The organism is Acidicapsa ligni, from assembly GCF_025685655.1.
GTDB classification, from domain to species: Bacteria; Acidobacteriota; Terriglobia; order Terriglobales; family Acidobacteriaceae; genus Acidicapsa; species Acidicapsa ligni.
The window spans coordinates 518,094-575,764 of the sequence record NZ_JAGSYG010000004.1; the positions used below are offsets into that span (position 1 = coordinate 518,094).

Consider the following 57,671-nt stretch of genomic DNA (forward strand, 5'->3'; position numbering starts at 1 on the left):
AAAGGTGAAGATCGGAAATCCTCCCCCCATCGCAAACAGGATGGTAAAGAGAACCGATCCGATCATCCCGGCCAGAAAGTTGTTCCGCCCTCCAAAAAGATCGGCCAGCGAGCCGGAAACAAATTTGCCGATGGCGTATGCCAGCACTCCGGCGGAGGCCATAAAGCCTAGCCGCACCTGCGCCACATTGGCCGGAATACCGTGGTGTCCTAAATCTTGAATCAAGAGCGGAAGGACCACGGAAAGGTCCGAGCGGCAAAAGTAGTAACCGGAGTAACCAAGGACGAGCAGCGAGATCGTAAGCAGGTGCCAGCGTGTAAATCGCGCAGGCTCAGGAACCACTTCCGGTACGTGCAGAGTTGTGGATGAAGCGGAGCTATCTTCCTGATTGGATGTCATTTGTGCCTGAAGTACGGGGGTATGTGATTCTTCACCATTGTATTTTGTGCCTGGAAGAATCACGGGGTGTGGGACGCCAATTATGGCATCGCGCTTCCCTTGTTTTACTGTCCATTATCAGAATTAACAAACAATTCTTGACTTGAGGTGAAAAGTATCGGATAAATGGAGAAATTTCCCTACAGGGAATTTTCCCTGCAACGCACTTTCAGCGGATTTGTGAAACGGACTCGGCCACCAGGCTTTCTCCAAAGGGTACTCTCAATCTTCGCAGTGCAACTTCTTTAGGTTTCGTTCCATGCAAGCGGCAGGCTTCCCTTTATTTCTTTCAGGGGTTCCTGCCCAGAAGTGTCTTTTCATCGCCAAGGGGCCAAATAGTGGGCCCAAATTCTTCGGAGGTAATACGTGGTATTTCGTCGTTGTCTGTTTGCATTTGCTCTTCTGATGCTTATTTTTACGCCATGTTTCGCGTTGCAACCCACGGTGAATCATCCACTCGATGCATTGACGCCGGAGGAATATTGGAAAGCCTATAACGTTCTTCGAGATGCTGGAAAACTGGAAGAGAAGACGGTCTTTTCAAGCATTCTGCTGCGCGAACCACCAAAATCCGAGGTGCTCGCGTGGACACCGGGAATGCCGATCGTGCGCAAAGTGGATGCAGTGCTTTTGACGGAAGGTAAGTCATACGCGGCTGTCATCGACATCAGCGCGGGTAAGCTGGATTCCTATGTCCAGCTTAAGAAGGAGCAGGCCCCGGTTACAGAGTCCGAAATGCATGGCTACGACGACGTGCTCAAGAAAGATCCGCGTATTCTGGAGGCCCTGAAGAAGCGCGATATCACCGATCTTCGCCTGGTGACCTGCTATGTCACACCAGCGGGTCATGTCGCTCTCCCAGAGCAGACTGAGGGCCGTCGCATCGGTTGGGGTGGCTGCACCTATTCCTCTGGAGCGAAATATAGCTGGGACAGGGAGATTCCCGGCATCTTCTTTGTCGTCGATATGAACGAGAAGAAAATCACGCGCTTTTCCGATTACGGCGCTGTTCCTATGCCCGCAACGACGAGCATCTATGACGCGGATGGTGGTCCCGCGCGCGAGGGAACCAAGCCTCTCCTGACCTCACAGCCTGACGGTCCCAGCTTCTCCATCAAGGATGGAGAGATTAGCTGGCAGAACTGGCACTTCCGCTTCCGCCTGGATCCCCGTGTCGGCCCTGTGATCAATCTTGTGAGCTATGAGGACGGGGGCAAGCGAAGGTCTGTTCTGTATGAGGGCGGACTTTCGGAGATGTACGTTCCCTACCAGGACCCGGAAGAGACATGGAGCTCGCATGTCTTCCTGGATGCTGGGGAATACTTCATCAACACTGGTTCCGGCGGTATCATCAAGCCGTTGCAGGCGGGTATTGATTGCCCGACTTACGCGACCTTCTTCAGCGGAACTTTCTTCCACGAGAATGGTGCGCCCTACATCCGTCCGCAGCTTGCATGCATGTTTGAGCGGGTAACTGGCGATCCGGCATGGCGTCACTGGGATGAAGAAACCTATGCAGTCTCAGGAAGGCCCATGCGCGAGCTTGTCTTCCGTACTGTGGCCACGGTTGGCAACTACGACTATCTCTTTGATTGGCGTTTCGAGCAGGACGCATCCATCACTGTTGGCATCGGTGCCACGGGCATCCTGGAAGTAAAAGCAGTCAAGGATCAGAGAGCAGATGGTGAACTCTCGGCAGGGCTGGCAGCAAAAGACACGGACGGCAAGGAGGTTCAGTTCGGGCAACTGGTAGCGCCAGGTACGGATGGCGTGGACCACGACCACTACTTCAGCTATCGGCTCGATCTGGATGTGGATGGCGTCAATAACAGTCTTATGGTCGATAAGCTGGTGCCGTATAAACTTCCTGACTCCACGCCGGGACGTCATTGGATCTGGGCCATGAAGCCGGAGATGATCAAGACCGAAGGGGATGCTAAGTTCAATGTCTCTATCGAGCATCCTGCGATGTGGCGCTTTGCCAATGAGAACGTGAAGAACTCACTAGGGCAGAACACCAGCTTCGAGATCATGCCAGGCGAGACGGGCATCAGCCTGTTGCCGCCTACCGAGTGGCCGCAGAAGCGTGCTGGCTTTTCAGAGCACAATCTTTGGGTCACACCTTACGACCCCAATGAGCGCTATGTCTCTGGCGTGTATCTGATGGGGAGCAAGGGCGAAGACGGACTGACGGAGTGGGTCAAGAAGAACCGCAATATCATGAACACCGATATTGTCGCCTGGTACACCGTGGGCTTCCACCATGTACCGCGACCGGAAGATTGGCCGCAGATGCCCACGATGTGGCATACCTTTTCTCTGCGACCGTTTCAGTTCCTGCCTAAGAATCCAACGATGGATCTCCCCTTGGTCCCGTAGGGCTGTATCGCCGACTAGCGCGTAATACCAGGTAAAGAAAATCAACCGGGCTTTGATCAACAGGTCATAGCCCGGAAAGAAAAGCTTACGAACTGAAGCTCAGTCCGGAGAGTTGGCCGGAACTGTCTTTAGTTCGCGAGGTGGGGATATCCCTATCTCGAAATGAACCGCATTTACTCCATTAAGTGAGGTCAAAGCATGAGATTTTTTCTTTCCATACTGCGGTCGCTTTCTCATTCTCCTTCATTTCGGCTTCGTCTTGTGTCGCTAGTGTTACTGGTTGCAGTGGCGCCCGGAGTTTATGCCCAGTCAACTTATGGAACAATTCTCGGAACCGTGCATGACTCTTCGGGTGCGTCTGTGCCGGGAGCAAAAGTAATTTTGCTCAATACCGGCACCGCTGCCCAGCGTGTTGTGGCGAGCGATGCGAGTGGCAACTTCACGTTCAGCAATATCGACGTTGGAACTTACAGCATCACGATTACGGCTGCGGGTTTCGAAAAATATGTATCGCCTGGAGTTTCGCTGACTGCGCGTGAGTCACGACGTCTTGATCCTATGCTGCAGCTCGGTGCTGAAAATCAGACCGTAACAGTGGTCGCACAGGCTCAGAATGTCATTACTACAGAAGTATCCAACCTGGCCGAAACTAAAGTTGGCGAGGAGTTGGTCAGCCTTCCAGTAGCTATTTACTCGCGCTCTACCGGATCAACCAGCCCTATTTCAACTTTGACTACAGAGGCCGGCGTTCAAACGGATGATAGCGGCAATCTCTCAGTTATGGGCACAACGCCAGCGCTACTGAGTGTCACTGTAGATGGCATCAGCAGTGTAGGCGTTGAATACTCTGGCCCGATCAACGAAATGTTTCCTTCGTTCAATTCCATCGAAGAAATTCGGGTGAGTGAGTCCAACAATAATGCTGAATTTTCAGGTGTCGCCGATATTACGACCATTTCCAAGGCGGGCACCAACAAGTATCACGGCGGAGTCTTTGAAAATATCGAGAACACTGTCTTTAACGCCGGAGACCCTTTCACTGGAGAGACGCCGAAGATCGTGATGAACGATTTTGGTGGAACACTCGGTGGGCCGATGACTATTCCTCACCTCTACCAAGGGAAGGATCGTACGTTCTTTTTCATAAGTTATGAAGGGCTGCGTCTTCCTCGTGAGACGCCAATCGTTGCCAGTGTTCCAACGCTTGCCATGCGCGGTAATGGAACAGGATTCGCCGATCTGACCAGCTATCTGCAAGGGCAGGGAATCACCAATATCTATCAGCCAGACGGGATTACTCCGGTCGATCCAAGTCGCGTTCCCATCAATCCAATCTCAGCTAATATGCTGAAATACCTGATGCCAGCGCCGAATTACGGGTCGGCCGATTCTTACGTGAATAACTTCCGCGAAAACTTTCCATCGCCTATTTCCACGAATCAGGGAGACGTTCGGCTGGACCATACGATCTCGCAGAAGCAGTCGGTCTTCGCACGATTCTCTTATAAAAATCGCCAGGTTACGTCCGCTCCTGACACGACCTGTACATACAGTTTCTGCCAATCAGCGGGTAGTCCTTTGCAGGGCGCGTACAACATTCCTGAGATTGATGAGGGCTTGACCTTCGCGCATAACTACGTTTTTACGCCAAAGTTGCTGAACGAGTTTCGTGGCGGATTCAATGCGCAGCATACTTCAACAAATCAGAGCTACAGCACCAGCCAACTACTGCAGCAGACCGGATTGTCTGTACCCCAGCCAAATCTCGATTGGGCTGAAGCGCCGCAACTGATCATCAACGGATTCATGGCTACCGGTGGCGGCAACCCCACTGTGCAACGCAGCCAGATTGTGCAGTTGCTCGATAATGTGACGTGGACTAAAGGGCATCATACCTTCAAGTTTGGGGGAGATTGGAAGCGGCTGACCGACTTCGACACCAACGTTTTCGGTAACTACAGCAGCGGCTGGTATGTCTTCGACGGTTCTTCCGATGTGGGCGCCAATATTGGCGAACCCTATACATCCTTTCTTCAAGGCTTTCCGGATTATACGGAGGCGGCCACAATCAATAAGTCGGAGATGGATGGTGTGGGATATTCGTATGCCGTCTTTGCACAGGACGATTGGAAAGTGACTTCGAACCTCACGCTGAATCTTGGTCTGCGCTGGGAACTTCATCCGCCATTGAAGGAAATCCAATACAACACCGCCTTCTTTCTGCCGGACTATTCTGGCGCTGGTACAGACGGTTCTCCTGTGACAGGCGCAGTTGTAGTCCCTAACGCTAAGGCCATTGGCTTTGAGTCGAACGATTTTATCAACGCCATTGCGCCTACGCCAACATTAACAGCGAAGCAGGCTGGCCTTCCTGAAACGTTGCGTTATACGGACAAGCATGACTGGGGCCCTCGTCTTGGCTTCGCATGGCGTCCATACGGCAATGACAAGACGGTTGTCCGGGGTGGGTGGGGTAGATTTATCGAGACGCCTCTGGGTTTCTCACTTGTTTCAGGATGGGCTGTTTCGGCCAGTTATGTCGGTGTCTTCAACCAGGATTTTCAAGCGGACGGTGTAACTCCGCAGCTATCTTTCAGTAATCCATTTCCTCCGCAGACTCCTGGCAGCGCTACTGGAACCGCTGGTTTCTACTATGCTTTTCCGATTCACTACAAAGATCCTTCCGTACAGCAATGGAACCTCACGGTGGAGCAGGACCTGGGTCATGGAATAGGCATGAGGCTTTCATATACGGCCAACCACGGCACGAATCTTGAGACGATGGTGGATCTGAATCAGGTTCCAGCAAATACAACTGGTTATTACAATAATGAGTCGTCAGCAAGCTCAAATGAATGCATCACCGATGGCGGGTTGACCGTTGCGGATCATCGTCCCTATCCATGTTGGAGCGTTATTCAAAGCGTGGAAAATCTCGCCGAGAGCAACTACAACAGCGGAACAGTGGAGGTGTCGCGGCACAGCGGTAAGGGGCTGACCTTCAATGCCAGCTATGTTTTTACTCGTGATATCTCCGATGCCGCGGGAGCTACACCTGCTGGCTTCGTTAGTTCAGGTGGTAACTTCCTTACGGATCGCTTCCATCCCGGTCTCGATTACGGCAACGTAGCTTACGATCGCAGACATCGCTTCCTTGCCACTTATCTCTATGATCTTCCCTTTGGCAAAGGGCAGCGTTGGCTAAGTACCGGTTCGGCATTGAATGCGATGGTAGGAGATTGGCACTTAGGCGGTGTCACCGTGCTTCAGAGTGGGCCATTCCTCACTCCATATCAGGCCACGAGCGACCCTGCGGGAACGAACATCCTCACTACTGTGGGCCAGACTCATGCTGATATCGTGCCTGGTCAATCCCTTTATGCCACGCACCGCAACATCAATCAGTGGCTGAATCCCAACGCTTATGCGATACCCGCGGCCAATCGTGGCTACTTCGGTACAGCTTCTGTCGGCAGTGTGGTGGGGCCAGGCACAGATGTCTTTTCGCTTTCGCTGCGCAAGGATCTGGCGATTGGGGAGCGCGCAAGATTCGAGTTCTCCGCTGAAGCTGCCAACGTATTCAATCACCGTAACTATGAGCCGCCCAATATGCAGTTGGATTCCGGAGCATTCGGTGCAATCCCTGAATTGCAGACAGCAGAAGGTGCAGGTCCACGCAATCTACAACTCACAGGACGTATTACATTCTGATTCAATGGAAGCCAAATAGAATGCCCCGAAGATGGATATCTTCGGGGCATTCTATTTGCCGATAGCGAATTCATCGCAATAGAAAAAGTGCGAATCTATTGCCCGCTGCCTTCAGTCAATGTCACGATGCGGTCAACGCCGGATGTCGTGAACTTCTCCACCTTGCCGCTGGGCCAGTGAACTTCGATTGCTTCAACAGAGGTTGCGGCACCAAGGCCGAAGTGCGGACGTTGGTCGTTCGATGAAATATAGCTTCCTCCGCTGATTACATCTGCTCGTTGCCGCACGTTATTCGCAGTCACATACGCTGTGGCGCCGATAGCGTCACGAGGACTTTCAGCCTTTGTCGCAGTCTTGCCACTGCCGATGAGTTTCAACTCCAGCCAGTGGTTGTGGTCAGGGTTAACATTGCGCAGCAGTACGGGATGATGATCTTCGACGTTGACAACTGCGTCCAGCTTGCCGTCGTTGAAGAGATCGCCGACAGCCATGCCTCGTGCAGCCATCACGACTGCCAGACCCGTTCCTTCAACTGCAGGCATGGTCTCGAATTTTTTCCCGGCAATGTTGTGAAAAAGCAGTGGGCGCTGTGCCCATGTTGTTCCCCACGGATGCTGATCTACCTGCGGATAGACGTGGCCATTGACGGCCAGCAGATCCTTCCAGCCATCATTGTCATAGTCGATAAATGCATCGCCCCAACCGAGGAAGGGAACTGAGACTTCGGCGATTCCAAGCTGATAACTGATGTCAGTAAAGTTGGCATCGCCCTCATTGTGATAGAGCGGCTTATAGTCATCAGAAAAGGTAGTGTTATAGATGTCCAACTGGCCATTGTTTTCGTAGTCACCCACGGCGATGCCCATCGATGCGGTTTCGCGTCCCGCTTCGTTCAGTGCATAGCCAGAGGCATAACTAACATCTTCAAATGTGCCATCTCCTTTATTCAGGTAAAGATAGTTTGGCGTTGAGTCGTTGCCGACCAGCAGGTCCGGTTTTCCATCGTTATTAATGTCGACAAAGACGGCGCTCAGCCCGTAGTATCCAGGCTCATCCGCCACTCCGGCTTTGAGGCTAACATCGGTAAACGTGCCGTCTCCATTGTTATGGAAAAGATGGTCTGGCTCGCCTTTCAATCCGTGTGGGCCGCAGTTCACAGGCTCGCCGCGAAAGGAGCAGAAGGCAAACGAAACACCGTTGGTACCGCCAACAGGCAGATTGTCACGATCGAAATGAACATAGCCTGAGACGAAAAGATCCAGGCGGCCATCCCCGTCATAGTCTCCCCAGGTTGCTCCAGCAGACCAGTTGCCAAGAGTAACTCCGGCCTTTTCTGCGACGTCTGTAAAAGTCCCATTGTGGTTGTTGTGATAGAGGCGGTTCTTGCCATAGTTGGCCACGAAAATATCAGGCCAGCCATCATTGTCGTAATCCGCGATAGCCACTCCAAATCCCCACCGGCCATTCGTCACGCCAGCCTTTTCTGCGACGTCTGTAAAAGTCCCATCATGATTGTTATGAAACAGCGCAGCGTGGGGCGGTTCTTCCTTGCCATCGAGCGCCTTGAATGTAGAGCCGCTCACGAAATAGATATCCAGCCATCCATCATTGTCGTAGTCAATCAGGCCTACGCCGGAGCCATTCGTTTCCAGAATAAATTTCTTATCCGTATCGCCCATGCGGTGGGTCCAGTGCGTAAGGCCGGCTTTTTCTGAAGCGTCCTCGAAAACGACAGGGCCACTTGAAACGAAGCCGCCAGCGGTGATTGGGCGTTGATGGCTGTCAAGTTGAATGGGGTGCGGAGAGCCCTCCGTCGATTTGCTGGTGCTCTGTCCTGTTGATCCAGGCGCGCTACTGCCGCCTTGGCAGAGCATGGCGGAAGGCAATAAGGTGCAGGCCAGAAGACCCAATGCAATGTAAGAACCGGAAGCCGAAAGCATGCCTGCCAGTGTACGGCGGCAGGCTGAGATGGGGATCGACCGGAAGGCGGAGATATGCATGACGTGTCCTATCAATTTTTTGAGCTACTTTCTTCTTGCAATTCGTAGGGAATGCCGAACCGCCCAATCTGGATGAGGGGTCTCTCGTTCGGTGGCCATATACGGAGTGACTCCACGCGGCTATTGCCTGGGATGCGATGCGCTTCCGCACTGCCTAACAATTTTCCGGTAAGCGCTTCGTGCAGGTGGAGACTAAGCGCATCCCCATCACGTTGCCATCCGAAAACGTACTCGCCCGGCGATAGATGGATGCTGCCAATGCGCATCGGCGATTGAACGACGAGATAGTGCGAATACTTGCCGTCAGCCGAGTAACCGGCGGTGATCAACACTACGCCTGCAATGTAATGTCCCCTGCCATCGGTGATGCCGCTGGCAGTGCGCATTTCGGTTTCGATATGTTCCTTTTCAACTGGAGCCCGCGCCGGCAGTAGCGCCGCCAGCTCAGCGTCGGTTGCCTGTCGCCAGGTATTCCTTTCGGCAAATCCCACTGCGGCTATTGCCGCGTTCATAATGAGCAGGGTAATAAACGCTCTCAATATCGCTCTGGAGCTGTGACGCAACTTCATAAACGAATATCTCCCAGCGACTCAAGCTGTACGAGACCACGCTGGATTGCCGCTGTTGCAGCCTGCGTTCGATCGGTAACGCCGAGTTTGCCCAGCAGGCTGTTGATGTGAGTCTTCACCGTCGCCTCTGAGATATCCAGTTCTACGCCAATCTCCTTGTTACTTTTACCGCGAACAATCTGCTCCAGTACATCCTGTTCACGATGTGTAAGCTGTTCCGTGCTCATGCGCTCGGCGAGCTTCTGCGCGATCACTGGCGGTATGCACGACTTGCCTGCGTGAACGGATCGAATGGTGGAGATCAGCACTTCTACAGTCATACCTTTCAGAAGATATGCGCGTGCTCCGGCTTGTAGCGCACGATAGATATCTTCATCTCCATCGAACGTGGTGAGTACGATGAAGCGTGCGTGTGCATGATTCGCTCGTACGCGCTGGATCACATCAACGCCACTCATCTTCGGCAGGCGAAGATCAATCAGTGTAACGTCCGGATGCTTCGCGTCAAACTCCTTCATGGCCTCTATGCCGTCTGCGGCTTCGCCAACGACTTCAACTCCATCGACAACGCTGAGCAATGCTATAAGCCCCTGGCGGACGACGTGATGGTCTTCCACTACGAGAATACGAATCGGATTACTATTCACTGCTGCTCCTTTGCCTTACCTGAAACGGCTACATCTGAAACTGACTCTGAAGTTGAGTAAGCGTCATCGGGCGAAATCGCTGCTGACTGATCCCGGCTTCCCATAACAACCGCGGGAGCGGATACCTCAAGTCGAACGATGGCGCCTTTGCCCGGAGTGCTTACGATCTCGATGCGTCCCTGGATCAACTCTGCTCGTTCTTTCATCCCTGTCAATCCATAGTGACCAGGAGTTGAAACAAATCCGCCGTTCTCTTCAAGAACCGCGAAGCCCCTGCCATCGTCGGAGATGGACAACATCAGTGATCGTTGATCATAGTCGAGGCGAACGGTCATATGGCTCGCCCTCGCATGCTTTTTCACGTTATGGATTGCTTCCTGCGCAATGCGCAGGATCTCTTTTTCGTCATCGGGTGCGAGTGCACGATAGGCGCCATGCACTTCCAAGCCTGTCTCCAGTTCAGTGGATTTTGCTTGTTCAACAAGCCTTCGCAGACGGACAGGCAAAGTCTGTTCGCCAGTGTCGTGAGAACGGAGCGCCCAGATGGATTTGCGTGCGTCGTCCAGACCCTCGCGAACGTATCCTTGCGTCATATCGAGATGTTTCGCTGCGGCCTCTGTGCGATTATGACGCAGCAGCTCTCCGAGAACCTCTAACTGAACGGAGATCCCTACATATCCCTGCGCCAGCGTGTCGTGAATCTCGCGTGCGATGCGATTACGTTCAGCCATGACAGCTCTGAATTCCCGCTCTACTCGCCCCAGCCGCCTTCGGAAGATAAGCCGAAATGCGAGCCACACCAGCACGGCCGCGAACAGAATCAGCAGCGCGATGAACCAGGCTGTCTGATAAAGATGTGGGCGCAGCTCAAAGGAAAGCGTTGCTTCCGACGCGCCTCCATCGGGAAGGGCTGGGCGAAAATCACCAAAGCCGGCGCGCACACGGAAGCGATAATGCCCTGACGGAATATTGGTGTAGTACGCCGTTCGCCGCGTTCCAGCATCTGTCCACTTACGATCAAATCCATCGAGCATATACTGGTAACGAAGTTTCTGCGGAGACGCAAAACTTAGTCCGGAGTAGTCGAACTGAAATCGAAGATGCCCGGCTGCGATTTTGGTGAAGCTATTTTCGCTTTCCTTCTGATCATGTTCGTTTAGCCCCGGCACGTCCTGGTCATCGACGGCAAATCGTTCGATGGCCACCGGCGGAATGGGTGGATTGGCGGCGAAGTGCAATGGGTCCGCTATGATAACTCCGCGTGGCGTAGTGAACCATAGTTGCCCGTCGCGTGCACGACATGCCGTGGGGTGGCTGTTGCTGCTGGTTTCTCGCGTACGGAGTCCGTCTGCGGTGGTAAAGTTCGTGCTGTTTACACTGCAGTTTCCATGCTGCGCGCAGTCCAGTAGCGATTGTGTATTGGCACGCGTCAGCCCGGAATCAGACGCCAGCCATACATGCTCGCGGTTGTCCTGCAGCACCGCATGGATAGCTGCTGGAAGCTGACGATTCTTATCGCGAATAGGGTGAAAGCTGCTGCCATCCCATAGATTCAACCCACTTCCCTGGGTACCGATCCACAGCATCCCATCTGGAGCGACTTCAAGTGCAGTGATCACATTGCTGGAGAGGCCATCGGCCGTAGTGTAGTTACGAAGATGGCCTTTGTGCAGCCGGGTCAGTCCATTGAGCGTCGCAATCCATAGGTCGCCATCCGCAGTACGAGCCAGTGCGCCCACCAGGTCGCTTCCCAGTCCGTCGGACTGAGTAAAGGTCTTGAAATGATTCTCTGTTGGATAGCCCAGTTCGAGGTGTGTCAGCCCGCGCCGCGTACCAATCCACAACGAGTTATCAGGAGCGACCAACAACGAACGAATGAAGTCATCCGGCAGTCCATCCGCCGATGAAAAGCTGGTGAGAGTTTTTCCCTGAAGGCGATTCAACCCATCCGGAGTACCGACCCATAGATCGCCATTTGGAGAAGCAGCCACGGACAAGATCACATTACTGAACAGACCATTGGACGTGGTCAGATTGATCGTATGTCCCCCCGATCCCTTGGGAGGCAATCGGTTCAACCCACTCTCACGAGTGCCAATCCACAACACGCCATACATATCCTGGACGATGGCCGTCGTTGCGTCGGAGCTTAGTCCTTCACTGGCACCGATACTGCGAAAGCGCGAGTCGCGAAGGATATGCAGGCCCGCGTTTTCCGTACCCACCCAGATGTCACTCTCCCGATCCTCAAGGAAGGAAACAGCAGCATTGGATGCCAGAGGATCATTTGCGGGAAGCAACTGAATCTGTCCGTCGACGAACCGAGCCAGCCCATGATTGGTGCCGATCCAAAGACAGCCTTCACGATCGGGATAGATAGATTCAATACGCGTGCCGGGGAGCCTGTGACCCGTCGTGAACGGCCCCACAAGGCGATTATTTTGCACGAAGAGGATAGAGCTTTTACTGGCTACCGCGACACCGCCATTGGATAACCGCGCCAGAAAACTCACCCCGTCCAGGGGCAGCGCAGTCCGTGACAGAAGCATTGCAAGATTGCCCCTCGACTCCGAAAAAACACCTTCTGGCGTTGCCACCAGCACGTTGCCATTCGTATCTCCTGAGACTATGGATGCGCCACGGGATAACTCGGAATGCTGTGAGTGTTCTGAGAAGGAGTGCCAAAGTCCCTGGCGCAAAACGGCTGCGCCTACCGAGGTTGCAACCCACAGACCGCCTCGGCTATCCGAGGCTATGGATGTGATGGAGCCAGCAGGAAAGCCATTGCCGGATGGGATCGTTTCGAACTGTGCCGATTGATTCCTGTCGTCTATCTTTCCATTGGCTGCCGGATTCGTTTTCGGTTCTATCCAACGCGCCAGCCCTGATTCTGTCCAAATCCAGACTGTGCCATCCGAGGTTTGGGCCAGTCCTCGAATCGAAGCACTCGGCAATCCCTCGCTGTTCGTAAACAGGGTGGGCCGACCGTCTTTCCACCTCACCAGCCCATCCGCTGTGCCGATCCAGAGTGAACCATCTGCGGCGTCGAGCAGGCAGCGAATTTCGGCGTCAGGAAAGGATGGCGTTGTCGTACGATCCAAAATGCGAAAATTTGTTCCATCAAATCGCGCCAGGCCAAGTTCTGTCCCAACCCATAGAAAACCGCTGCGCGATTGCAGTAGAACGGGCACCGTATTTTCCGGCAGACCGTTTTCCATGCTCCATGCCTGCCGGCCAAAGTGAGCTAGTGGAGTTGCAGGTTGCAGGGCATTCCCTTCCGTCTCGTGAAGCATTCCCATTGCCAGTAGGGAAACCAAGAGCAAGCGGGGTTTGGACAAGCGGAATCGGGACAAGCGCGGCCATCGGAGCCTGAACGGTCCTGACTTGTGCAGCGGAGATGCCGATCGACCTGATGCCGCCCAAAGCGAGAAGTGCATACCATGCAATCCAACACGGACTGAGCCCGATATGCAACTGTTACAGGGGGCGAATCGAGTTGTTTCTGTAGGTATACGAGAAATTATCGAAATCTCCATCCAATGGTGGAGGCAAAACTCGCTCCTCGGACGCAAGACACGTCTCATTCCCAGTCTTACTCTGGATAAGTCTCTTAACCTTTTAGGCAGCCGCACATTTCGCATGCAGCTGCCTTTTTTCTTGCTATTTATTACGCTGCCCCTTCGCTGCTTACCTGCTCCGAGCTATCCCTCCTGGGATTGATTTTCAACTCATCCATCTGGCCCAAGACATGCCCTGTTATCTCTCATATTCTGAACTCGTCTCTTGACATCCGGGTAGCGGCCTTGCATGCCGCTACCCTTCTTTTTGGCAATTTTCCATCGTGGCTGCCCTGGAGCAGCACCAGACGCTGCATCTTATGCCCTCCCATGTGAGCAAGGTAGACTGGCAATGGAGGAACCACCTTGAGCGACACTGCCACACTGACCCCCCTTGTAAATGAAGCATTCACCGCACCCAATGGGCCACTGATTGCGACCGGAGAAATCCAGGTGGACACAGGTACGGGCACTCTAGAAACCAAGCCCCGGGCATCGCTTTGCCGTTGCGGCGCTTCTGCTAAAAAGCCATTTTGCGATGGCACACACCGTACCTCGGGGTGGGCAGATGCAGGAGAATCCGTCCCGGCAGAAAACATTGCCGAACTCACTGCCACTGGTCCAGTTGTATTCGTTCCGTTGCCCAATGGCCCGCTGCTTGCCAACGGCCCACTCGTGCTGCAGAATGCGCAGAAGCAGATCATTAATAAAACGACACAAACAGCACTCTGCCGCTGCGGAGCTTCCGCAAACAAACCCTACTGCGATGGCAGCCATGCTGCAATCGGCTTCCAGGGCTGAAGCAGGGAACTGTAATGGCATTTGCAGAGCTGCAATCAGAGAGAGGGCAAAGCGTCCGCATTCACTACCAGTTAATTGGGGACGCAAGCCTTCCTGTGCTCGTACTATCCCACTCTCTGGGCGTAGCGCTCGATATGTGGCAGCTGCAGGTTGCCGCGCTTCTGCCGCACTTCCGCCTGCTTCAATACGACACGCGCGGGCATGGTGGGTCTTCAGTCCCACCGGGCCCGTACGGAGTCGAAGATCTGGGCCCGGATGTTTTGGGTTTATTGGATGCTCTTCAAATTGAGACGTTCAGCTTTTGTGGATTGTCGATGGGCGGCGCCATCGGGCAATGGCTTGGTATTCATGCCTCAACCCGTTTGCAAAAACTGGTGTTGGCAAACACGGCTGCCCGCATTGGGCAGAAAGACATCTGGAATGCGCGCATCGCGCAAGTCTTGAGTGAAGGTCTTGGCCCCATTATTCCAGGTACCTTGGAGCGGTGGTTTACACGGCCGTTTCGTGACATGCATCCGGAGATAATTTCTCACACGGCTGATATGTTGCGGCAAACGAGTGTAGATGGTTATGCAGCCTGTTGTGCCGCTGTCCGCGATCTTGATCTACGCGCAACCATATGTCAGATCGCGACACCTACCCTGGTTATTTCAGGTGTGGAAGACCCCGTCACATCGCCGGCTGATGGTAAATTTCTCGCGGATCAAATTCGTGATGCACGATACGAAGTCCTGCAAGCGGCACACTTGTCGAACATAGAAGCCGCCAGCGAATTCAACTTCTGCCTGCTTGCTTTTCTACGAGATTAAACTTTCGCAACCAGATTACATTTGCGTTTATTTCTGCGCAGCGTCCGTGTTCATGGGGAAGTTGTGAAAGCTCTCCGGTGGGCCGAGATAGCTGGGTTTGATAGACCCTGCACTCACTACAAATTTTTCAAGCACAATGCCTGGATCTACCATGCCGAAGTTAAGCGTGTGATAGCCGGGCTGAGTGATGTTGAGCTTCGTCTCTACACGGCGCACACCGTCGCTTACTGCCTTTGCCCAATCGCTTTCAGAGTTATGCTCTAAGCTATCCACAACCTGCGGCAACTGATCGTCAAACCACACTGCAAACCGTAGACCTCGTCCCGGCACAAAATTCAGTGTCGGACCAAGCGTTGTTTCCAGATTCAGAGTGCCGCTGTCGAAAAAATACATTCGATATTGCAATGCCGCAGTAGCTTGCGAAGCCGCCACACTTGGCGCTGTCACCGGGAAAATAGTCATTCCTGAAAATGTCGCTCCGTATCCAGGAATGCGATCCCAATGTACGGCACCTGCACTGGTTACATGTGTAAAGTGTTCGGCTTCGATGGAGACATAACCGTCGCTCTCCACAAATCCATTCAGCGATTCAGGCGAAGGCGTCTGAGAGCGAGTAGCCTGCACGTTGACGACAGCCGATGGACCATTCTGTTGCGTCACAATGATCTTGCCTTCCTGCTCACCGGAATTGATCTTTGCCCAATCAATACTGACCTCAACCCGACGTTCTTTCTCTACTTCACCACTGGTTTCATTGAGAGTGATCCATGGCGAATTCGTACTTGCCGAGTAATGAAAGGGAGTCAACCCGTGATTGAAGATATCGATGAAGTGGGTCTGTCGTTGAAAGTTATCAAACGATAGATATTGAACACCAATTGCGTCAGGCGCTCCTTCCGCAATGACTCCTATGCGGGCTTCGGCAGCGGGTTGTACCTCAACCACGGCAGGCATAACATTTAACGGAGGCTCTTGCCAATAGGTGTATCCAAGATGGGTCTGATCCATCATGTGATTCCACTTCCCATGTGCAAGCAGGTGATTGTATTCGCTGGTTAGCTCTGCATCTGCCTTGAAAAGGGATCGCGCCTGAATCGCAAAATCATTGGCATCGGCTCTTCCCTGTGTGGCATAAAGTCGATTACGACCTGCGGAGATATATAACTCATTCACGATCGCCGAAGCTTTGATTGGGTGCAGAATCAGTTCGAAATATGCATCCTTTTCATTCTCGGGCAATTGCTTTTGAACTCCTTCTGCTTTTGCCAATAAAGCTCGCCAATCATTTTCAACGCGGTCCGCTTCGCGATAGTTGATGAGACTGAAGGTATCCACATCCAGCAACTCAGGTTTACGTCTACCGTTGTATCGCGTATAAGTGTCCATCAACTCGGCGATCTCATTCGCATGGTCTTCGCCAAACTCACGCGCTGCCCATTGCCTTGTGAACTCCAGCGTTTGATCTTTGCCCCATCGCTCAGGATTGCGCGCCAATGTCAGGAAGTATTCAATCGGAAACTCCATTGGTTTAAGATCTCCTACATTCACAATCCAGATGCGGTCCGCGCCATAGTTCAGCGCCAGATTCATCTGCTCCCATACTTTCTCGATTGGGTTGGTATTGATCCACTTATAGTTGCGCGGATCACCGACATAATCAAAGTGGTAATAAATGCCAGCGCCTCCGCTGCGCTTGCGTTCTTCCACTGTGGGCAGCCTTCGTATGTTGCCCCAGTTATCGTCACACCATAGCAGCGTCACATCATCTGGAACGCGCATGCCTTTTTCGTAATATTGCTGAACCTCTTTGTACAGCGCCCATACCTGAGGATCAGTCTTGAGTGTGGGCGTGGAATGGTCCGCAATGATTTTTCGCTGATAGGCGACAATTGTTTCGAGCAGAGTTATATTCGCGCCTTCAGTCATTGGCATGTCTCCGTCGCCTCGCATGCCTAGAGTAATCGTGCTTTCAAAATTCTTGTTGTGGTCAATTCCTTCACTCCAGAATTTGTTTAGAACCTCAGAGTTCGCGGAGTAATCCCACGGCCCGGTGCCGTGGCGCTTCCACTCTTGTTGCGCGCGCAGCATTGGCTCGTGGTGCGAAGTTCCCATTACAATCCCGTATTCATCTGCGAGCCGTGCATTCTCTGGATCATCTTCGTTGAATGCGCTGCCCCACATCGCCGGCCATAAATAATTGGCTCTCAGGCGAAGCAATAACTCAAAGACTTTCTCATAGAATTTGTGGTTATATCCGCCATAATTGGCGTTTACCCAACCAGTGAGCGCAGGAGCCTCATCATTCAGGAAAATGCCACGATATTTAACCGCAGGCTCGCCCTGGACATAGCGCCCAGCCTGAACATAGAGACTATCTTTATGGGTGATCGGCACATCCGCCCACCAATACCAGGGTGAAACACCAATTTGCTCGGACAAGTCATAGATGCCAAAAATTGTGCCGCGCTTATCGCTTCCAGCAATGACCAAAGCACGATCGACACCAGGGATTGGTTTATCTATCACTTGAATAATCGACGATTCCCACTTGCCCTTGATTGTTTCTACATTCAGCTTGTGCTCTTTAATCAGACGATCGATCAACCTGCTTTTCGAGATTGTTCCAATCAGGATCACGGTGCCACTTACCGCATCACTGTTGCTGATAAAGCCTGGTTTCAGGCCGGTAACCCGCTCCACATCGGCCTGTAGATCCTGTGCCGCACGAACAACGCCAGGAAAGTCCTCGTGATCCACATATAGCGTCGCTGTCCTCCCACTAGCCGCTACGGTGAAGCTTCCCGTGCTCGCTGTATGGTTTACAAAGCGTGGCTGCCCGAGCGCATACCCTCGCGCAGGAGACGCGATGGCCATAAGGAGCAGCCATGCAAAAGCGAAATGGCGACGAGAAAACATAGGCACGATGGAACTCCATCCCGACTTTATAGGAAACCGATTTCGGTCATGAACCAGCCAACCGCTACGTATCCTGGAGTGCGTGTTGCAGCTCTCAGACCCGCATGCGATAAGAGAAAGTCATACAGCGCAGGGCGTCATTCATAATCGCACTCTTTATATCTACTAAAGCGATGTATTGCAAATGCAGCCGGAAACGGGAATCTCCTTATGCTTTGGATCGCATTCCGAAGAGCAGTGTTGACACGAGTATTGCCGGACTCGTAGAGTTCGAGCGACGAAGAGAGTTACACTCACTCTGAGACTACGTTCAAAAAAGGATGTAACCGTGAATCGAAAGCTTCCTGCATCGCTGCTTGCCTGGGTGAGTTGTGCCCTGATTTTATGTGCAATGGCTACCCGAGCAAGATCTCAATCTGCGCCAACGTCCTTAGGCGTCTTCGACGGCCACAACGATGTGGGCACAGTGCTTCATGCAGGAACCGTAGATTTTGACTCCGCTAAGGGCGCGTACACGATCACCGGGTCGGGTGAGAACATGTGGCTTACAAAGGATGCGTTCCATTTTTTATGGAAGAAGACTTCCGGCGATGTATCCCTGACTGCGGATATTCATTTTCCCTCGGCAGGTACGAATCCGCATCGTAAAGCTGTTCTTGTGATCCGTCAAAATCTCGATGCGGACTCTGTTTATGTTGACGCTGCCTTGCATGGTTCAGGGCTTACGGCGCTTCAATACAGATCTGCCATTGGAGATGAGACGCACGATATCGAGTGGAACATTAGTGCACCCCAGCGGCTCCGCATTGATAAGCGAGGGGACACAATCACCATGTACATGAGTACGAACGGTGAACCACTCCACCCCGCAGGTGCCGCCGTCAAACTCCATCTCGAAGGAGAGTTTTACATCGGTCTTGGCGTCTGCTCACACGACAAGAATGTTATAGAAAAAGCAGTCTTTTCAAATGTCCAACTGAAGCCGATTGCTCCTGCTATCGCCGATGCAAAACCAATTCTCTACAGCACTCTGCGCACGATTGCAACCAATCCTGAATCGCCAATCCAGACGAATGTTTTTACTGCCCAGGGGCTATTCGCCGCACCAAATTGGACACGTGATGGGAAGTCGCTGCTTTTTGATCAGAGCGGAAAGATTATGAGCATCCCCGTAGATGGTGGTACGCCTCATGCATTGGATACGGGCATTGCAACGAACTGCGGCAGTAGTCATGGTCTCTCTCCGGATGGCAAGTGGCTGGCGGCTACCTGCTTCGTTGCTGGAGATCCGGGTGCACGCATTTACATCTTCCCATCCGGCGGAGGTGCTGCTCGCCTGGTGACGAAGAATCCAGCATCGTGGTGGCACGGCTGGTCTCCCGATGGAAAGACCCTGGCATTTGTTCGCCCAGGCAGCGATGGCCTCAATATCGATACGATCTCTGTGGATGGCGGGGAAGAAAGCGCAGCCACCACTGGCGCTGGAATCCACGACGATCCCGATTACTCACCGGATGGACAATACATTTACTTCAATTCGAATCGCGGTGGTGGCACCATGCAGATATGGCGCATGCATCCGGATGGAAGCCAGCCAGAACAGGTCACATCGGATGAGCGCAACAACTGGACGCCGCATATCTCCCCCGACGACAAATGGATGGTCTTTGTCTCTTATGACAAGAGTGTTACGGGCCACCTGCCGAACAAGGACATTCAGCTTCGCCTCATGTCTCTCGGTGACAAGAAGATCAGAACCCTTGTCGATATCGTTGGCGGCGCTGGCACGATCAATGTTCCATCATGGGCGCCTGACAGCAGCCATCTGGCCTTCGTCAGCTTTGAGTTGGTACCCGCTGATGCGAAGTGATCTCAGCAGCACGATTTTGGCCTTAGGGATTTTCTGATACTAGCTTAAGCGCAGACTGGTGGCATCGGGCGCGGAGGATGTGGCTGATCCAAAGAAAAATCGTCCATGCCAGCATCCAAGTTGGAGTGACGATCATCCTTATATGAATCACCAGCGCTTAAGCCGGGCCATTCTGCCGAGCGACAGTCAGACAGAGCGTATCCTCGGATCTAATGCTTGTGATCTAAGGCTTGTGGGCCAATGTTTGTGACCCAGGGCTTGCCATATATTTGGAGATTCGATGAGTACAGTACCTACCGGGACGGGAAGGCGCATCAATACACCGCGCCAGGTCCTGTTTGCAAGTTTGATCGGCACAACGATTGAGTTTTTCGATTTCTATATCTACGCAACTGCTGCTGTGCTGGTCTTTCCGCGCTTGTTTTTTCCGGCTTCAAATCCGGCCTCTGCTGTGCTCGCATCGCTGGCTACATTTGGTATTGCTTTCTTCGCGCGCCCGGTAGGGTCAGCGCTCTTTGGTCATTTTGGCGATCGCATCGGACGAAAGAAAACACTGGTCATCGCCCTATCCACCATGGGAATCTCAACAGTTGCCATTGGAGCGCTGCCAACTTATCATACGATTGGTTTTGCCGCGTCGCTGCTCCTCGCGCTGTGCCGTTTTGGCCAGGGACTCGGCCTTGGAGGGGAGTGGGGTGGAGCGGTACTCCTGGCAATTGAAAACGCGCCGCCTAACAAGCGCGCCTGGTATGGCATGTTTCCGCAACTTGGCGCTCCTATCGGATTTTTCCTCTCCGGCGGTATTTTCCTGCTTCTCTCTCGCTGGCTCACCGATCAGCAGTTTTTCACCTTTGGCTGGCGGCTGCCCTTTCTTGCAAGCGCCGTTCTCGTGTTTCTTGGTCTGTATGTTCGGCTGACAATTACCGAAACTCCTGTATTCAAAGAATCTCGCGAACGAGGGGAACAGGAAAAAGTACCGATGGTGGCCGTTTTTCGCCGTCATTCCAGGGCGCTCATGGCGGGTGTTCTCGTGTGTCTCGCAACGTTCGTACTTTTCTATCTGATGACGGTCTTCGCGCTCTCGTGGGGAACGAGTGCATTGGGTTATAGTCGCGGTAAATTCCTTCTGATGCAGATGTTCGACATCTTCTTTTTCGCTATAGCCATTCCACTTTCGGCAATACTGGCGGAGCGAGGTCGTCGTCGCACAATGCTTTGGGTTACGGCGGCAATCTTCGCCTTTGGTTTAATCATGGCACCCATGTTTAGCGCGGGCACCGTCGGAGCAGTGTCCATGATGGCCCTTGGCCTGTTCTTGATGGGGATGACATATGGGCCGCTTGGGACTGTGCTTTCAGAGCTCTTTCCAACCTCGGTACGCTACACCGGGAGTTCGCTGGCCTTCAGTTTCGCGGGCATTGTAGGCGCATCTCTGGCTCCATATATTGCCACCTGGTTAGCCAAAACATATGGACTGCCCTATGTCGGCTACTATCTCTCCGGTGCGGCCGTGCTGACATTTTTAGGTCTGCTTGCAATCAGGGAAACAAAGGACGATGATCTCGTCATTTCAAAAGCGAAACCAAGCTGATTTCAGGAATGCAATCACGTTACTTATTGCACCGTAAGTCCACAAAATTTATATTTCATCGGGCTAATGTGGCGATTGACGGTTGCCAGAGGTACTCGCGTGCAGAGCCCGCGAGTACGAGCCCATTTGGCACCCCAACGGGCAGTATAAGGGTGCCCTGCTTGCGCTACTTATAATCGATATAGTCTTCTTTGCTTTCTCTCCAGGTACAGTGTTTGGATTTGCCTCTGTAAGATTTCTGCACGGTACCGATGAGACAAGGCCGAGTCTGGCGTACTTGTACTGGCTCGCCAAAGATTGGATGGCCGGGTATGCAGAGATTGCCTCGATGGCTGGACGGTAGCCATTTTTCGCGCCGTCATGTGGAAAATTGAAGCTGTGGATGAAGTTGTGCTGCTTAGATCGCGTGGTATGGGTAATGCAAATCTGAAAGGTGATTCTTAAAAGAAGATGCGTCGTTTGCCAGGTATTGTTATCAAGTCTTTCTCGCTTCTAGTTGTCCTTGCCTGTGTGCCGATTCTTTCCGCGCAGACGGGCTCTCCCTCCACGATGGTCGATCCGATGATTGGCACCGGTCCGGATGGTCATACCTTTCCCGGCGCGACCGTACCCTTCGGTATGGTGCAGCTCTCGCCGGATACGCAGATTCGCTCCTTCAGGCAGAGTTATAAATGGGCAGCGGGCTATCGCTACGAAGATACGACGATTCTCGGGTTTTCGCATACGCACTTTTCCGGTGCGGGACACTCCGACCTGGGAGACGTGCTGTTGCAACCGATCTCCGGCGACGTACGGCTTGAACCTGGCGATATCGACAAGCCTGGGTCTGGCTACCGGTCGCGCTTCAGTCATGAGAGCGAAAAGGCCGCACCCGGATACTATGCCGTTTCTCTTCTCGACTACGGCATCCAGGCTGAGCTGACGGCCACTGCGCGCGTTGGAGTCCACCGCTATAGTTACCCTTCGGACAAGCCTGCGCGGGTTTTGATGGATCTGCGCTCGTCAATTTACAACTATCCAGGCAAGGTGCTGTGGTCGCGTATCCGCGTGCGTCCAGATGGAACCGTGACCGGGATGAGAGAGACTCGTGGCTGGGCGCCTGGGCGGCAACTCTACTTTGCCATCCGTTTCTCTCAGCCGATGAAAGGGCACAGTTTATACGACCGCGAGCCCTTGCCGGTTGAATATCACGGATTCAGGACACCGGGTACAACCGCGGAAGACACGCAGTCGATCGAAGGCAGAGGACTCATTGCTTCATTCGACTTCGGCATGGTCAAGGAAGCTCTGGTCGTCAAGGTGGCCATATCGCCTGTCAGTGAAGACAGTGCGGTTGCAAACATGGATGCCGAAGTACCAGCTTTCGATTTCGATGCAGTGCACAAGGCAGCTACGTCTGCGTGGGACAGGCAGCTGGGTCTCATCGACTTCAAGGCCGAGCCCGCCATGCTCAAAAATCTGTACACGGCTCTCTACCACTCTTTGCTCGCTCCCAGTTTGAGCATGGATGTGGACGGAGGGTATCGCGGGCCGGATAACCAGGTTCATTATGCGAAGGGCTTTAGGTATGTTTCAAGCCTTTCGCTTTGGGATACCTATCGTGCGGAACAGCCGCTCATGACGTTGATTGAACCGGAGCAGCGCACCAGTGACCTGATCCAGTCGCTGCTTGCCTCGCAGCGTGAGAGTCCATTCGGGATACTCCCGATCTGGCAGTTCCAGGGCATCGAAGCGTGGTGCATGATCGGATATCACGCGGTACCGGAAATCGCAGACGCATACGTGAAAGGCATTCGCGGCTTTGATGCGGATGAGGCGTTGAAGGCTATGGTGGCCAGTGCAAACTACGGGCCATACGGCAATCTCGAAGAGTATAAGAAGCTGGGATACGTGCCTGTCGATCACGACGCAGAGGCTGCATCGAAGACTGTAGAGTACGCCTTTGACGACTGGACGATTGCCCGCATGGCGCAGGCGATGAAGCGGACCGATATCGCCGCGACCTTTGATCGCCGCGCGGCGAATTGGAAAAACAACTTCAATGCTTCGGATGGGTTTGTCGAGCCAAGGTTAGCTAACGGAGAATTTCGCAAGCCTTTCGATCCGACACGCGCGGGTGAGGATAGCGGTTTCACCGAGGGCAACGCGTGGCAGTATTCCTGGTATCAACCTCAGGATGAGCAGGGTCTCATTCAACTGCTGGGCGGCAAGCAGCAATTGATCGCCAAGCTCGATGCGATGTTTGATGCCAAAGTCGATCCGGCCAAGTATGCGGATGTTGAAGACATGGCCGGCATGATGGGACAGTACGTGCACGGCAATGAGCCAAGCCATCACCTGGCTTACCTCTACGACTATGCCGGCGAGCCATTGCGCACGCAGGAACGTCTTCGCCAGATCGTAGAGTCTCAGTATCGACCGACACCGGATGGCCTCGTCGGAAACGACGATCTCGGGCAGATGTCGGCGTGGATGATCTTTACATCGCTCGGGTTTTACCCCGTTGCGCCTGGATCGAATGAGTACGTGATTGGGCGGCCATTTGTATCCCGCGCAGCGCTGCACTTGCCAAACGGCAAGACTCTGACCGTGGTGGCGGAGAACCTGAGTTCCTCAAATGCCTTTATCCAGTCCGTTACGCTCAATGGCAAACCCTTAACGCGAACTTTTGTGCGGCATGAAGAGCTGATGCGAGGGGGCGAGTTGCATTTTGTGATGAGTTCGAAGGCAGATGCAACCTGGTCCACACAACCGCATGAAGCTCCCTATTCAATGACGAAGTGAGCTTAACCGACACCGCAGGTGATATCGACCGTGCGTAGGGGACCGGAACAAAATTCCGGTTCCTCGCCACGGTGTTTTTTTGTAAAGACATATCGTTTCTTATTGGAATGGCCCGCATTCGTTCTTTGGGAAAGCTCGGTTTACGTCAAAATTGGCGGAAACCAATTTCTACATAAAATGCTAGATTCCTTATTTTTGATATGAAATAATGTATTAATCAATACGCAAAACAATATATTTTCTGTGGATATCGACTAAAGTGTGATTGTTAAAGGGATTTAAAGTTTGGAATACAAATTGCATAAGAAACAAATTGTAAGCCTGTATTTAATTTTTCTAATTTTGAACATTATGAAGGGGATCACGTTTTCATGAGGTTGTTTTCTTCCCGAATCTTCTTTTTCTTTGTACTTGCTTTCAGCTCTGGTCTTGTTTTTGCGCAAACTACCGCTACGGTCAACGGCACCGTCACCGATTCGTCGAATGCCCTCATTCCGGGCGCGACAGTGGTTTTGTCTAATCCTTCGACCGGTGTTCGTTATGAAGTCAAGACGGATTCGGCTGGTTCGTATCGCCTCGCCAATGTCCCCCCAGGACCTGGTTATACGATTGAGTTCAATGCTCAAGGCTTCGCTGCACTGAAAGTGAACAATATCTATGTAAATGTGGCCAATTCGCGTACTCAGAATGCAAAATTGCAGCCGGGTGTGACAGTTGAAGTGCAGGTTTCCGACTCCGCAGGCGTGACACTCAACACAACTGACGCCAGCATTGGTAACAATTTTGAAGTTTCAAAGCTAGAAGATCTTCCGGTCCAGGATCGTACTTCTCCGAGCGTTTTGTTCACCCTCCAACCCGGCATTACCTCCAGCGGCGCAACCACGGGTGCACGTACCGACCAGACCAACACCACGATCGATGGTCTGGATGTCAATGATTTCGCGACGGGTAATTTTGCAGCGATCACTGGTAATGCACCTGTCGATTCCATCCAGGAGTTTCGCGGCACGACGGCTGGCTTTACCGCGGATAATGGCCCGGGCGGTGGTGGACAGTTTCAGCTCGTGACGCGCGGCGGCACCAACGAGTGGCATGGCAATATCAACGAATATCATCGTGACAATTCCACCACGGCGAACGATTGGTTTGACGCGAACGCAGGCGTCTCGCAACCGGAGTTGGTGCGCAACCAATTTGGTGGGGCGGTCGGCGGCCCAATCAAGCACGACAAGATCTTCTTCTTCTTTAACTTTCTAGGTTCGCGTATCGCGCAGCAGGAGACAGTGGAGCGTACCGTTCCCCTCCCATCATTTGCAGCGGGAAACATCTCCTATATCAACAACAACGCGGGTTGCACCGATGCCGCCCGTCAGAACACGAGCGGGAATTGTATTTCATCGATCAATGCTGCGCAGGTGCAGCAGATCGACCCGGCTCATATCGGCGAAAGCCCCCAGGTCTTCGCGCTTTTTGCGAGCCGCTACCCTAAAGTGAACGATCCGACCTTTGCTGATGGCGTCAACTCGGCAGGATTCCGCTTCAACTCGGCTATCCCCACCAATCTGACCAACTATACGGGCAGAATCGATTGGACCTTGACCCCAAAGATCAAGATTTACGGCATTGGAAACGTCGCTCGTGAAAATCAGGTAGACGGCGCGGCGCAATTTCCTGGGGATCCACCATCAAGCCAGTTCGTCGATCGCAGTTATCGATATGCCGCCGGTATGGATTGGCAGATAAGCGACAGCAAGGTGAACCAATTCACCTACGGTAGCGTTGTTCAGGACTATGGCTTTCCTCGTCCATCAAATCCCGAGGGTATCTATCAAATCAGCTTTGGCAATGGCTTTACTCCCTCGTTAGCGGATAGCCCCTATGCCAGCCCATCCAACGCGCAATCCCGCCACACGATTATTTCCCAGGTGAACGATAACTTTATCTGGACCAAGGGGCGTCACCAGTTGGAGGTGGGTGGTTATTTCAAGTGGATTCACAACTCAAGCAGCTCTGTGCTTGGTTACAACAGCTACGGTATCGGTCTGGGCGGCCACATCTTCAGTACGCCCGACCTGGAGCCTGCCAATCTTCTCCCCGGCGACAGTGTCGCAGCGGAGTACTACGATAATGCGTTCGTCTCCTCGTTGGGACGTGTAGCCAGCATCAGCAGCACTTTCAACTATGATGCTTCAGGAAATGTACTTGCTCAGCCTTCCTCGGCTTTGCGCAAGTATGTCTACTACCAGACGCAGCCGTACATCAGTGATAGCTGGAAAGTGACTCCACACCTTACGGTAAATGTTGGGTTGAACTATCAATACCTCACCGTTCCGTATGAGACGCAGGGGCTCGAAACCGTACAGACCACTGGCTTTGACCAGTACTTCTCAGCGCGCGAAAAGCAAAGCGCCGCTGGTATTTCCGGAAATACTGCAGTGCCTTTCATTACGTATGTCCTGGGTGGGAAGAAAAACCATGGACCATCTTTCTATGCAGCCAACACGCATGACTTTGCTCCTCATGTTGCGTTTTCCTACAACCCTGGTTTCGATCCGTCGACGGTCTTTAATGGCAGCGCCGGTGTGGTTTATGACCGGACTGTCGTCAACGCGGTGCAGTATCAGCAGACCCAGTTCTCTTATCTGTTCGAGCAAAATACCACGGTAAACAACGGCAACAATTCCGATGCGGATGGTTCTATTGCAACCGATCCACGCCTGGCAGCACCTCCGCTAGCCGTCGCTCCAGCAACTCCAAAGGCTCCCTTTCAACCCTGGGTTACGAACAATCAACCAAATGGCTTGATCAACGGTCTCTTCAACGAGATGATCGATCCGCATCTCAAAACGCCGTATTCGATTCTGGTCAACTTTGGAGTGCAGCACCAGTTCCAAGGTTCAACCATCCTGAAGGTCAGCTATGTCGGTCGTTTTGGTCGTCGGTTGTTGGCACAGGCGGACGGCAGCCAACTCATCGATTTCCCAGATACAGCCTCGGGTCAAACAATGAACCAGGCAATGGTGAATATTGAACGGGAAGTTCGCGGCGGAGCCGACGTCAAGAATCTGCCAGCGGAGCCGTGGTTTGAACATCAACTGCCTAGCGGATACAAACAGGGGATGGCAAATAACACCTCTGCTGCTGCGGCCGCAAACTCATCCTTGGTATCAAAGGGTGACTTCGCCGATTTCATTCAGGCATTGTCTCCAAACCTGCAACCCAATGTCGGTATGGCTGCCCAGTTCGGCGAAAACACGGTCTACACCAACAAGGGTTTTTCCAGCTATCACGGATTGCTCGTTACATTGCAAAAGAATCTGACCCATGGATTGCAATTTGAAGTGAACTACACATGGTCGCATTCCATCGACAATGTATCGCTTGTAGCGAACGGGGTTGCATACGGCGGTTATGGGTTCGTTTGCGACGCCGTACATCCGCGCGAGTGCCGTGGTAATTCCGATTTTGATACCGCGCATTACATCACCAGCGATTTGACTTATTCCTTGCCGTTTGGCCGTGGCCGCAGCTTTGGCGCTCATCTGCCCTGGGCTCTGGATGAAGTGATTGGCGGCTGGGATCTGAGCGCTATTCCTTCATGGCACAGCGGGCAAGCATGGTCGGCGTTGTCGAATGCATTCGTCGCAGGATTTGCGAACGATGCACCGGCAATCTTTAACGGAGATACCAACGCTGTCCGGCGTCACATTCATAAAGACACCGGCGGTACGCTCACTGTTTTTGCGGATCCTGCCGCTGCTGCTGCTGCGTTCTCCGGCCCTGTCGGTCTCGCCATCGGCAGCCGCAACAGTCTTCGCGGACCTCAATTCTTCAACGTGGATGCAGGCGTTGCAAAGTACTTTAAGCTTCTTCCATCGAAGGATGTGGGCCTGCAATTCCGTGCTGACGCATTCAATGTCTTTAATCATCCGAACTTCGATGATCTGGACTACGGAACCTACTCGGCATACACCAACATTACTGCGCCGAGCAACTTCGGACAGCTGACTGCGATGAATGGAGCACCTCGCGTGCTGCAACTCTCAGCCCGCATCCGCTTCTAACATCAACACACAAACAAGAACGCCGCGGATCAGTCCGCGGCGTTTTTGTTTGTGGGCGAGTCTTATGCTCCCATGCTTGCGATCAGGAACGTTCCTTCAAAGCGCGTCCTTCCGCCCAATCCAGAACCGGGCCACCTATCTCGCTCAATGCGCTGGTGATCTCCTCCATAAGAAGCTGGGCCTGTGTATGCCGGTTCAGTCCCGCGCTCTGACCCGCCCATAAGGGAAGCAACTCTTCCTGTTCTGCGGACTGTGCGGGAACTGAAAGGTGGCGCACTAATCGCCTCTGAAGCGGGTAGGGCAGAATATCTTCTGGTGAAGAATTCCAATCGTCCATCATCGTGTTCCGAAACCCACGAGCAAGACGCCCGGTAAAACCTCGCGTCAGCCCTGTGCTTCGCCCGGCACTATCCAAAAGCATTCTGCGATGCAGTTTACTGGCGCCCGATTCCTCGCAGGCCAGAAATGCCGAGCCCATCTGGACACCCTCCGCACCCAAAGCAAAAGCCGCAAGAACACCGCGCGCATCGGAGATTCCGCCCGCAGCTACAACTGGAAGCGCAATCGCATCGGCAACCTGTGGCGTCAGAGAAAATGTGCCGGTCAAAGACTCCTCAGAAGAGCGAAGAAACGATCCCCGGTGTCCTCCAGCCTCGAAACCGGAAGCAACGACGATGTCGACTCCTGCGTCTTCCAACGCTTTCGCTTCTTCCACGGTAGTCGCCGTGCCCATGATCACAATCCCCAAACGACGGCATTCGTCCAGTAGCTCGCGCGGGGGAATCCCATAGATGAAGCTGAAGACGGGAACCCTGGCATCCAGTAAAATCCGCGCCTGATCTTCAAACCGAATACCTTCGTAAGGCTGATATACAGGCGGGTTCTGGCCCAGCGCCTTCAGATGCGGAGCAATATGTCGAAGACCCCGCTCGAAGGCTTGGCGGTCCGATGTGAACGCACCATCATCTTGCATCGACACCCAGAGGTTCATCGCAAACGGCCGGTCGGTCAGAGAACGGATCTCTGCGATCGTCTCGGCAATCGTTTCCGGGCGAAGTCCGTGTCCACCGAAGGAGCCCAGTCCGCCGAAGTTCGATACCGCGGCAGTGAGTCGTTGCGAGGAGAAACCTCCGAGAGGGCCCTGGATGATGGGATAACGAATCTTCAACGCCGATGTGACGCGCGTTTCATTCCAGGGCAGTTGCGTCCTAGGGGTGAGCATGTCGTGTCTCCTACGCCTTTACTTCCAATAACAGTTCCACCATCAACGGTACGTAAAGCGGGAGGCTCGAAACGCCCATGACCTTTCGCGCAGAGAGCCCTTTGCTCCCATAGATCTCAATCAAAAGCTCCGAAGCGCCATCGGCGATCTTCGGTTGACTTAAAACCAGGTCCTCCGTGGTCACAAGATAGACCTCCGTCTTCAGGACGCGGCTGACGCGGTCGAGCGATCCCAGATGTTGACGAGCCGCTGCGAGCGCATTCAGGGCTGCGAGTCTTGCCGCCTTCACCCCATCGGCAAAATCCACATCTTTACCGAGCACGCCCACATACTTCGGCTTTCCACCTGCGACAGGCATCGTTCCCGTGATGAAAAGCAGGTTGCCGCTCTGCACTGTCTCCGCGTATGCCCCCAGCGGCTCGGGCGCTGGAGGCATACTGATTCCAAGTGCAGCAATTCGTTCCTCTGCCGAAGCAGTTTCATGTTGCGGTGTGTTTACCATTTTCCGACGTGTGCGCCTCCATCGACATGCAACACTTCACCCGTGACATTCCGAGCCTCTGCGAGATAGAGAACGGCTTCCGCGATATCTTCGGACGAAGAGATCGTGCCCATCGGTGAGAGCGTCTTGAGAAAGTCCTTCGGATTGTCCTTGTGCATTGGCGTATCGACAATGCCGGGCGCTACTGCGTTGAAGCGGATATGGTTCTTCGCGTATTCGCTCGCCAGGTTGATGATCGCTGCGGTAAGTCCACCTTTGGTGATCATGGATACCGATGCGGGAACGGATGAGTTCGGGTGAGCCACCAGGGAAGTCGTAATGCTTGTAACACTTCCGCCTTTGCCCTGAGACAGCATCTGCTTGACGGCAAGCTGGGTTATATAGAGGAAACCTTCCAGATTCGTAGAGACAAGCGCCTGAAAGTCTTCCGCTGTGAATTCAGTAAACGGCTTGGCCATGAAGATACCTGCGTTGGCCACGACGTGATCAATTGAGCCAAAGCGGGAGATCGCCGTCCGCGCTACCTCTTCTGCGGTTGCAGCCTTGCTGATGTCACCATCGACAAGCACAAGGTTTTCAGAAGATGGGAAGGATGCTTTGCTCGCATTCCGGGATGTTGCTACGACCGCATAGCCGCGATCCAGGAAAGATTTCACAATGGCGGCTCCGATTCCCTGCGAGCCTCCGGTTACGATAACGGTTCCTTTAGTTGCCATAGTATTCTGCCAGTCCTTTCGTCTACGAACACGACAGAGATGAACTTCAAGGGAGTTGATTTCTCTCTAACAACGTTCTCTACAGCGTTCGTGCTGCAGAGTAGATGTTGGCACGGATCATGGCCGCGTCACGAATTTTTTAGAGAGCAGCTATCGAAAATCGAGATAGCGGGCGGTTCTTAGCCAATTATCGAAGGTTCGACAAGGCGCGGCTCTTGGCGAGAAATGCATCCAAAGCGCTCATCCGTCGACCATCCAGCCTGCGAATGAAAATAGTTTCGATAGGATTCGTAAACTCAGGAAGTTCGTGTGCGATCACGGACTCGCCCCTCCATGTGCTCGCAAAAAGCTCCCTGGGCAAGAGAGTCACGCCAACTCCGGACTGGACACAGCTTCGGATCGCATCGAACGACGCGAAGGACAGGATTTGATGAGCGATGCCTCGCGCCGTGAGCACATGACTCAACCGATCACGATAGGAGCAACCCTGGTCCAGAACGATCGCCTTTGTGTCTCTGGCCTTGGCTAGTGCCTCCATGCTCAGAACGGACGAGTGACTGACGAGCACCAATTCTTCCTGGAAGATCGGCTCCGCGCTCAGTTCGGGATGACGCATCGGAGCCGCAACGAAAGCACCGTCGAGGCTTTCGTCTAAGACCTGTTCGATCAAATCTACTGTGTTTCCCGTGGTAAGCGTCAGCTCGACAGCCGGGTACTCTGTGGCGTACTCGGCGACGACTTGCGGCAAGCGCATGGAGACAGTGGGCTCCGTGGAGCCAATCCTCAAGCCGCCCTTGGGAATGCCATCTTCCTTGACAGCGGTGATCGCTTCACTGACAAGGGAACGGATGCGGTCTGAGTATGGAAGCAGGCGCAGTCCTGCGTCGCTAAGCCTCACACCGCGATTGTGCCGGACGAAAAGCCGGACACCGAGCTCTTCTTCGATGAGCCGAATCCGCGCTGTAACGCTGGATTGCACCATGTGCAGGTCGGCCGCCGCCCGGTTCATGCTGCCATGCTTTGCAACCGCCGCAACAATTTTCAGATCGTCGATGTCCATACTTTCACCTATTAAAAGCATATAGGTAAGCTGTTACCGAGATCCTCTTAAACTCGCCGGGTGGCGAATTCGACTTCGCCTGGTCATGAACGGCTAAGTGGCTTCGAGCCCCTTCATTCCGTGGTCGAAGATCTCATCGACATACGCGTCTGAGAGCGGTCCGGTCCCCATCTGCAACCTGTAGTAGAGCGGGGCATAGAGCAAGTCGATCATTGCATCGGGATCGATGTCAGAACGAAGAACTCCCAGGCGAACGCCCTCCCGGAAATATTCGATGGCCATTTTTCGCCTGGGCATCGTCCATTGTTCGCGTAGAGCCTTGGCCAGTTCGAGGTCAAACTGCGCCTCGGCAAGAAGAACCCGGATGAGAGCCCCATCTTTTCCCCGGAAGGCCTTCGCCATTGTCCTCATCTGGAGTCGAATGCTCTCCTTGAAAGAGTCTGCTGAAGAGAACAGCGTGCCGGGATCGACTCGCATCACGAACGCATCCATGATGATGGCCGCTTTGTTCGGCCACCGGCGGTAGATCGTCATTCTCCCAACTCCCGCCTTCGCCGCAATGGCGTCCATGCTCAGCGCGCGGAAGCCGGACGCCAGGACCAGGTCCACTGCGGCTTTGAGAATCGCCTGGTGGAGCCGTTCGCTTCTGGGCCGCCCTATGGACGCCTTCGGGTCTTCCTTCGGGATGCGATTCACTGTTTCCATGTAAAACTTTCTCGAATCTTTAACGATACACGGTGTATCTTATCTTTGTAACGATACGATACGTATCGTATCAGTGTTATGGCAAAAGCCATAACAAGCTTTACGCAGTTAAGAAGGAGAAGATCATGGCCAACAAAGTTGTTCTCATCACAGGCGCTCTTACGGGGATTGGGCGCGCAACAGCTATCGCCTTCGCGAAACAGGGAGCGAGCGTCGTTATCTCCGGTCGCCGGGACGAAGAAGGAAGCAAACTCGCAGCAGAACTGCGAGCCTTCGGAGGCGAGGCCGAGTACATCAACTCCGACGTTTGCCGCGAAGAAGATGTTCGCAATCTCGTCGATAAGACCGTGGCGCGTTTCGGGCACCTCGACATTGCCGTCAATAATGCCGGCACTGAAGGCCAGCCTGGCCTGATTGTCGATCAGACGCCGGAGAGCTTCGCCGCTACCTTCGAGACAAACGTCCTTGGCATTCTCCTGAGTATGAAGCATGAGATTCGCGCAATGCAGGCCCAGCAGAAGGGCAGCATCGTGAATATCTCTTCGACCTACGGGCGGACAGGAGCGGCCTCTGCCTCGATCTATTCGGCGAGCAAACATGCCGTGGAGGGCCTGACCAAGTCGGCTGCCCTCGAACTGGCAAGCTCCGGCATCCGTGTCAACATCGTCGCTCCAGGCCCAGTTGAGACCGGCATGTTGAACCGCTTTACAGGGTCGGAAGAGGTCAAAGCTCGTCTTGCCGCAGGCGTGCCATTGAAGAGAGTCGGTCACCCTGAGGAGGTCGCGGACGCGATCGTCTTTGTCTCCTCGGACGAGGCTTCGTTTATCACTGGTGCCAGGATCGCCGTGGATGGAGGCAAGAGCGCTGCCTAAGGTTTAGGTGGCGTGTGTGGGTTAAGCGTTGGGTCTCGTTGCAGAGACCTGACGCAAGGTACAGAAAGAAGAAATGAGATGGAAAGACGCACTTTTATTCAAACAGCAGCCAAATTGTTGGCTATCAGCCCCTGGCTTACACCCTACGCAAAGGCTATGCCATCAACACCAGTCGAAGACCAGAACGAATCTAAAGACGGTTCTAAAGACGGATCCAAAGATGGATCCAAGGGAGGATCAACCATGAGCAACTTTACCCACAACACAGTTCCCACCGAATTTATCGAAGCCAACGGCATTCGCTTTGCATACCGTCGCTTCGGCAACAAGACCGGGATTCCGCTCGTGTTCAACATGCACCTGAACGGCACTCTGGACAACTGGGACCCTGCAGTCACGGACGGGCTCGCAAAAGAGCGTCAAGTGATTCTCTTTGACAACGCCGGGGTCGGAGGCTCGACTGGCGAAGTTCCAACCAACTTCGCAGATATGGCAAAGAATGCAATCGCCTTCATTGAGGCGCTGAACCTGAAGCAAGTCGACATCTTCGGATTTTCGATCGGCGGCATGGTAGCGCAGAACATTGTCATGCAGCGTCCTGACCTGGTGCGCAAGCTTGTGCTGGTCGGCACCGGCCCGCGCAACGGAGACTCCATGGAAAACCTTACTCCGGAAGCCCAGGCGATCTTTGGCAGGACCTACACTCCGCCCGAGCACCAGTGGCTGGATGTGCTCTTCAGCCCTACTGCCACCAGCCAGGCGGCAGGCCTGGAGTATCTCAAGCGCGTCGCATCGCGCACCGAGAACCGTGACAAGGACAACAGCGAAAAGGTTATTCCAGCCCAGGTCGCGGCAGTTCTGGAGTGGGGCAAACCTGTCGGAGAGCGCTTCGCCTATCTGAAGCAGATTAAGCTGCCCACGCTCATTGTGAGCGGAAACCACGAGATCATCGTGTACACGATCAACTCATTGCATCTGGTCCAAAATCTTCCGAATGCAAAGCTGATTATTTACAGTGACTCAAACCACGGCTCCTACAACCAGCATCATGAGGAGTTCGTCTTCGATACCAACCGTTTCCTCAACAGCTAATCAGGGTGAAGGGAGGCAGCTCACAAGTTAGCTGTCTCCCTTATCAATGCTGCAATGCCTTTCGAAGGCCTTGCTTTGCCTCTCTATAGAGATCATCATTTTCTTATGGCCGATCTCGAATATCTTCGAGCATTTCTAGCAATCTATCGAAGTGGATCCGTAACCAAAGCAGCTGCCTATGTCCATCTCTCGCAACCTGCCGTCTCTGGACAACTCAAGTCTCTCGAACAGCAAATCGGCCGCACGTTGTTTAATCGAACACCGCGTGGGATCGTTCCAACTGCTGCCGCCCACGATTTAGCGCGCTCGATTGCACCCCATATTGACGCGCTCGAATCAGCAGGAGATTCAGGGGCACACGGCTCAGAGATCGAAGGAACCGTCCAGATCGGTGGCCCGGTCGAGTTCCTCACCCAGCGCGTATTGCCTACACTCGCGCCGCTCGTTCGCCTCGGACTCCACCTGCGCGTCGTGTTGGGTGAGACCGAGCAGCTACTTGAAGCTATATCCAAAAACGATTTAGATCTTGCCATCGTCGGGCAGCACAAAAAAGTAAGAAATATCGACTCCGAGCTCCTCTATCACGAGGAGTTGGTGCTGGTCGCTGCTCCCTCCTGGTTGAATCACATTCCCCGCAAGGGTGAGATTAGCGTGCGCCATCTGGATGGTATTCCATTGCTTGTTTACAGCGAAGAGATGCCCCAGGTTCAGGAGTTCTGGGAGTCTGTTTTCGAAGTCGAACCTGACACTCGTCCAGGGGTAATCGTCTCAAACCTGCGCGCGCTCATGACAATGGCTATTGCCGGGGCGGGGATGACTGTTCTTCCGCGGTATTACTGCGACCTGGAGCTGCGTAATGGCGATCTCTTAGAACTCGTTGAACCGCGAACACCTCCGGCCAGCCGCCTGATGCTCGCTTCGACCAGCCGTAGTCAGCGCATCCCTCGCAACAGGGTCGTTCGCGATGCTCTACTGAGGGCCAAAGTTCAGTGGTGATTGGCCCCATAAGTTTACTTATGATTGTCATAAATCAAACGATGTGACTTATTGGTGAAACGTCTCTAGCGTTATTCCATGGAGCGACAAACGGACCAATTTGCATTTCGGCGTTTCGATCTAAACCAGATCGTCCAGTCTTTTCCAGACTCTTCAGACACTTTACTGCTGGATACCTATCTGACCGATGAACCGTCAGCAAGCTCGCGGCTCTTTCGGGTGTATCGGCCAACACCGCCTCATTACCATGCAAACTCCGACGAACACCTCTATGTACTCTCCGGCACAGGTACATTCTGGATGGGGGATGCTGCGAATCGCACAAAATTCGGACCCGGAGATTTTCTGTTTTTCAAGCGGGGTACCGTCCACGCACAACCGGACATCTTCGAAGGCCCAGTCGTCTTTCTGGCCATAGATGCGCCGAGACGGGATCCAAAGGACATCATCTTCGTCAACCCTGAAGATGGAACGCCCGAGAGCTTCATCCAGAAAAAGTCCGAGGACTAAGGCTGCACTGCTTTACGAAGTCGTGCCCTGGTTGCGCCACGGTTCAGTGGTGAATGACTCTGTCTAGCCCAAATGAAGTGAGTAAATAATGGCAAGGATCTTGATCGCCGGTGGTTCCCTGAGTGGTTTGTTGCATGCTGTCCTTCTGCGCCGTGATGGGCACGACGTCGCTGTGTACGAGAGGGTTGCGCAGAATATGTCGAGCCGGGGCGGCGGAATTGCAACTCAGCCCCCACTATGGCAGGCACTTGAGAACGCCGGTGTGCTCGAACCGGGTGCGAATAAGCCCGGCGTTGCCCTTCGAGAACGCGTAGTCTTTGACCGGAGTGGCGAGATCATTGCAAGCCGCCTACATCACCAGATTGTCACGTCATGGGATTCGATCTATCGGCTGCTACGGCCTTCGCTTCCTGACAAGCTCTACCACCAGGGCAGAGAAGCGACAGGGATTGAGGAGGACCATGAGGGGGCGACACTATTGTTTCGTGATGGTGCGCGGGAACACGGCGATATGGTCATTGCGGCCGATGGATCACGCTCGACCCTGCGAGACCAGCTTCTCCCTGGACACAAGCCTGCCTATGCTGGCTATGTTGCATGGCGCGGCCTGGTTGCCGAGTCTGCGCTTGATGAGGCAACGCGCCATGCTCTCTGTGAGCGCATGAGTTTTTTTACACCTGACAAAGAACAAGCCCTTATCTACTCCGTGCCCGGAGAACAGGGAGAGACTGAACCGGGCGGTCGCCGCCTGAACCTCGTATGGTATCGGCCCGCACGAACAGGTGGAGAACTCGAAGATCTGCTGACTGGCGAAGACGGCACCCGATACGAACATGCGATACCGCCTCCGGCAATCGCACGTCGCACGGTTGCCGACATGCGTGAGGCCGCCGCAAGGCTGCTTCCTGCTCCGATGAGAAATATGGTATTGGCCATAGAAATGCCATTTCTGCAGCCTGTGTATGATCTGCGCGTTCCTCGTCTTGCCGTTGGCCGCACCGCTCTGGTCGGGGATGCAGCAGTGCTCGCACGTCCTCATCCCGGTGCCGGTACCACAAAGGCATTTCAAGACGCGTGGGCACTTCGTCAGGTGCTTCTGGCGGAACTGGGTTCAGGCGACAGTCCGAATTGGAAAGACGATGCACGTCTCCGGAATGCGCTGGCTCAATACGATCGAGAGCGCGCAGAGCCAGGACGAGCTGTCTGGGAGCATTCCCGCTTTTTGGGGACGCATCTGGTACCAGGCTCAGTTGGCGGCCGCGCACCGGGTCAGGATCAACACCCGATTACACTACTGCAAAATACCGCTCTGGGTATGCAATAAGCGGCGAAGAACAAGAAATTTACTACAGGCGCCACAGTGGAAACGGAAGCGGCTGGAGTTGGCCGCTGAGAGTGATTGCCCATCATGCTCGAACTACAGAACCTGCCGACAGACGAACCGATTAACACGAAGATATGTCATGAGGAATTGCTTTAGCCGTTGCCGTTCTGGCTGTCATTCCCGCAGGGAATCTGCTTCTTCCGTTCTTCCCAAAAGGACAATTGTCCCACTGACCCAATACCTGATTTTCTGAATTGATGACGACCCGTCCAACAGCAGGAATAATTTACTTGAACAGTTATACGTACCTTTTATCTGTCGACTGTCGTTTTGACTCCTACTCCAGGCTGTTCAAGCGATTGCATGCTTGACGACGCCTCGTCCTGGGTCAATGAACTCGGTGAGAGTCAAAATGACGGAATATGTGTATGCTGGGACACGCCCAAGGACAACTCCGATTTAGCTCTCAAGTCTTGTTGAGCATTGACGCCACTGTTTCTCAGGAGGGTGCATGTTCCAAATACTCTTTACTCTAATTGCGGTTGTGGCTGCGTCCGTTCATGTTGCATTTTCACCAAAACGCAGGAGCAGCAGAGGTGCCGTAGCGAGAACATATCTGCTGTATCTGCTCTTCTTCTATGTCGGTCTGATGGGATTGCTCACCGCCTACGCACACGTTTTCCGTCCCGCCGAGACATCGGCATCCATAGGATGGTCAACCAGTCCATACGAATATGAAGTAGGAATGGCCGACTTGACCGTTGGCGTGTTGGGTGTTCTGTGTATGAAGTTTCGTGGTGACTTCTGGCTGGCGACAGCGATTGCAAACGGGGTCTGGTTGCTGGGAGATGCTGTAGGACATGTTCGTCAGATGACGCTTTATAACAACCATGCCTCTAATAACTCCGGGATCTTCCTGGCTACCGAAATCATAATGCCGATCATAATTCTCTTTTTGACGTTCTACCATCGTCAGAGCATTCGGTAGGCCTTCAGGCCATCGACTTAACCTGTCGATTCGCATAAGCGGCCAGGAACATGTCAACCGCAGTTCGAATGTGCCTTTTCCTTTCCGCTGCGTTCGGAGGTTTACGGACCAGCAGGTAAGCATGCGAGAGGAACTGTCCGAGGCAGAGACTGAAGAAAAGTTCAGCGCCTTTTGCGGTATCCGTGAGCTTGAGTGCGCCGCAGTCGACCTGCAGTTTGAGGTATTCGGCTAATTGATCCTGTTCCCGCTGTGGACAGAGCCGCCAGAACTTCCCCGCCAGTTCAGGAAACTGCGGCGCCGCCGAGATGAGAGTGCGATTGAGACGTTGCATTTCCGGCAGCAGCATAAAATCCAGGAGATTCGATCCATACATCTTCAACACCGACTCGACGGACTGTTTTTGTACGAGCACCCGAGAGAATTGCTGCAGCAAAATGTCCGTTTTTCGGGCAATCACCGCCTCAAAGAGCTCTTCCTTCGTGGAAAAGCGAGAGTAAAGTGTTTCTTTGGATGCACCCGCAAGCTTGGCAATGGATGCTACGCTGGCGCGGTCAAATCCCTCTTGCAAAAAGAGCTCCGCAGCGGCACTGAGAATCTTGTCCATGTGCGCGGCCGCCTGCTTTGCCGGCGGCCGGCCGGAAGTGGTTGATCTACGACGTGCAGGTGTAGAAGCGATGTTAATTTTCTTAGACATTGATTTTAGAAGTTTGCCAACGGAGAGACCCTAGTCGTATTGTAGTCACTGGCAGTGTAATCGTACCGATCAGTACGATTTGATAATGAAGACTCATTACGATGCAGTTCCCCGGGAGGGAAGAATGATCCAACTGGGTATTCCACTCAAGCAGGGCGGTAAGGTCGTCGGAGCTATTGGAGTCAGTGGTGGCTCCGGAGAATCATGCGGTTACTGAAGCAGGAGCCGCCGCGTTCCGGGCACTGCTATTCCATAGAGTCTTCGGTCAGTCGCTCTATCCGCCGATCAGGCTATCGGGCTGTCGAGCTATTGACCGTATCGCAATGCACCATTACACCTGCTGTTCGCAGCAGAAAGGAACCATTATGGCATCCAATCGCGGAGTCGTATTCCTCGGACCGAATCATGTTGAAGTGCAGTCCATCGATTATCCCAAGCTCGAAAATCCAGCCGGTAAGAAAATCAATCACGGCGTTATTCTCAAGGTGGTCTCGACCAACATTTGCGGCTCAGATCAGCACATGGTACGCGGGCGCACAACCGCTCCGACAGGCATGGTACTCGGCCACGAAATTACAGGCGAGGTCGTCGAGCTTGGGTCTGACGTTGAATACATCAAGATGGGCGATCTCGTTACAGTGCCCTTCAACGTAGCCTGCGGACGCTGCCAGACCTGCCGCTCCCAGGAGACCGGCGTCTGTTTGAACGTCAACCCTGGCCGCGCCGGTGGTGCCTATGGCTACGTCGATATGGGCGGATGGATCGGCGGTCAAGCGGATTACGTGATGGTTCCCTACGCCGATTTCAATCTCATTCCGTTTCCAGATAAGGCGCAGGCCATGGAGAAGATCAGGGATCTTACCATGCTTACAGACATTCTTCCTACCGGCTTTCATGGTGCAGTGAATGCAGGTGTCGGCGTCGGTTCAGTCGTGTACGTAGCTGGAGCCGGACCCGTTGGCATGGCTGCTGCCGCATCCGCTCATATCCTTGGCGCCGCAGTTGTGATGATTGGCGACATGAACGCGGAACGGCTCGCCCATGCGAAATCGGTCGGGTATGAACCGATCGACCTGAGCAAGGATGCGTCGCTCGAAGACCAGATCGCACAGATCGTCGGAAAGCCGGAGGTCGATGCCGCCATCGATGCTGTGGGCTTCGAGGCAAAATCACATGGACACGACGGAGCCGAAGCACCGGCGACCGTTCTCAACTCTTTGATGACCATCACCCGCGCGGCTGGCTCTATCGGCATCCCGGGCCTTTACGTCACGGAAGATCCGGGAGCCACCGAAAAGGCGGCGCAGACAGGAAACCTGAGCATGCGCTTCGGTCTTGGATGGGCCAAGTCGCACCGTTTCTACACCGGACAGACTCCCGTGCTGAAGTACAACCGGCAGTTGATGCAGGCAATCCTGCATGATCGCCTGCCCATCGCAAAAATCGTCAATGCCACAGTCATCAGCCTCGATGATGCTCCACAAGGCTATAAAGACTTCGACAAAGGCGCCGCGAAGAAGTTCGTGCTCGATCCGCACGGCCTTATCAAGAAAGTGTCCTAACACCACTCCACGCGCACCTACAGTTGATGCATGCAAATAGCCCGTCCGAAAGGACGGGCTATTTGCTTTTTACATTCAGATCGATGAGCTTACTCCGGGTTTCCGCAATCTCACCGAAGACCGCTCAAGATCATTTCGTTAGAATTGCCTTTCTGTACGCAGCTTGTGCGATGCGGGCGATGACGCTTTCACGAGTGTCTTCGTCGGCTCGGCTATCTGTAACGAACACAGCGATAGCTAGTCTCCGTCCATCCGGCAGAGTGATTAATCCTATGTCGTTGGTGGCGGCTGTTATGCCTCCATGAGTTCCGGAAGAGCCAGTCTTGTGGGCAAGAACGGTTCCATGAGGAAGTCCCGCACGAAGCCGGCCAGGGCCAGTCACAGTATCGGCCATTGTTCGTAAGAGAAAGGCGTTAGCCGCGGGCGATATCGGAGGATTGTTCACGAGGAGTTCGAGCAGTTGCACCGCTGCTGCAGGCTCAATCCAGTCCTGATACTGAAGATTTTCGTCGCGGTCCAAATCACGCTCACTGTAGACCAGGTGAAAAGCGGAGATACCCAGGGAGTGTATGTAGCTCTGCACTACCGGCGGACCGCCAACGAGGCGAATCAGAACCTCCTCAGCACTGTTGTCGCTCTGCGCAACTGCCAGGCGAAGCAGTTCGCGCAACGTTATATCAACATTGGCTTTCGGGTAGCGATCGGTAAGAGGACTGTAAGATCCAGGAATTATGTCCGTCGGCAGAAATCGCACGGTCCGATCCAGAGTGGCGTCCGCAGATTCTCCAGGCCGCTGATTGGGCAACAGCCTCCCTGCCTCTGCCAGGTGCAAGGCTGTGAGTGCAAGCGGAAGCTTATACATGGACTGCATCGGCGGATGATTGTGAGGATTGAGATCACAATTGAGCTTCGTGCCTGGAAGCATGCAGGAAACGTTCACCGTTCCCTTGGCGTCTTTCGCAATCGCGGCGACTTTAGATTGAAGCGAGTCCTGTGCAAAACCACTCAGGGGCAAAAGAGCAAACAGAAAGGCAAAGAAACGCATACCCAAATCCTATGCGCGAGATTTAGCCATCCCCGCAGTTAATCACGAAAGACAGGTTGGCGTGTTTGGTTCAGGCAAGGATGACGGAGCAGAAACGGCGACCTACGCCTGTTGCTCTGAACACAAGGCTGTGAACAGGCCTTACTTGTGCAGATTCGCGCTGGCACTCATCACACGCTTCGCGACGATCGAGGTGTAAGTGGCGTTCCCTTGCAGGCTCTTGGTCGCCAGTAGCAGCTCAAAGGGCGGAATTGTTCCATCGGGCCTGGCAATAGACTGAAGCCATCCAGAGAACTGTGAGCTATCAAGGATGAACTGACCTGCGGCCTGCGTCGAAGAGATCCACATACCCGAAAGAATCAGCACCAGACCTCGGCCTTCGGGATTAGGCAGGTAGGCGATATCCGCGTAGACATTGCCTTCGCCGAAATCGCCAGACTCGTTCTTGTATGCATAGATCTTAGGTTCTCCGTCCCGAGGATGGCGGTTAAGAAACTGAAAGCCGCGCATTCCATCGGGGACCAGAACAAAATTCAGCGGCGGCTCAACAAGAGAGATCCACGGGTTTGTCTGGCGCGAGCCGATGAGGATGAGATTGGAAGCTGCCGCATCGGCAGGCTTGAGATCCTGGGCAAAAACATTACTGACATGTGCAGGGGTCCACTCCGGCAAATGGGTCAGATTCTGAGTAAGCTCCTCGTCTACAAAGCTCGTATAACGGCGGCTGGCGATGTCGATTGCTATGGCCGGAGGAATCTCAGAATTGAGTCCCTTGAAGTACTCTGGGGTCCGATATGCTCCATCAATATAGTCTTCGAGCGAGACTTCATGGTTTGTTACAGTCTCGAAGAGCGTCAGGCTGGAGTCCCCTGAGACGATGATCGTCTTGCCAGTAGTGGGAAGGAGCGTCTGCCAGAAGCGGCGTTCGATGGGGGTCTGATGTACGCCCGCACGCCCGTCAGCCATCTCAGCATCTTTGCTCAGATGCCGTCGCACGAGAAACAGCAAAACCACAATCACCAATGTCAGCAGAACAGAGAAGGCAACGATGAGGCTTTTCGATCCGAAAATTCTCTTGAACGCCGAGGTCGGCTTCTCGACCTCAACGCTCTGAGAAGCCCCTGTGTCGACAGCTATTGATTGCTCTGCAGGTGCCTGATCGACATCGAGTGGGAGCATCTCCGGCACGGAACTCTCCGCCTTGTAAAAGCGCGGCACATAGCCGCCTCGCGGAATATCGATGCGAAGGGATTCATTGCTGCCTTCGGCGCGAAAGTATTGCTCCAGTTTTTGCCGCAGACGAGTGGCATGGGAGCGCACGATGCTGTCTGCCGCCGAGTCGTAGTCAGGGGAGCGGCCGAACACGACTACGCCAATGTGTTGTTCGTTGATCTCTTCAAGCCGCTCCAGAATCGCCATGCGAGAGACATACGACAAGAGTTTCGGTAACTGCTCTGAACGTATGAATGCCGGCGATTTGTTAATACGAACTACCAGGTCCCAACGAGGATCTTGAAGTTCTTCTGCTTGAAGGTCAGAATCTGCCGTGCCTGAGGAAACCACAGTCCTATTGATAGTTGATCCATGTAAAAGCAGAATGAACAACCACATCTGCAACCGTTGCAAGCTCGCATGTAATAACCATGTAAATAACTGAAAATAAAAGGTTTGATCCTTGTAACGTAGTTTAACGGTGAAACAGCGAGGCGCGCTTTTCAACCCCCTCTTAGAGTCACGTTAGTTGCTTCGACGAAGTTGCAGCGAGCACGGCAGCGGGCATTAAGCGGGTGCGTTCCTGGGGTAGGTCATTCCCTGGAGCATTCTGCCGACGGCCCCGACAACAATTAATTTGCTCTCATTTGCACGGAGGAGGCGTTATGTTATCCAAAAGGATTTGGGTATTCTGCTTAGTTTTATTGCTCCTGATAGTTCATGCTGGTTTTGCTCAAACCACAGGTGGAAGCCTGGTGGGAGCCGTGCATGACTCATCTGGAGCAGTCATCAGTAACGCTACAGTCACCGCTGTCGAGACCGCGACCAACGCCCTCACGCGGGCAACGACCAACACAAAAGGCGAATATGAGCTGCTCGATCTGAAGCCGGGCATGTATACGCTTCACATCGAAGCGGCTGGCTTTCGAAGCTATGACCAAAGCGGCATTCACCTGGAATTGAATCAGCACGGCTCGCAGGATGTGATCCTGCCAGTGGGGTCGGTGCAGCAGAATGTCGAAGTGCAAGCTGACGTGTCGGGGCTGGATACCGTCTCGGCGGCAATGACCAGTGAGGTCGACGGCACAGATATTGCCAACCTGCCTCTGAATACCCGCGAATCCTATTCGCTGTTGGAACTCATTCCCGGCTACTCGGGTTCAATCGGCAACGACTATAACGCGGTGTCCTATTCCATTGACGGCGGCGACAACGAGTATGGCGACATCCTGGTGGACGGCACGCCGGCGGGCTTCCCGACAGTCAATGGCTTTCAGGGCGTTGGCATATTTCCTTCGGTCGATGCCATCGGCGAGTTCCGTATGATGGGGCAAAACTACCAGGCCGAATATGGACGCACCCTCGATGGCGTCCTGAACGTGGTCTACAAGAACGGCACCAACCAGTTTCACGGCAGCGCATTTGAGTTCATCCGCAACAACGCATTCGATGCGAACGACTTTTTCTCCAACCTCAACAATTCTCCGCTTCCGGCCTTCCATCGCAATCAGTACGGAGGAACTCTGGGCGGCCCCATCTATAAAGACAAGACCTTCTTCTTTGTCTCAACCGAACTGCTCTTTCAGAACGCCTTCCAGTCGATCACCGCGACGGTGCCGACCGATCTGCAGCGCCAGGGGGACTTTTCGCAGACCTTCGGCTCGAACAATCAGCTCATCCAGATGTACAACCCCTTCTCAACCCGCAAAGACCCTACTACAGGGAACTATGTTCGTGATCCCTTCGTCGGCAACAAAATCACTCAGGATCAGCTAGCGCCGTACGGGGCGCATATCAGTCAGGTCGCTCTGAGTGCCCTCAAATACTATCCCGAGCCGAACGTCGTCGGGGATCCTGTCACGAATGCTAACAACTACTTCGCCAGCGGTAGCGCCGTGCAGGAAACCCTCGCCTGGGATGTGCGCGTTGACCATACACTCACTCCGCGGCAGAAGATCTTCGCCCGCTATTCCAATCGCTATTTTGGCAACAACCCCAATCCACTCTATCCGCAGCAGGATGCGATTGCGGAAGGTCTGATCGACGCCCAGGATTTTTCACGCGGCGTAACACTGGGCTACACTGCTACCCCGACCTTGAAGTCGATCTTCGATTTCCGTCTTGGCTTCGCGCGGACGCTCTATGAGTACTTCAACACGAGCCTTGGTTTTCAGGCCTCATCGCTGGGCCTGCCCGGAAACATCAACACCTTCGGCGGCGTAGACATCTTCCCGTACTTCAATCCAAGCGGCTATCAATCCTTAGGTAATGAAGGCAATCGTCACAATGCCTTCATGACTTACAGCATGCTCTCCTCTTACACATGGGTACACGGCGAGCACACCTTCAAGTTCGGCTTCGATGGCCGGATCATCCGCGTCAACGACAACGAGAGCAACGACAGCTCAGGCGCTTTCAACTTCAGCACAGGCTTCACGCAGGGCCCGAACCCGAACGCCGCCAGCGCCAACAGCGGCAACGGAGTTGCCTCCATGCTGCTCGGTACCGGCACCGGCGATATGATTCAGGCCTTCAAGGACGTAGCGACTCAGAGCTTCTACTATGCAGGCTATGCGCAGGACGACTGGCGTATCGCCCCGAAGGTCACGTTGAATCTGGGCTTGCGCTACGATATCGATCTACCGCGCACAGAGCGCTTCAACCGAATGAACTACTTTAACCCCAATGTTGCTTCGCCTTTAGCGAGTGCGCTGCCGGGATTGACCGGTGGTCTGGTCTTTGTCGGAGTCAATGGGAACAGCCGTTATCAATACAACATTGATGCCAATAACTTCGCGCCGCGCTTTGGCGTTTCCTGGGCAGTAAGTCCGTCGACCGTCGTGCACGCTGGCGCGGCCCTCGTCTATGGCGCTTCTAACCAGGCGGCTGCCGGCACGGTTGGCCCGTACGGCTTCCGCGTGCAGAACACCTGGGTTGGCTCACTCGATGGCATCACGCCCTTCAACACGCTCGACAACCCCTTTCCGCAGGGATTCCAGCCCCCTCCAGGTGCAGCCGATGGCCTTTCTACAGGTGCGGGTGGTGCAATTGAAGGTGTCTACAAGAACTCGCCGACGCCGTACATGATTCAGTGGGGTCTCGATGTTCAGCAGACCCTGCCGGGCAAGATCACCTTAGACGTAGCCTATGTCGCGAATCGTGGCCGTCAGTTGCTGCAAAGCTACGAAGGCGGCATGGACTTCGATCAGCTTCCAACCGCAGATCTTGCTCTTGGCTCTTCATTGAACGACACCGTAGCCAATCCGTTCTTTGGCCAGATCACGACGAATACGCTATCCGCTCAGACAACCTCGCGCGGACAGCTTCTCAAACTCTACCCGCAGTACACCAGCATGGAGCCTCTGCGTTTCTCAGGTGGTAACTCGCAGTATGATGCCCTGCAACTGTCCTTCGCGAAGCGCCTTTCTCATGGACTGCAAGTGCAGATGTCCTATGTCTGGTCGAAGAACTACGACAACAACAGCGACCACCAGGACAGCTTCAATCCTATGGCCGACTACGCGATCAGCTATCAGGACATTCGCCAGCGCTTCGTCGGAAGCTACATCTACCAGTTGCCGTTTGGCCGCGGTCAGATCTTCGGCAGCAACATTCCCCGCTGGGAGGATGCTGTGCTCGGCGGCTGGCAGGTGAACGGCATCACAACGCTCCAGGGTGGAAACCCACTGCAGATCAATGCAAGCAACGATCTTTCAAACTTCAACTTTCAGAACCTTTACGCCAATACGAACTTCCAGAATGCATCGCTCTCTGGCTCCATCAAGAACCGCCTGAATCACTTCTTCAACACGGCAGACTTCAGTCAGCCGGCGCCTTTCATGCTTGGCAACGGCCCGGCTTATTACGACAAGCTCCGCTCGCCAGGGCTTGCCAACACGGACTTTTCTATCTTCAAGGAATTCCATCCTGTTGAGAAGGTGAAGGCAGAGTTCCGCGCAGAAGCCTTCAACGTCTTCAATCATGAGAATTTCGGCGGCCCCGATACCGGCGTGACAGACAACACCTTCGGTGTCATCAACTCATCGCAGTCTGGAACCAACCCACGTCAGTTGCAGTTCGCTCTCAAACTCCTGTTCTAATTACCAGGCAGGGTGGCTTATACGCCATCCTGCCTGCCTCTTCTCTGCATCCACGTTCCCAATCGAAAGGTCTTTCGTTTGATTCGTATTTCCATTCGCCTGCTGAAATCCGTTCTCGCCTTCAATGCTCTTCTCTCGTGTCTCACTGCCGTTGCCGCGTCTCCCGCAGAGAATCAAAAGCCGATCGTCATCGTCATCAGCCTGGATGGACTGCCTGCACGCGCGCTGCAGGATCCGCGATTGCCCATGCCGACTCTACGCTCTCTGGCCTCTTCCGGCGCTGCGGCAGAAGCCATGCAGCCCATCAACCCCACCGTGACCTGGCCCAATCACACCACGCTCATCTCAGGCGTCGATGCGAGCCACCACTATGTCATGGCAAATGGTCTCATCACCTTCCCTCAGGACGGTAGCGCTCCGGACGTGAAACCCTGGGTCGATAAAGCAGAGTTGGTTCACGCGCGCACGCTGTACGAGGCCGCCAACGAGCAAGGTCTGACAACGGCTCAGGTGGATTGGGTCGCTATCTATGGCGCAAAGGGCGTCGATTGGGAGTTCCGCGAAAAGCCCGATCCCGATGGAGAGATTGCCCGCGAGCTGGTTGCCAACGGCACCGCAACTCGGGAGCAGATTGCGGCATTTACCAACGACAGCAGTCCGGCCTGGCGGGATCAGATCTGGACCGACGCAGCCATTGATATTCTTCGCAACCACCGCCCGAACCTGCTGCTGCTCCATCTGCTTGAGACCGACACGATTCAGCATGGAAGCGCCCCATTTAGCAATCCCGCATACGCCGCTTATGCCTATGCCGATTATTGTGTGAAGCGTGTTGTCGACACCGCACGAGAGCTCGGCATTCTCGATCGCACCACTTTTTTTGTAGTCTCGGATCACGGTTTTACTTCGTATACCCACGTCATCCAACCGAACGTAGCTCTATTGCAGCAGGGCCTTCTGAAAAAGCAGGACGGTCGTGTTGTTGGGAACGTGTGGGTCAACTCTGAGGGAGGTGCGGCAGAGCTTTACATTCGGGATGAGAAGGCGCGCGCGAAACTCATTCCGCAATTGAAGGCTTACTTTTCCGGCATACCCGGTATTGCGCATGTCTATACGAATGCTGAGGCTCAAGCGATCGGACTTCCCGCTGAAGCAAATACCGATCAGGCTCCTCAGCTTTATCTCACTGCCGCGCCTGATTACGCTTTCGGCGACGATACAAATGGCCCTCTCGCGCGAGTCTTGCACGAGCCTCGCGGTGCGCATGGTTATATGAACACCATGCCCGATATGCAGGCCCTGTTTGTAGCCTCAGGAGCAGCGATTCGTCGCGGCATACATCTCGGCGCAATATCGAACCTGCAGGTTGCGCCGACAATCGCAGCGATCCTCGGTGTACAGCTACCCGCAGCAGAGCAGCCGGCGCTCAAAGAAATAATCCGCTGACAAGCCGATAAGAGAAGTATGGATTGTGTATAGCTTGGTCTGTGTGCAACCGGGCTGTATACGACAGGGGCCGATCGCTGATGATCGGCCCCTGTCGCTTTAAGTCAGTTTGTCTACTAGCCGGTAGTTCCCAATTCGCCATAGCAGGTTTTGAGAATTACATATCGATAAACCATTCTCCCGGATTTACCGCAGCATGTTCTACCTCTCACTGATTCCCGTTTATGCGCTCCAATCGAAAGGTCATAGCGCGGAAATCCCCCTGTAAATCCACATCGATGCCTCGGTCCATCCAGTAGGCGCCGCTTGCATGCTCAGGAGTATCCGACGCAAGTCTGCCATCAAGGACGTTGATTCGGTACTGCGTATCAGGATCGAGACCTCGCAAATGGAGCCGAGGATAGGGGTAAAGCTCATTGCTCGAATGAAGGAACGCGAAGACAACGGCTTCGTGGCCGTCGCGCGCGACTGATTCGGTTACCGATTGCTCGCTGCCGTGTTCAGGTGCAATCAGTCGATAGAGCTCGCCCCTCTGCACCGTCTCCCGGATCGTTTTGTATTGCGCAATCATCTTACGGGCTGTGGCAAAGTCTTCGGGTGCCCACTTATTGAGATTGGCTCCAATACCGAGAGATCCCTGCATCGAAGAAAGGAACCGATACTCCAGCGAAAGAGCGCGTTGATTGGCCCAGCTTGGGGAATCGGTCACCCAGGCCATCATCACTCCAGGCGAATAGGCATAGGTAAATCCATTCTGGATCAGCAGCCGGTCATAGGCGTCGGTATTGTCGGAAGGCCATACCTCATCGGTGAGGCGCATGATCCCCAGGTCGACCCGGCTGCCGCCTCCCGAACAACTCTCGATTTCGACGCTGGGATGTTTTGCCCGCAATTCAGAGAGGATGCTGTAGAGATTTCGAGTGAAGTCGACATACACATCTTTCTGCTCATCGAGCGGAACGGCAGGCCAACCCGGTTCGGACCAGTTGCGGTTGTAATCCCATTTGAGAAATGCGATCTGATTGTCGGTGAGGAGTTTATCGAGGAAGCCGAAGACATAGGCACGCACATCCGGTCGCGCAAGATTGAGCACCAGTTGATTACGGCCTTCAGTATGGGGACGCCCGGGGAAATTCAGAATCCAGTCGGGATGCTTGCGATATAGATCGCTGTCAGGGTTTACCATCTCTGGCTCTACCCACAGCCCAAAGTCCATATTGAGCGAATGAACCTTATCGATGAGTGGCTTTAGCCCATTCGGAAACTTCTGTGGATTGACATACCAATCGCCTAACCCAGCCCGATCGTCCTTCCGTTGGCCGAACCAGCCGTCATCCATCACGAAACGTTCGACACCTATACTCGCAGCCTTCTCGGCCAACGCCATTTGCCCGGCTTCATTCACATCGAAACCTGTAGCCTCCCATGAGTTGTAGAGCACAGGACGCAGCTTTGGCTTCGGTGCTCCAGGAAGAATGCTGTCGATCTCGTATCGGTGAAGGAGTCGAGATGCGCCCCCGATGCCTTCGTCTGAGTACCCGGCATAAAATTCAGGAGTTTGAAACTTGCCGCCCTTCGCAACGCGATAGGCGAAATCGAAGCTGTTCGGTCCGCCATTGACTCGAACCTGTTGCAGCATGTCCTGCTCAATCGAGATTTGCCACGAGCCGCTCCAGCCCAGGGCGCCGAACCATACGCCGCCTCGTTCCGAATCGTTATCGCCTTCGTGGTCAATTGCGAACCAAGGATTATTTTGTGCGCCGGTCGTCCCGCGACGGCTTTCAAGGATTGTCTTTCCCGGATGAATTGGCTGCTGCTGGATGGTCCACTCTCCAGCCCAGCGCCCGGTAAGATAACGCAGGCGGTAGTCCGTGCCACGCGGAAGATTCCATGTCGCAGCCGAGACCTGTTCAATCGTGATCGGGCCATCGGTGCGATTTTCTACTTCAGCGGAACGACGCAGAATGCCTATTTCGCCATCCGCACGATAGTTGAGGGTAACGTAAACCTCGCGCGAAATGTCCTTCATCAACAGGCTGAGCTGATCGCCGTCAATCTTGTAGCTCACATACTTGAGCACCAGATCGCGATTGCCATCAGGGAAGGTCACCTTCAGGCTCGGCTCCACATACAACATTCCGCCCCAGCCGGTGTACTCCTCTGGAGTTGTAGTGATAGGAGGGTCGAAGGATGCCGCGCCGGGCATCGACTTCGCTGTGGCGAACTCGTCCGAGTTCGGCAGCCTATGGCCCCAATAGAGATTCTGAACCTGGTCGGCTTCGTTGACGCCCATGATGTAGCTGGTGCGGGCTGTGTCTATTCGGAAGACGCGCGTTGTTGCGTTGTAGCGTATGTTTGCCTTCGATGCCTGAGCAGACGCTCTGCTTGTAGCAGCGAAAAGCATGCATAACAGGACAAGACAGCTAAAGAAACGGGAGTGTCGTCCGAAGAGGAAAGTGCGATTCGCAGAAGAATTCATGGCGTGTCCTGAATCAGAATTTCGGGCTGTAATCTGAGAGTTTGAAATGTGAGTGTGAGGGCGAGAGGCTGTTAGTCCATACGCCGGCAGATGCAACAAGATTCGTTTCTGGCAAAGAAAGATTGACGCTCCGGGCACGTTACCGGTAGGCTCGGGTACGAATTGAGAAAATCAAGATCAGACATGGCCAATCCTGAAAAAACTGCTGGCGTCAAAGACATCGCTAAAGCATTGAACATCTCGCTTGGCACGGTGGACCGTGCGTTGCACGATCGTCCGGGAGTAAGTCCAAAGACGAGAGATCTTGTTCTCAAGACGGCCGAACAGCTCGGCTACACTCCAAATCTCGCCGCCCAGGCTCTCAAACTCAACCGCCGCTTGTCGGTGGCTGCGGTTCTGCCCAGGCACATATCCCACTTCTTCGACCCTTTGCGAGAAGGAATTCGCGCTGCGGCAGCCTCGGCTGTTGGATTGAATCTTAGCCTTGAGTTTTTCGAGTACCCGCGACTTGGCAGTGGTGATATCGAGGCGTTTCGCCGCGCTGTGCTGAAGCAGTACGACGGGATCATCTTTCTTCCTGGAGACGCGCGCAAGTACGAGCCATTGGTCAAGAGAGCTGCTCAGGACGGCGTGGCAACCATGTGCGTCGGAAGCGACGCGCCGAATATCGACCGGATTGGTTCCGTGTCGGTACATGCGTCCGTCAGCGGCGCCATTGCCGCAGAGTTGCTCTCTCAGAATCTGACGTCCAAAGCGGAGGTCGTTATATTTACCGGCGAGCTTTCCACTCTGGACCACGTGGAGAAGCTGCGAGGCTTTGCAGCGGCTCTGGCTGTGATTGCTCCTCACCTGACCCTGCGCCCGGCGCTCGAAAGCCATGAACGGCCACGAGAGGCATATCGTCAGGCGCTGGAAGTGATGCAGGCGAAAACGCGTCCCAGCGGCATCTACATCAGCACAGCGAACAGCATGCCAGTCCTGAAAGCTCTGGAGGAGTTGGGCCTGCTTGGAAAAATCAAGGTGGTTACCACTGACCTCTTTCGAGAGCTCATTCCTTTGATAGAAGCGGGCAAAGTTCTGGCGACTTTGTATCAGCGCCCGTTCACGCAGGGAAAAGTTGCACTCGAAAATCTGCTCATCTATCTTCTGCGCGATCATAAGCCGCAGCCGATCCTGCAGCTTGCTCCCCACGTGATCTTTCGGAGCAATCTCTGTCTGTTTGAAAACCTGGTCGGAACATCCACGGGTGAAGATATCGAAGCCGAGCTTCGCGGCAACTAGGCTGCACCCGGAGATGTGAACAGATCTCATCGTCCCTTCCCTGGAACGATGCGAATTGCAAACCCGCCTCCCGGCGCCAGGTGAAGGTGGAGGTTCTGATTTTTCGCAACCGTTCGCGTCAGGATAGCTACCTGCTTGGCATCTGTGGCAGCGTCTTTTCCATCTTCATAAATTTGTGCGGTGTAGATTCCGTCACCGAGAAAGCTCAGTGGCAATGCGATATCTCGCGGAGTCCAGTTGGTGATGCTTCCGACATACCATTCCTGTCCATGCCTGCGAGCGACCGTGGCGTATTCCCCTGGCTCACCGTTTAGAACTCGAGTCTCATCCCAGGAAACGGGTACATCTTTGATGAACTGAAAGGCCGCCTGGCCTGCATAAGCCTCGGGGCTATCGGATACCATCTGGAGTGGGGTTTGGAAGACGACGTAGAGCGCCAACTGCTGGGCTCTGGTGCCCATAGCCATCGGACTTGAGTCGCGCGGGCTGTATCCATCCTCAGTCGCGTTGTCGAATGCTCCAGGCGTGTAATCCATTGGGCCTGCAAGCGATCGGGTGAAAGCGAAAACCGTGCGATCGACAGGGCTGTCACGACGACCAACCTTGTTGTTTTCGAGGCCGAGAACGCCTTCATAGCTGAGCACGTTCGGCCATGTGCGTTCGATACCCCACGGAGTTCGCGTTCCATGAAAATCAACAAGCAAATGATCCCGGGCGGCTTCCTGCGCAACGTCGTAGTAGAACTGCACGCCCTGTTGATCGTCCCGATTGATGAAGTCGATCTTGATGCCCGCGACTCCCCATTTTTCGTAGAGAGGAAAAGCCTCGTGCATCTGTTTCATCACCGAGCCGGAATAGAGCCATATCCAGATCTTCACGCCCTTGGTTGCGGCGTATCGCACCAGTTCAGGAACGTCTACTTTGCCGTTGAGCTGGGTGATGTCACTCTTGGACCAACCCGCGTCCAGCACCATGTAAGTAAAGCCCGATTGAGCAGAGAAGTCCACATACCGTTTCATGTTCTCGGTAGTAAAGGCAGGAGTTCCGTGGGCATCGACATCGTTGACCCACCAGTTCCACGAGGCCTTTCCCGGATGAATCCAGCTCGTGTCTTCAATGCGGCTCGGAGGATTGAGAGCATAGACTGTCGTGGATTCCAGCAATCGACCAGGATTGTCAGCAACCAGAAGAACGCGCCAGGGCGAGTGCCACGGAGCGACGCTTTCGACCGCCAATTCCGAATTATCGAAACGAGGAGATAGCTTCGACACAAACCAGTGACCCGCCCAGTTTCCCGAAGGATTAGTGACATACATCGAGCTATTGCCTTCGATGTCAGCCTCCATCAGTGCCATCCATGCAGTGCCCGGAGCATGCATGAGAAGGGGCAGTCCTATCAGAAAGTTGCTTGAAACTCCACCCTGATTGCTGAACGCGGTAGTCGGCAGTTTGACATACTCGCTCTCGTAACTGCTGCGATAATTCGGCAGCTCAAGCGCCCAGTCCGTAGCATCCGTTGTCAGCCGGAATTCTGTCTTCTCGCCACGTAAACGAATCTTCTGAATCGCATCCTGCCGGGGAATGAAGTAACGAAACGCAAGGCCATCGTTATAGGCCCTTGCTTCAACTGCAAAATGACGATTGGGCGCTGAGCCTTCTTCCAACTGCAAGATCAGACTGCGATAGGCCTCATGAACTGAACTCGTTTTGGCATTTGCGAGCCTGAAGTCATCTACCCCATCGCTACTCTGGCTCGTGGCAATGTGAACGTGCTCCCCCAATGACTCAGCCCCCTCAAGATCCAGCGAAAGGCCAGAATCATCGAGGACTTGCTTACCCAGAAATTTCACCGAGTAAACCAATTGCCCGTTGTCCGCTGCGGAATTCCGATCAGCATTCTTATCAGCATGAATGCCGAAGATGGCCGAGAGCCGGCCGTCTGGCGAGGTGAGTGTTGTGACGGGAACCTGTGCCTGGGCAACACTCCCGGCTCCTGAGATAAGGCAAACGACGGCAACTTTGTAAAATCCACGCACAGCTTAAACCTCGCTTTGAAAATCAGAAATGGACTGTAATCGCATCCTCAATTTGCTCCAGGGTTTTACCCTTGGTCTCGGGTACACCTTTCGCAACAAACAAGACGCCGGACAGACAGATTGCCCCATAGAGCAGGAATGTTCCTGCCGTTCCCAGATGGGTGTTGAGAGAGGGAAACGAATAGGTTAGAAAAAATGATGCGACCCAAAGAGCGCTCACAGCCGCCGATACGCCCTGGGAACGAATCTGCTGAGGGAAGATCTCTGCAATCAGAACCCAGGTGACAGGCGCGAGCGTCAGGGCATAGCAGGCAATCGCGCAGAGGGTCAGGATAAGCACCGCTGCCGCGGGCCATTGTTCATGATACGCAAGGGCACACAGCACATGGGATATTCCGATGCCCGCAGCTCCGTAGATCATCAGGCGCCGACGTCCGATGCGGTCTACAAGAGTCATCGACACTATGGTGAAAACCAGGTTGATCGTTCCTGTGATGACGATGTTGAGAAAGATATCGTTGGCCCGGTATCCGGCGCTGCGATAAACCTCGGCTGCGTAGTTGAAGAGGATGTTGATTCCCGTCCATTGCTGCAGGACAGCCAGCGCCATTCCTATGAAGACAACGCGAAGAATCTCAGGACGCAGAAATATCTTCCAGCCTATGGATGTTGCTGCCTGGCGAGCAAAAGAACGCTGTATGCTCGCTAATTCTGCGGACGCGTGAGACTCTCCGCCGATGTTTTTCAGAATTGAACGAGCCTCTGTTTCGCGTCCCCGGTCTAACAACCAGCGTGGACTTTCCGGAAGGAAGAACGAGGCCAGAGTGAAGACGATGGCAGGTATAGCCACAGCGTAAAACATCCATCGCCAGCCCTCCTGCACATTCCAGGATTGAAAAAGCACATCCGTTGGCACGCCGGAGATAACAGGTCGCGCGATAGTCCAGTTCACTATCTGCGCAAGAAGAATGCCAACGACGATCGCAAACTGATTCAGGCTTACGAGCCGTCCGCGAATGCTGGCGGGACTGATTTCGGCAATGTAGAGGGGCGATACATTCGAGCTCAATCCAATGGCCACGCCGCCGATAATGCGCCACACAATGAAGTTAGAAAATGTGTGCGCATGCCCGGTGAAGATCGAGGATATAGCAAACAGAATCGCAGAGGAGAAGAGAATCCGGCTTCGGCCTGCGCTATTCGCCAACGGCCCTGCGGCAAGGGAACCGATGAGGCAGCCCACCAACGCGCAACTGTTCGCCCAGCCGACCAGCGTACTGGAAGAGAGATGAAAGTAGATTTCGTAAAATTGCCTTGCCCCACCAATGACAACCCAGTCATATCCGAACAGCAGTCCACCAAGAGCCGCCACCATCGCGATTCCCCATACATAGGAGGAATTCTTGACGCTGGTAGCAGCTATTCTCGATGTTGAATTTTCCTGCATGCTTACCCTTCCAGTGAGCGTTGCAGGTCAAGAGCCCCTGTGTGGTTGTGGTCATGAACAAGAACTTCTTCAAGCAACGCGCGTCCCTCATCAACACAATCAAGGCCAAGGAGCGCCTGGGCTTTCAGAAACAGCACAGTAATGTTCTGACGCTCATCGAGATCCTCTTCAAAGAGAAGCATGGCTGGCAGCGAGGTCGCAAAGTAGTCGATCTTCGGAGCTCGTGATGCCAGAGAGACCGCGTAATCATAGATCTTCTGGAACAGCGCCCGGGATTCGTCTCTCTGCCCAAGAGCACCGAGCGCGAGAGCGCTCCAATAGGTCATCTCAGAAATTGGCTGGATCTGCATCTGCTGGAAGTCTGCCTGACTACGCGCCGCTCGTTCAAAATGAGCCTTGGAGCGCTCCTTGATGCCATTCTCCTGATACGCGATACCCAGCCAGTAATCCATGGCGGAACGATTCATCAAAAGGTGGCGAGCTTCACTGATGCTTTGCGGAGGATTAGAGGCACGCTCAAAGAACCGCAGCGCCTCACTCGGATTTGCCTGCTTAAGTGCCTGCTGCCCGAGTAACAGATTGGCGCGGACGAACTGCGCCAGAACCTGACCTTCTCCACCCTCCCACGGTTGGAAATGTCGGCCGAGAACTATGTCAAGCGCCAATGCAGGGCTGCCTAAACAGTTATAGAGCGATGCAAGCTCTATCGACAGATCATCACGCGTCTCAACGATCTGCTGATGGGATTCGAGAATCGCAAGACGCCGTTGCAGCGTTTCTCCAGTGCGCTTGAGAAGCTGGTCCTGTTCGTACAGAATTCGCGCATCATTTGGGTCGGCGACACGAGCTCGCTCAAAGGCGCTGCGTGCCTTCTCTGCATCCTGCAACTCGTTGTAATAACCGAAACCTAGATTTCTCCAAACGGTAGGCAACGTGGGATCGTGCTCGGCGGCACGCTCCCAGAGGTCAATAGCTTCGCGGTGACGACGGCGGTCATAAAGAAAATTTCCGAGATAGAACGGTGCACGCGCATCCTGTGGGTGGTTACGCACAACTTCTTCGAGAAGAAGCATCTCTTCGATGCGGCTCGGAAACACGTAATCGCTTTTAGCTGCCGCTGCCTCCTGATAAGCGAGCAAACTTGCCGCGTGTTGACCAAGCTTGAACAAGATGTGGCCCTTCGCGTAAAGCAACATGGCCGCGCTCCCATCGTTCCGGTCTGCCGGCACTTTCGAGACGACTTGAGAGGCTTCCTGATACAGTCCGGCTCGAACCAGATCGAATACAAGATCAAGACGCTGCTGCCCGTTTGCAGGAAGCTCCTGTTCCGCGAGGAAGCGACTGAAAACATCAAGAGTATCCAGCTCCGAGGTCTCCTCAAGCAAAACATCAGCGTCCATCTCGCGGTCTAGCCTGCGCAAAATTATTACCTTCAGATTGCGCGCATTCAGATTGTCTACGTCTACACGAAGAGCGCGGCCAATATGGTCGAGCGCCTTCTGCCAGTCTTTGTTGATGCAATCGATCTCCGCCAATCGGTGATACGCTGGCCCGCGCCATGCTGCATTCCATGTCGATTTGTAGAAGGCTGCATACGCATCGTTGGCTCTGCCGAGATAGAGCATCGTTAGACCGAGGTTGTAATGCGGTTCACCGTCGTATGGATTCGGATTGCGCTCAGTGAGACGGCCAATAGCTGTACGGAGGTGTTGTTCTGCAAGGCCAAGCTCGCCTCGACGCAGATGCCAGCGGCCAAGGGCATGATTCGCCCTGCTGTCCTTTGAGTCGCGACGAATCGCTTTTCTCCAATAGACATCGGGGTTACGGGTAGGATGGCGATACTGCTCAAGATGCAACCCGATCAGGAAGAGCTCGTCCGATGTCTCTACCTCTTGCGGAAGAGGCGGCTCTGTCGCGACCTCCGGCTTTTCTGCTGCGCTGATTTCTGCCGGAGCATATCTCAGCAGGGTTGTTCCAGCCTGCTCCACAAGGATCTCGATCTCTCCTGCAGAAGGGATAGAGCATGCGTGATGAAGAGGTTTCTCGGGAAGTAAATCACCATGCCATTGATGCATTTCCTCGCCATCGACGCGCAGACGGACGGTGCTTTGGAGATATTCGCTCGTCACCAGGAGATGGATTATTGCCTCATCCGTCTTTCGTTCAAGGCGAATGGCCGCCTCAAGATTAGCGAGATCGGGAACACCAATCTCACGGATCGGATACCAGAACTGGCTGAACGTCTT

At 53.9% G+C, this 57,671-nt stretch carries 37 protein-coding genes (2 of these 37 cut by a window edge); 19 read left to right on the forward strand and 18 right to left on the reverse strand.

What is annotated here, in order from left to right:
* Positions 1–399, reverse strand: partial view of an MFS transporter gene (locus OHL19_RS16420; protein WP_263358821.1) — the beginning only. Its footprint begins 1,017 nt before the window's first position; 399 of the gene's 1,416 nt are visible here — the first part of the coding sequence; its start codon is at positions 397–399; the stop codon falls past the left edge of the window.
* A gap of 405 nt (positions 400–804) precedes the next feature.
* On the opposite strand from OHL19_RS16420, the gene OHL19_RS16425 reads away from it, so the two are divergent.
* A complete protein-coding gene (locus OHL19_RS16425) occupies positions 805–2,817 on the forward strand; it encodes a copper amine oxidase (protein WP_263358822.1) in 2,013 nt (670 codons plus the stop codon).
* A gap of 261 nt (positions 2,818–3,078) precedes the next feature.
* On the forward strand, positions 3,079–6,528 hold the full coding sequence (locus tag OHL19_RS16430; RefSeq protein ID WP_263358823.1) for a TonB-dependent receptor: 3,450 nt from the start codon (positions 3,079–3,081) through the stop codon (positions 6,526–6,528).
* 95 nt (positions 6,529–6,623) lie between these two features.
* On the opposite strand, the gene OHL19_RS16435 is transcribed toward OHL19_RS16430, so the two are convergent.
* From OHL19_RS16435 to OHL19_RS16450, 4 genes are all read right to left on the reverse strand, one after another.
* Positions 6,624–8,468 carry a CRTAC1 family protein gene (locus OHL19_RS16435; protein WP_396126794.1) on the reverse strand — a complete coding sequence of 615 codons (1,845 nt, stop codon included), beginning with the start codon at positions 8,466–8,468 and terminating at the stop codon, positions 6,624–6,626.
* Between the two features lie 71 nt (positions 8,469–8,539).
* A complete protein-coding gene (locus tag OHL19_RS16440; protein WP_263358827.1) occupies positions 8,540–9,097 on the reverse strand; it encodes a hypothetical protein in 558 nt (185 codons plus the stop codon).
* A complete protein-coding gene (locus tag OHL19_RS16445) occupies positions 9,094–9,744 on the reverse strand; it encodes a response regulator (protein ID WP_263358828.1) in 651 nt (216 codons plus the stop codon). Before OHL19_RS16445 ends, OHL19_RS16440 begins: the two co-directional genes overlap by 4 nt.
* Positions 9,741–13,037: a sensor histidine kinase gene (locus OHL19_RS16450; protein ID WP_263358829.1), complete on the reverse strand. Its 3,297-nt coding sequence runs from the start codon at positions 13,035–13,037 to the stop codon at positions 9,741–9,743. The genes OHL19_RS16445 and OHL19_RS16450 overlap by 4 nt, the downstream gene beginning before the upstream one ends.
* A gap of 630 nt (positions 13,038–13,667) precedes the next feature.
* On the opposite strand from OHL19_RS16450, the gene OHL19_RS16455 reads away from it, so the two are divergent.
* On the forward strand, positions 13,668–14,102 hold the full coding sequence (locus tag OHL19_RS16455; protein WP_263358830.1) for a CDGSH iron-sulfur domain-containing protein: 435 nt from the start codon (positions 13,668–13,670) through the stop codon (positions 14,100–14,102).
* Positions 14,103–14,116: 14 nt separating this feature from the next.
* On the forward strand, positions 14,117–14,911 hold the full coding sequence (pcaD, locus tag OHL19_RS16460; RefSeq protein WP_263358831.1) for a 3-oxoadipate enol-lactonase: 795 nt from the start codon (positions 14,117–14,119) through the stop codon (positions 14,909–14,911).
* Positions 14,912–14,938: 27 nt separating this feature from the next.
* Here pcaD and OHL19_RS16465 read toward each other — a convergent pair whose 3' ends face one another.
* Entirely contained in the window at positions 14,939–17,827 is a 2,889-nt protein-coding gene (locus OHL19_RS16465; RefSeq protein WP_263358947.1) for a glycosyl hydrolase 115 family protein, read from the reverse strand.
* Between the two features lie 328 nt (positions 17,828–18,155).
* On the opposite strand from OHL19_RS16465, the gene OHL19_RS16470 reads away from it, so the two are divergent.
* The 4 genes from OHL19_RS16470 to OHL19_RS16485 all read left to right on the forward strand — a co-directional run bounded on the left by OHL19_RS16470 (position 18,156) and on the right by OHL19_RS16485 (position 28,136).
* Positions 18,156–19,697: a TolB family protein gene (locus OHL19_RS16470; protein ID WP_263358834.1), complete on the forward strand. Its 1,542-nt coding sequence runs from the start codon at positions 18,156–18,158 to the stop codon at positions 19,695–19,697.
* 280 nt (positions 19,698–19,977) lie between these two features.
* Positions 19,978–21,288 carry an MFS transporter gene (locus OHL19_RS16475; RefSeq protein ID WP_263358835.1) on the forward strand — a complete coding sequence of 437 codons (1,311 nt, stop codon included), beginning with the start codon at positions 19,978–19,980 and terminating at the stop codon, positions 21,286–21,288.
* 450 nt (positions 21,289–21,738) lie between these two features.
* The gene (locus OHL19_RS16480; RefSeq protein ID WP_263358836.1) at positions 21,739–24,072 is read left to right on the forward strand and encodes a GH92 family glycosyl hydrolase; all 2,334 of its coding nucleotides are present in this window, start codon (positions 21,739–21,741) and stop codon (positions 24,070–24,072) included.
* A gap of 371 nt (positions 24,073–24,443) precedes the next feature.
* Complete coding sequence (locus OHL19_RS16485; protein WP_263358837.1) at positions 24,444–28,136, forward strand: carboxypeptidase-like regulatory domain-containing protein; 3,693 nt, start codon at positions 24,444–24,446, stop codon at positions 28,134–28,136.
* A gap of 82 nt (positions 28,137–28,218) precedes the next feature.
* On the opposite strand, the gene OHL19_RS16490 is transcribed toward OHL19_RS16485, so the two are convergent.
* The 5 genes from OHL19_RS16490 to OHL19_RS16510 all read right to left on the reverse strand — a co-directional run bounded on the left by OHL19_RS16490 (position 28,219) and on the right by OHL19_RS16510 (position 32,341).
* Positions 28,219–29,358, reverse strand: a complete 1,140-nt coding sequence (locus OHL19_RS16490) for an NAD(P)H-dependent flavin oxidoreductase (protein WP_263358838.1) — start codon at positions 29,356–29,358, stop codon at positions 28,219–28,221.
* 10 nt (positions 29,359–29,368) lie between these two features.
* Positions 29,369–29,860, reverse strand: coding sequence for a RidA family protein (locus OHL19_RS16495; RefSeq protein WP_263358840.1), 492 nt, complete (start codon positions 29,858–29,860; stop codon positions 29,369–29,371).
* Positions 29,854–30,576 (reverse strand): SDR family NAD(P)-dependent oxidoreductase, encoded by a 723-nt coding sequence (locus OHL19_RS16500; RefSeq protein WP_263358841.1) that lies wholly within the window; start codon positions 30,574–30,576, stop codon positions 29,854–29,856. Before OHL19_RS16500 ends, OHL19_RS16495 begins: the two co-directional genes overlap by 7 nt.
* Positions 30,577–30,763: 187 nt before the next feature.
* Positions 30,764–31,636 carry a LysR family transcriptional regulator gene (locus OHL19_RS16505; protein ID WP_263358842.1) on the reverse strand — a complete coding sequence of 291 codons (873 nt, stop codon included), beginning with the start codon at positions 31,634–31,636 and terminating at the stop codon, positions 30,764–30,766.
* Positions 31,637–31,729: 93 nt separating this feature from the next.
* Positions 31,730–32,341: a TetR/AcrR family transcriptional regulator gene (locus OHL19_RS16510; protein WP_263358843.1), complete on the reverse strand. Its 612-nt coding sequence runs from the start codon at positions 32,339–32,341 to the stop codon at positions 31,730–31,732.
* A gap of 125 nt (positions 32,342–32,466) precedes the next feature.
* Here OHL19_RS16510 and OHL19_RS16515 point away from each other — a divergent pair, with 125 nt between their 5' ends.
* The 6 genes from OHL19_RS16515 to OHL19_RS16540 all read left to right on the forward strand — a co-directional run bounded on the left by OHL19_RS16515 (position 32,467) and on the right by OHL19_RS16540 (position 38,123).
* The gene (locus OHL19_RS16515; protein WP_263358844.1) at positions 32,467–33,213 is read left to right on the forward strand and encodes an SDR family NAD(P)-dependent oxidoreductase; all 747 of its coding nucleotides are present in this window, start codon (positions 32,467–32,469) and stop codon (positions 33,211–33,213) included.
* Positions 33,214–33,456: 243 nt separating this feature from the next.
* The gene (locus OHL19_RS16520) at positions 33,457–34,305 is read left to right on the forward strand and encodes an alpha/beta fold hydrolase (RefSeq protein ID WP_263358845.1); all 849 of its coding nucleotides are present in this window, start codon (positions 33,457–33,459) and stop codon (positions 34,303–34,305) included.
* Between the two features lie 105 nt (positions 34,306–34,410).
* On the forward strand, positions 34,411–35,301 hold the full coding sequence (locus OHL19_RS16525) for a LysR family transcriptional regulator (protein WP_263358846.1): 891 nt from the start codon (positions 34,411–34,413) through the stop codon (positions 35,299–35,301).
* A gap of 78 nt (positions 35,302–35,379) precedes the next feature.
* Positions 35,380–35,811, forward strand: a complete 432-nt coding sequence (locus tag OHL19_RS16530; protein ID WP_263358847.1) for a cupin domain-containing protein — start codon at positions 35,380–35,382, stop codon at positions 35,809–35,811.
* An 88-nt stretch (positions 35,812–35,899) separates the two neighbouring features.
* Entirely contained in the window at positions 35,900–37,135 is a 1,236-nt protein-coding gene (locus OHL19_RS16535) for an FAD binding domain-containing protein (RefSeq protein ID WP_263358848.1), read from the forward strand.
* A 511-nt stretch (positions 37,136–37,646) separates the two neighbouring features.
* On the forward strand, positions 37,647–38,123 hold the full coding sequence (locus OHL19_RS16540; protein WP_263358849.1) for a DUF6790 family protein: 477 nt from the start codon (positions 37,647–37,649) through the stop codon (positions 38,121–38,123).
* A gap of 4 nt (positions 38,124–38,127) precedes the next feature.
* Here the strand turns inward: OHL19_RS16540 and OHL19_RS16545 are convergent, their stop codons facing one another.
* Positions 38,128–38,727, reverse strand: a complete 600-nt coding sequence (locus OHL19_RS16545; RefSeq protein WP_263358850.1) for a TetR/AcrR family transcriptional regulator — start codon at positions 38,725–38,727, stop codon at positions 38,128–38,130.
* A 214-nt stretch (positions 38,728–38,941) separates the two neighbouring features.
* Between OHL19_RS16545 and OHL19_RS16550 the strand changes: the two genes are divergently transcribed.
* Positions 38,942–39,034: a heme-binding protein gene (locus tag OHL19_RS16550; protein ID WP_263358851.1), complete on the forward strand. Its 93-nt coding sequence runs from the start codon at positions 38,942–38,944 to the stop codon at positions 39,032–39,034.
* A gap of 148 nt (positions 39,035–39,182) precedes the next feature.
* Positions 39,183–40,379, forward strand: a complete 1,197-nt coding sequence (gene fdhA, locus OHL19_RS16555; protein WP_263358852.1) for a formaldehyde dehydrogenase, glutathione-independent — start codon at positions 39,183–39,185, stop codon at positions 40,377–40,379.
* Between the two features lie 130 nt (positions 40,380–40,509).
* Here the strand turns inward: fdhA and bla are convergent, their stop codons facing one another.
* Together bla and OHL19_RS16565 are read right to left on the reverse strand one after the other, a co-directional pair.
* On the reverse strand, positions 40,510–41,424 hold the full coding sequence (bla, locus tag OHL19_RS16560; protein WP_263358853.1) for a class A beta-lactamase: 915 nt from the start codon (positions 41,422–41,424) through the stop codon (positions 40,510–40,512).
* A gap of 141 nt (positions 41,425–41,565) precedes the next feature.
* Positions 41,566–42,861 carry a hypothetical protein gene (locus tag OHL19_RS16565; protein ID WP_263358854.1) on the reverse strand — a complete coding sequence of 432 codons (1,296 nt, stop codon included), beginning with the start codon at positions 42,859–42,861 and terminating at the stop codon, positions 41,566–41,568.
* Between the two features lie 440 nt (positions 42,862–43,301).
* Between OHL19_RS16565 and OHL19_RS16570 the strand changes: the two genes are divergently transcribed.
* Positions 43,302–46,736, forward strand: coding sequence for a TonB-dependent receptor (locus tag OHL19_RS16570; protein ID WP_263358855.1), 3,435 nt, complete (start codon positions 43,302–43,304; stop codon positions 46,734–46,736).
* Between the two features lie 78 nt (positions 46,737–46,814).
* Positions 46,815–48,182 (forward strand): alkaline phosphatase family protein, encoded by a 1,368-nt coding sequence (locus tag OHL19_RS16575; RefSeq protein WP_263358856.1) that lies wholly within the window; start codon positions 46,815–46,817, stop codon positions 48,180–48,182.
* Positions 48,183–48,390: 208 nt separating this feature from the next.
* On the opposite strand, the gene OHL19_RS16580 is transcribed toward OHL19_RS16575, so the two are convergent.
* Positions 48,391–50,586: an alpha-galactosidase gene (locus tag OHL19_RS16580; RefSeq protein ID WP_396126795.1), complete on the reverse strand. Its 2,196-nt coding sequence runs from the start codon at positions 50,584–50,586 to the stop codon at positions 48,391–48,393.
* Between the two features lie 258 nt (positions 50,587–50,844).
* On the opposite strand from OHL19_RS16580, the gene OHL19_RS16585 reads away from it, so the two are divergent.
* Complete coding sequence (locus tag OHL19_RS16585; protein ID WP_263358859.1) at positions 50,845–51,942, forward strand: LacI family DNA-binding transcriptional regulator; 1,098 nt, start codon at positions 50,845–50,847, stop codon at positions 51,940–51,942.
* Positions 51,943–51,968: 26 nt separating this feature from the next.
* On the opposite strand, the gene OHL19_RS16590 is transcribed toward OHL19_RS16585, so the two are convergent.
* The 3 genes in view from OHL19_RS16590 to OHL19_RS16600 are tightly spaced (at most 22 nt apart) and all read right to left on the reverse strand, a layout consistent with a single transcriptional unit that may run on beyond the window.
* Positions 51,969–53,978, reverse strand: a complete 2,010-nt coding sequence (locus OHL19_RS16590; protein ID WP_263358860.1) for a glycoside hydrolase family 97 protein — start codon at positions 53,976–53,978, stop codon at positions 51,969–51,971.
* A 22-nt stretch (positions 53,979–54,000) separates the two neighbouring features.
* Positions 54,001–55,425, reverse strand: a complete 1,425-nt coding sequence (locus tag OHL19_RS16595; protein ID WP_263358862.1) for a sugar porter family MFS transporter — start codon at positions 55,423–55,425, stop codon at positions 54,001–54,003.
* Between the two features lie 2 nt (positions 55,426–55,427).
* Positions 55,428–57,671: the 3' portion of a DUF5107 domain-containing protein gene (locus tag OHL19_RS16600; RefSeq protein WP_263358863.1), read on the reverse strand. The gene runs 1,158 nt beyond the window's last position; the window shows 2,244 of its 3,402 coding nt (coding positions 1,159–3,402); the start codon falls outside the window, past its right edge — the gene reads right to left on this strand; the stop codon is at positions 55,428–55,430.

Excerpts from the sequence above, each read along its gene's own strand:
- bla (WP_263358853.1), bottom strand. The coding sequence starts at position 41,424 with ATGCGTTTCTTTGCCTTTCTGTTTGCTCTTTTGCCCCTGAGTGGTTTT.
- OHL19_RS16450 (WP_263358829.1), bottom strand. The coding sequence starts at position 13,037 with ATGCTTCACGAGACGGAAGGGAATGCCCTGCAACCTGCAACTCCACTA.
- fdhA (WP_263358852.1), top strand. The coding sequence starts at position 39,183 with ATGGCATCCAATCGCGGAGTCGTATTCCTCGGACCGAATCATGTTGAA.
- OHL19_RS16530 (WP_263358847.1), top strand. The coding sequence starts at position 35,380 with ATGGAGCGACAAACGGACCAATTTGCATTTCGGCGTTTCGATCTAAAC.
- OHL19_RS16440 (WP_263358827.1), bottom strand. The coding sequence starts at position 9,097 with ATGAAGTTGCGTCACAGCTCCAGAGCGATATTGAGAGCGTTTATTACC.
- OHL19_RS16585 (WP_263358859.1), top strand. The coding sequence starts at position 50,845 with ATGGCCAATCCTGAAAAAACTGCTGGCGTCAAAGACATCGCTAAAGCA.
- OHL19_RS16595 (WP_263358862.1), bottom strand. The coding sequence starts at position 55,425 with ATGCAGGAAAATTCAACATCGAGAATAGCTGCTACCAGCGTCAAGAAT.
- OHL19_RS16485 (WP_263358837.1), top strand. The coding sequence starts at position 24,444 with ATGAGGTTGTTTTCTTCCCGAATCTTCTTTTTCTTTGTACTTGCTTTC.
- OHL19_RS16535 (WP_263358848.1), top strand. The coding sequence starts at position 35,900 with ATGGCAAGGATCTTGATCGCCGGTGGTTCCCTGAGTGGTTTGTTGCAT.
- OHL19_RS16495 (WP_263358840.1), bottom strand. The coding sequence starts at position 29,860 with ATGGTAAACACACCGCAACATGAAACTGCTTCGGCAGAGGAACGAATT.
- OHL19_RS16505 (WP_263358842.1), bottom strand. The coding sequence starts at position 31,636 with ATGGACATCGACGATCTGAAAATTGTTGCGGCGGTTGCAAAGCATGGC.
- OHL19_RS16480 (WP_263358836.1), top strand. The coding sequence starts at position 21,739 with ATGCGTCGTTTGCCAGGTATTGTTATCAAGTCTTTCTCGCTTCTAGTT.
- OHL19_RS16465 (WP_263358947.1), bottom strand. The coding sequence starts at position 17,827 with ATGTTTTCTCGTCGCCATTTCGCTTTTGCATGGCTGCTCCTTATGGCC.
- OHL19_RS16515 (WP_263358844.1), top strand. The coding sequence starts at position 32,467 with ATGGCCAACAAAGTTGTTCTCATCACAGGCGCTCTTACGGGGATTGGG.
- OHL19_RS16540 (WP_263358849.1), top strand. The coding sequence starts at position 37,647 with ATGTTCCAAATACTCTTTACTCTAATTGCGGTTGTGGCTGCGTCCGTT.
- OHL19_RS16525 (WP_263358846.1), top strand. The coding sequence starts at position 34,411 with ATGGCCGATCTCGAATATCTTCGAGCATTTCTAGCAATCTATCGAAGT.
- OHL19_RS16435 (WP_396126794.1), bottom strand. The coding sequence starts at position 8,468 with ATGCTTTCGGCTTCCGGTTCTTACATTGCATTGGGTCTTCTGGCCTGC.
- OHL19_RS16570 (WP_263358855.1), top strand. The coding sequence starts at position 43,302 with ATGTTATCCAAAAGGATTTGGGTATTCTGCTTAGTTTTATTGCTCCTG.
- OHL19_RS16510 (WP_263358843.1), bottom strand. The coding sequence starts at position 32,341 with ATGGAAACAGTGAATCGCATCCCGAAGGAAGACCCGAAGGCGTCCATA.
- OHL19_RS16520 (WP_263358845.1), top strand. The coding sequence starts at position 33,457 with ATGAGCAACTTTACCCACAACACAGTTCCCACCGAATTTATCGAAGCC.
- pcaD (WP_263358831.1), top strand. The coding sequence starts at position 14,117 with ATGGCATTTGCAGAGCTGCAATCAGAGAGAGGGCAAAGCGTCCGCATT.
- OHL19_RS16475 (WP_263358835.1), top strand. The coding sequence starts at position 19,978 with ATGAGTACAGTACCTACCGGGACGGGAAGGCGCATCAATACACCGCGC.
- OHL19_RS16490 (WP_263358838.1), bottom strand. The coding sequence starts at position 29,358 with ATGCTCACCCCTAGGACGCAACTGCCCTGGAATGAAACGCGCGTCACA.
- OHL19_RS16580 (WP_396126795.1), bottom strand. The coding sequence starts at position 50,586 with ATGCTTTTCGCTGCTACAAGCAGAGCGTCTGCTCAGGCATCGAAGGCA.
- OHL19_RS16550 (WP_263358851.1), top strand. The coding sequence starts at position 38,942 with ATGATCCAACTGGGTATTCCACTCAAGCAGGGCGGTAAGGTCGTCGGA.
- OHL19_RS16545 (WP_263358850.1), bottom strand. The coding sequence starts at position 38,727 with ATGGACAAGATTCTCAGTGCCGCTGCGGAGCTCTTTTTGCAAGAGGGA.
- OHL19_RS16500 (WP_263358841.1), bottom strand. The coding sequence starts at position 30,576 with ATGGCAACTAAAGGAACCGTTATCGTAACCGGAGGCTCGCAGGGAATC.